At 44.5% G+C, this 56,348-nt stretch carries 65 protein-coding genes and 2 pseudogenes (1 of these 67 running past the window's edge); 45 read left to right on the forward strand and 22 right to left on the reverse strand.

Features of this window, described 5'->3' with window-relative positions:
• Positions 1-146 (reverse strand): annotated as a pseudogene (locus tag R7O12_RS14035) (asparagine--tRNA ligase); the annotation flags it as partial.
• A gap of 189 nt (positions 147-335) precedes the next feature.
• Positions 336-1,961, reverse strand: a complete 1,626-nt coding sequence (locus R7O12_RS14040) for a methyl-accepting chemotaxis protein (RefSeq protein WP_132936781.1) — start codon at positions 1,959-1,961, stop codon at positions 336-338.
• 293 nt (positions 1,962-2,254) lie between these two features.
• Between R7O12_RS14040 and queD the strand changes: the two genes are divergently transcribed.
• Positions 2,255-2,617, forward strand: a complete 363-nt coding sequence (gene queD, locus R7O12_RS14045) for a 6-carboxytetrahydropterin synthase QueD (protein WP_005376896.1) — start codon at positions 2,255-2,257, stop codon at positions 2,615-2,617.
• An 89-nt stretch (positions 2,618-2,706) separates the two neighbouring features.
• On the opposite strand, the gene R7O12_RS14050 is transcribed toward queD, so the two are convergent.
• The 5 genes from R7O12_RS14050 to R7O12_RS14070 all read right to left on the reverse strand — a co-directional run bounded on the left by R7O12_RS14050 (position 2,707) and on the right by R7O12_RS14070 (position 8,854).
• Positions 2,707-3,174, reverse strand: a complete 468-nt coding sequence (locus R7O12_RS14050; RefSeq protein ID WP_025767296.1) for a GNAT family N-acetyltransferase — start codon at positions 3,172-3,174, stop codon at positions 2,707-2,709.
• 94 nt (positions 3,175-3,268) lie between these two features.
• A complete protein-coding gene (locus R7O12_RS14055) occupies positions 3,269-4,984 on the reverse strand; it encodes an EAL domain-containing protein (protein WP_031778938.1) in 1,716 nt (571 codons plus the stop codon).
• A 212-nt stretch (positions 4,985-5,196) separates the two neighbouring features.
• Positions 5,197-6,558, reverse strand: coding sequence for an L-serine ammonia-lyase (locus tag R7O12_RS14060; protein WP_042522776.1), 1,362 nt, complete (start codon positions 6,556-6,558; stop codon positions 5,197-5,199).
• 97 nt (positions 6,559-6,655) lie between these two features.
• Positions 6,656-7,909, reverse strand: a complete 1,254-nt coding sequence (locus R7O12_RS14065) for an aromatic amino acid transport family protein (protein WP_005388284.1) — start codon at positions 7,907-7,909, stop codon at positions 6,656-6,658.
• Between the two features lie 345 nt (positions 7,910-8,254).
• Positions 8,255-8,854, reverse strand: a complete 600-nt coding sequence (locus R7O12_RS14070) for a CoA pyrophosphatase (RefSeq protein ID WP_005376901.1) — start codon at positions 8,852-8,854, stop codon at positions 8,255-8,257.
• Between the two features lie 231 nt (positions 8,855-9,085).
• On the opposite strand from R7O12_RS14070, the gene R7O12_RS14075 reads away from it, so the two are divergent.
• A complete protein-coding gene (locus R7O12_RS14075; RefSeq protein WP_005388282.1) occupies positions 9,086-9,625 on the forward strand; it encodes a heme NO-binding domain-containing protein in 540 nt (179 codons plus the stop codon).
• A gap of 7 nt (positions 9,626-9,632) precedes the next feature.
• The gene (locus R7O12_RS14080) at positions 9,633-11,333 is read left to right on the forward strand and encodes an ATP-binding protein (RefSeq protein WP_005376903.1); all 1,701 of its coding nucleotides are present in this window, start codon (positions 9,633-9,635) and stop codon (positions 11,331-11,333) included.
• 365 nt (positions 11,334-11,698) lie between these two features.
• On the opposite strand, the gene pabB is transcribed toward R7O12_RS14080, so the two are convergent.
• A complete protein-coding gene (gene pabB / locus R7O12_RS14085; protein WP_054574730.1) occupies positions 11,699-13,063 on the reverse strand; it encodes an aminodeoxychorismate synthase component 1 in 1,365 nt (454 codons plus the stop codon).
• Between the two features lie 270 nt (positions 13,064-13,333).
• On the opposite strand from pabB, the gene R7O12_RS14090 reads away from it, so the two are divergent.
• The 9 genes and pseudogenes from R7O12_RS14090 (at position 13,334) to R7O12_RS14130 (ending at position 23,108) form a co-directional block, all read left to right on the forward strand.
• Positions 13,334-14,851 (forward strand): fumarate hydratase, encoded by a 1,518-nt coding sequence (locus R7O12_RS14090; RefSeq protein ID WP_005376905.1) that lies wholly within the window; start codon positions 13,334-13,336, stop codon positions 14,849-14,851.
• A gap of 174 nt (positions 14,852-15,025) precedes the next feature.
• Complete coding sequence (locus R7O12_RS14095; protein ID WP_005376906.1) at positions 15,026-15,211, forward strand: hypothetical protein; 186 nt, start codon at positions 15,026-15,028, stop codon at positions 15,209-15,211.
• Positions 15,212-15,466: 255 nt separating this feature from the next.
• Entirely contained in the window at positions 15,467-16,843 is a 1,377-nt protein-coding gene (locus R7O12_RS14100) for a YcjX family protein (protein WP_065274661.1), read from the forward strand.
• A complete protein-coding gene (locus R7O12_RS14105) occupies positions 16,840-17,880 on the forward strand; it encodes a YcjF family protein (RefSeq protein WP_005388274.1) in 1,041 nt (346 codons plus the stop codon). Before R7O12_RS14100 ends, R7O12_RS14105 begins: the two co-directional genes overlap by 4 nt.
• A gap of 100 nt (positions 17,881-17,980) precedes the next feature.
• A complete protein-coding gene (tyrR, locus tag R7O12_RS14110; protein WP_318106035.1) occupies positions 17,981-19,525 on the forward strand; it encodes a transcriptional regulator TyrR in 1,545 nt (514 codons plus the stop codon).
• A gap of 36 nt (positions 19,526-19,561) precedes the next feature.
• Entirely contained in the window at positions 19,562-20,146 is a 585-nt protein-coding gene (rimJ, locus tag R7O12_RS14115) for a ribosomal protein S5-alanine N-acetyltransferase (RefSeq protein ID WP_025767303.1), read from the forward strand.
• Position 20,147: 1 nt separating this feature from the next.
• A pseudogene (locus R7O12_RS14120) lies at positions 20,148-20,737 on the forward strand (HD domain-containing protein).
• 13 nt (positions 20,738-20,750) lie between these two features.
• Positions 20,751-21,224 (forward strand): DUF2947 domain-containing protein, encoded by a 474-nt coding sequence (locus R7O12_RS14125; protein ID WP_017636094.1) that lies wholly within the window; start codon positions 20,751-20,753, stop codon positions 21,222-21,224.
• A 510-nt stretch (positions 21,225-21,734) separates the two neighbouring features.
• Positions 21,735-23,108 (forward strand): hypothetical protein, encoded by a 1,374-nt coding sequence (locus R7O12_RS14130; RefSeq protein ID WP_318126019.1) that lies wholly within the window; start codon positions 21,735-21,737, stop codon positions 23,106-23,108.
• A gap of 244 nt (positions 23,109-23,352) precedes the next feature.
• Here R7O12_RS14130 and R7O12_RS14135 read toward each other — a convergent pair whose 3' ends face one another.
• From R7O12_RS14135 to R7O12_RS14175, 9 genes are all read right to left on the reverse strand, one after another.
• Positions 23,353-23,931, reverse strand: a complete 579-nt coding sequence (locus R7O12_RS14135; protein ID WP_318126021.1) for a GIY-YIG nuclease family protein — start codon at positions 23,929-23,931, stop codon at positions 23,353-23,355.
• A gap of 281 nt (positions 23,932-24,212) precedes the next feature.
• Complete coding sequence (locus R7O12_RS14140) at positions 24,213-25,448, reverse strand: tyrosine-type recombinase/integrase (RefSeq protein ID WP_318126023.1); 1,236 nt, start codon at positions 25,446-25,448, stop codon at positions 24,213-24,215.
• On the reverse strand, positions 25,448-25,678 hold the full coding sequence (gene xisR, locus R7O12_RS14145) for an excisionase family protein (protein WP_137282197.1): 231 nt from the start codon (positions 25,676-25,678) through the stop codon (positions 25,448-25,450). The genes R7O12_RS14140 and xisR overlap by 1 nt, the downstream gene beginning before the upstream one ends.
• A 124-nt stretch (positions 25,679-25,802) precedes the next feature.
• Positions 25,803-26,066, reverse strand: coding sequence for a hypothetical protein (locus R7O12_RS14150; protein WP_140333105.1), 264 nt, complete (start codon positions 26,064-26,066; stop codon positions 25,803-25,805).
• Positions 26,067-26,076: 10 nt separating this feature from the next.
• Positions 26,077-26,289, reverse strand: coding sequence for a hypothetical protein (locus R7O12_RS14155; protein WP_005376930.1), 213 nt, complete (start codon positions 26,287-26,289; stop codon positions 26,077-26,079).
• A gap of 52 nt (positions 26,290-26,341) precedes the next feature.
• Positions 26,342-27,160, reverse strand: coding sequence for a DUF2303 family protein (locus tag R7O12_RS14160; protein ID WP_238830435.1), 819 nt, complete (start codon positions 27,158-27,160; stop codon positions 26,342-26,344).
• A 40-nt stretch (positions 27,161-27,200) separates the two neighbouring features.
• A complete protein-coding gene (locus R7O12_RS14165; protein ID WP_172563576.1) occupies positions 27,201-27,596 on the reverse strand; it encodes a hypothetical protein in 396 nt (131 codons plus the stop codon).
• A gap of 321 nt (positions 27,597-27,917) precedes the next feature.
• Entirely contained in the window at positions 27,918-28,127 is a 210-nt protein-coding gene (locus R7O12_RS14170; protein WP_172563577.1) for a hypothetical protein, read from the reverse strand.
• Between the two features lie 9 nt (positions 28,128-28,136).
• Positions 28,137-28,802 carry a LexA family protein gene (locus R7O12_RS14175; protein ID WP_031778939.1) on the reverse strand — a complete coding sequence of 222 codons (666 nt, stop codon included), beginning with the start codon at positions 28,800-28,802 and terminating at the stop codon, positions 28,137-28,139.
• 108 nt (positions 28,803-28,910) lie between these two features.
• Here R7O12_RS14175 and R7O12_RS14180 point away from each other — a divergent pair, with 108 nt between their 5' ends.
• From R7O12_RS14180 to R7O12_RS14230, 11 genes are all read left to right on the forward strand, one after another.
• Entirely contained in the window at positions 28,911-29,177 is a 267-nt protein-coding gene (locus tag R7O12_RS14180) for a helix-turn-helix transcriptional regulator (RefSeq protein ID WP_172563578.1), read from the forward strand.
• Entirely contained in the window at positions 29,167-29,619 is a 453-nt protein-coding gene (locus tag R7O12_RS14185; RefSeq protein ID WP_025501770.1) for a YmfL family putative regulatory protein, read from the forward strand. Before R7O12_RS14180 ends, R7O12_RS14185 begins: the two co-directional genes overlap by 11 nt.
• Positions 29,616-29,885: a hypothetical protein gene (locus tag R7O12_RS14190; protein ID WP_140319056.1), complete on the forward strand. Its 270-nt coding sequence runs from the start codon at positions 29,616-29,618 to the stop codon at positions 29,883-29,885. The genes R7O12_RS14185 and R7O12_RS14190 overlap by 4 nt, the downstream gene beginning before the upstream one ends.
• Positions 29,885-30,049 (forward strand): hypothetical protein, encoded by a 165-nt coding sequence (locus R7O12_RS14195; protein WP_171343079.1) that lies wholly within the window; start codon positions 29,885-29,887, stop codon positions 30,047-30,049. The genes R7O12_RS14190 and R7O12_RS14195 overlap by 1 nt, the downstream gene beginning before the upstream one ends.
• Entirely contained in the window at positions 30,042-30,563 is a 522-nt protein-coding gene (locus R7O12_RS14200; protein WP_140144393.1) for a DNA methyltransferase, read from the forward strand. Before R7O12_RS14195 ends, R7O12_RS14200 begins: the two co-directional genes overlap by 8 nt.
• A complete protein-coding gene (locus R7O12_RS14205) occupies positions 30,563-31,519 on the forward strand; it encodes a helix-turn-helix domain-containing protein (RefSeq protein WP_318126030.1) in 957 nt (318 codons plus the stop codon). The genes R7O12_RS14200 and R7O12_RS14205 overlap by 1 nt, the downstream gene beginning before the upstream one ends.
• 10 nt (positions 31,520-31,529) lie before the next feature.
• On the forward strand, positions 31,530-31,742 hold the full coding sequence (locus R7O12_RS14210) for a hypothetical protein (protein ID WP_005376941.1): 213 nt from the start codon (positions 31,530-31,532) through the stop codon (positions 31,740-31,742).
• Positions 31,736-32,431, forward strand: coding sequence for a phage antirepressor KilAC domain-containing protein (locus R7O12_RS14215; protein WP_318126031.1), 696 nt, complete (start codon positions 31,736-31,738; stop codon positions 32,429-32,431). Before R7O12_RS14210 ends, R7O12_RS14215 begins: the two co-directional genes overlap by 7 nt.
• A complete protein-coding gene (locus R7O12_RS14220) occupies positions 32,428-32,739 on the forward strand; it encodes an endonuclease domain-containing protein (protein ID WP_318126033.1) in 312 nt (103 codons plus the stop codon). The genes R7O12_RS14215 and R7O12_RS14220 overlap by 4 nt, the downstream gene beginning before the upstream one ends.
• The gene (locus R7O12_RS14225) at positions 32,732-33,706 is read left to right on the forward strand and encodes a DUF968 domain-containing protein (protein WP_318126035.1); all 975 of its coding nucleotides are present in this window, start codon (positions 32,732-32,734) and stop codon (positions 33,704-33,706) included. Before R7O12_RS14220 ends, R7O12_RS14225 begins: the two co-directional genes overlap by 8 nt.
• Positions 33,707-34,080: 374 nt before the next feature.
• Positions 34,081-34,692 (forward strand): hypothetical protein, encoded by a 612-nt coding sequence (locus tag R7O12_RS14230; RefSeq protein WP_140319049.1) that lies wholly within the window; start codon positions 34,081-34,083, stop codon positions 34,690-34,692.
• A gap of 46 nt (positions 34,693-34,738) precedes the next feature.
• Here the strand turns inward: R7O12_RS14230 and R7O12_RS14235 are convergent, their stop codons facing one another.
• The 5 genes from R7O12_RS14235 to R7O12_RS14255 form a co-directional block, all read right to left on the reverse strand.
• The gene (locus R7O12_RS14235; protein ID WP_258640337.1) at positions 34,739-35,083 is read right to left on the reverse strand and encodes a hypothetical protein; all 345 of its coding nucleotides are present in this window, start codon (positions 35,081-35,083) and stop codon (positions 34,739-34,741) included.
• Between the two features lie 542 nt (positions 35,084-35,625).
• The gene (locus tag R7O12_RS14240) at positions 35,626-35,958 is read right to left on the reverse strand and encodes a hypothetical protein (RefSeq protein WP_257967633.1); all 333 of its coding nucleotides are present in this window, start codon (positions 35,956-35,958) and stop codon (positions 35,626-35,628) included.
• Between the two features lie 315 nt (positions 35,959-36,273).
• On the reverse strand, positions 36,274-37,062 hold the full coding sequence (locus tag R7O12_RS14245) for a hypothetical protein (RefSeq protein ID WP_140319047.1): 789 nt from the start codon (positions 37,060-37,062) through the stop codon (positions 36,274-36,276).
• A gap of 599 nt (positions 37,063-37,661) precedes the next feature.
• Positions 37,662-38,096: a hypothetical protein gene (locus tag R7O12_RS14250; protein ID WP_262682425.1), complete on the reverse strand. Its 435-nt coding sequence runs from the start codon at positions 38,094-38,096 to the stop codon at positions 37,662-37,664.
• A 36-nt stretch (positions 38,097-38,132) separates the two neighbouring features.
• Positions 38,133-38,495: a helix-turn-helix transcriptional regulator gene (locus R7O12_RS14255; protein ID WP_258490937.1), complete on the reverse strand. Its 363-nt coding sequence runs from the start codon at positions 38,493-38,495 to the stop codon at positions 38,133-38,135.
• A gap of 207 nt (positions 38,496-38,702) precedes the next feature.
• On the opposite strand from R7O12_RS14255, the gene R7O12_RS14260 reads away from it, so the two are divergent.
• The 22 genes from R7O12_RS14260 to R7O12_RS14365 all read left to right on the forward strand — a co-directional run.
• On the forward strand, positions 38,703-39,371 hold the full coding sequence (locus tag R7O12_RS14260; protein ID WP_318126038.1) for a hypothetical protein: 669 nt from the start codon (positions 38,703-38,705) through the stop codon (positions 39,369-39,371).
• 155 nt (positions 39,372-39,526) lie between these two features.
• Positions 39,527-39,718, forward strand: a complete 192-nt coding sequence (locus R7O12_RS14265; protein WP_318126039.1) for a hypothetical protein — start codon at positions 39,527-39,529, stop codon at positions 39,716-39,718.
• A complete protein-coding gene (locus tag R7O12_RS14270) occupies positions 39,705-40,184 on the forward strand; it encodes a lysozyme (RefSeq protein WP_318126040.1) in 480 nt (159 codons plus the stop codon). The genes R7O12_RS14265 and R7O12_RS14270 overlap by 14 nt, the downstream gene beginning before the upstream one ends.
• Positions 40,166-40,648 carry a lysis protein gene (locus tag R7O12_RS14275; RefSeq protein WP_318126041.1) on the forward strand — a complete coding sequence of 161 codons (483 nt, stop codon included), beginning with the start codon at positions 40,166-40,168 and terminating at the stop codon, positions 40,646-40,648. Before R7O12_RS14270 ends, R7O12_RS14275 begins: the two co-directional genes overlap by 19 nt.
• Positions 40,649-40,762: 114 nt before the next feature.
• Positions 40,763-41,365, forward strand: coding sequence for a hypothetical protein (locus tag R7O12_RS14280; protein WP_318126042.1), 603 nt, complete (start codon positions 40,763-40,765; stop codon positions 41,363-41,365).
• Complete coding sequence (locus R7O12_RS14285) at positions 41,253-43,229, forward strand: terminase gpA endonuclease subunit (protein ID WP_318126043.1); 1,977 nt, start codon at positions 41,253-41,255, stop codon at positions 43,227-43,229. Before R7O12_RS14280 ends, R7O12_RS14285 begins: the two co-directional genes overlap by 113 nt.
• Positions 43,226-43,435: a gpW family head-tail joining protein gene (gpW, locus tag R7O12_RS14290; protein WP_005424556.1), complete on the forward strand. Its 210-nt coding sequence runs from the start codon at positions 43,226-43,228 to the stop codon at positions 43,433-43,435. Before R7O12_RS14285 ends, gpW begins: the two co-directional genes overlap by 4 nt.
• Positions 43,435-44,991 carry a phage portal protein gene (locus tag R7O12_RS14295; protein WP_193278562.1) on the forward strand — a complete coding sequence of 519 codons (1,557 nt, stop codon included), beginning with the start codon at positions 43,435-43,437 and terminating at the stop codon, positions 44,989-44,991. The genes gpW and R7O12_RS14295 overlap by 1 nt, the downstream gene beginning before the upstream one ends.
• Positions 44,984-46,336 (forward strand): S49 family peptidase, encoded by a 1,353-nt coding sequence (locus tag R7O12_RS14300; RefSeq protein WP_318126045.1) that lies wholly within the window; start codon positions 44,984-44,986, stop codon positions 46,334-46,336. Before R7O12_RS14295 ends, R7O12_RS14300 begins: the two co-directional genes overlap by 8 nt.
• Positions 46,337-46,349: 13 nt before the next feature.
• Positions 46,350-46,691 (forward strand): head decoration protein, encoded by a 342-nt coding sequence (locus R7O12_RS14305; RefSeq protein ID WP_318126047.1) that lies wholly within the window; start codon positions 46,350-46,352, stop codon positions 46,689-46,691.
• 38 nt (positions 46,692-46,729) lie between these two features.
• A complete protein-coding gene (locus tag R7O12_RS14310; protein ID WP_005424539.1) occupies positions 46,730-47,767 on the forward strand; it encodes a major capsid protein in 1,038 nt (345 codons plus the stop codon).
• A gap of 64 nt (positions 47,768-47,831) precedes the next feature.
• Positions 47,832-48,323, forward strand: coding sequence for a hypothetical protein (locus R7O12_RS14315; RefSeq protein ID WP_171343090.1), 492 nt, complete (start codon positions 47,832-47,834; stop codon positions 48,321-48,323).
• A gap of 8 nt (positions 48,324-48,331) precedes the next feature.
• A complete protein-coding gene (locus R7O12_RS14320; RefSeq protein WP_005376961.1) occupies positions 48,332-48,622 on the forward strand; it encodes a hypothetical protein in 291 nt (96 codons plus the stop codon).
• On the forward strand, positions 48,619-49,251 hold the full coding sequence (locus tag R7O12_RS14325) for a phage tail protein (protein WP_171343091.1): 633 nt from the start codon (positions 48,619-48,621) through the stop codon (positions 49,249-49,251). Before R7O12_RS14320 ends, R7O12_RS14325 begins: the two co-directional genes overlap by 4 nt.
• Positions 49,241-49,690 (forward strand): phage tail terminator protein, encoded by a 450-nt coding sequence (gpU, locus tag R7O12_RS14330; protein ID WP_318126049.1) that lies wholly within the window; start codon positions 49,241-49,243, stop codon positions 49,688-49,690. The genes R7O12_RS14325 and gpU overlap by 11 nt, the downstream gene beginning before the upstream one ends.
• Positions 49,691-49,692: 2 nt before the next feature.
• A complete protein-coding gene (locus R7O12_RS14335; protein ID WP_318126050.1) occupies positions 49,693-50,190 on the forward strand; it encodes a phage tail tube protein in 498 nt (165 codons plus the stop codon).
• A 2-nt stretch (positions 50,191-50,192) separates the two neighbouring features.
• Positions 50,193-50,672, forward strand: a complete 480-nt coding sequence (locus tag R7O12_RS14340; protein ID WP_262627287.1) for a phage minor tail protein G — start codon at positions 50,193-50,195, stop codon at positions 50,670-50,672.
• Positions 50,673-50,695: 23 nt separating this feature from the next.
• On the forward strand, positions 50,696-51,028 hold the full coding sequence (locus R7O12_RS14345) for a phage tail assembly protein T (protein WP_005376966.1): 333 nt from the start codon (positions 50,696-50,698) through the stop codon (positions 51,026-51,028).
• The gene (locus R7O12_RS14350; protein WP_318126052.1) at positions 51,009-53,231 is read left to right on the forward strand and encodes a hypothetical protein; all 2,223 of its coding nucleotides are present in this window, start codon (positions 51,009-51,011) and stop codon (positions 53,229-53,231) included. Before R7O12_RS14345 ends, R7O12_RS14350 begins: the two co-directional genes overlap by 20 nt.
• A 6-nt stretch (positions 53,232-53,237) precedes the next feature.
• On the forward strand, positions 53,238-53,714 hold the full coding sequence (locus R7O12_RS14355; protein WP_318126053.1) for a hypothetical protein: 477 nt from the start codon (positions 53,238-53,240) through the stop codon (positions 53,712-53,714).
• A complete protein-coding gene (locus tag R7O12_RS14360; protein WP_318126054.1) occupies positions 53,704-56,025 on the forward strand; it encodes an SGNH/GDSL hydrolase family protein in 2,322 nt (773 codons plus the stop codon). The genes R7O12_RS14355 and R7O12_RS14360 overlap by 11 nt, the downstream gene beginning before the upstream one ends.
• A gap of 1 nt (position 56,026) precedes the next feature.
• Positions 56,027-56,348, forward strand: the 5' portion of a protein-coding gene (locus R7O12_RS14365; RefSeq protein WP_005376972.1) for a DUF1833 family protein. The gene runs 215 nt beyond the window's last position; only the first 322 of its 537 coding nucleotides appear in the window; it begins with the start codon at positions 56,027-56,029; its stop codon lies off the right edge, out of view.

The following is a 56,348-nucleotide window of genomic DNA, read 5'->3' on the forward strand; positions in this document are numbered from 1 at the left end:
GGGTCGAAACAAGAGCCGTCATATATGGCAAGGAAAGAGATTCCAGCTTTGGAATCACGACGTGAACGGATCCAGCCACGAACAGTCACTTCGCTGTCTACTGCTAGCTGACCTTTCAATACGTCTGATACAGGCGCGTAAGTCATGTTTTCAATATTCTCCATTGAGGTAAAAATTCAACTCAACGCTTACTTAAAGTACTTGTCTAATAACATTTTTGTTCAAAAAACAAGCTAAGCGCTGAGTTGGGTAGCATTTTACAGATTCAACGAGACATATTACCTGTCAATTCGCTCGCATCAACCTTTATATTCGTTTTGATGGGGAGAATCTCTCTATTTATTCACTCTTTTGTGCTCTGAAAGTGTGAATTGGTTTAGTAATTGCTCTAAACGTTCGGATAGATGCTCTAAATCAACACTAATATCACGCGTGTGCGATGCTGATTGCGATGTGTCGTTAGCATGCAGTGTGATCACATCTATTTTAGATTGAATATGCTGACTTACATCAGATGTGGTTTGCGTCTGGTTTTGGATATCTTCTGCATGTCTGAGCACTTGGCGCATTTCGTCAACAACGTTATGCATTGTGGCTGATAGTGCCTCGACATCGACAGAGCGTTGATGAGCAAACTGGCAGACGGTATCAACAGAAGTTAATGACTCTTCACTTCCTTGCTGGAATTGAGAAATGATATGTTCAATATTACCAGTGGCTTCAGCCGTCCTAGAAGCCAGGTTACGCACTTCTTCCGCGACGACCGCAAAACCGCGTCCTTGCTCTCCGGCACGGGCGGCTTCAATAGCAGCATTCAACGCGAGCAGGTTGGTTTGTTCTGCAATACCCTTAATAACCACAAGAATGGACGACACTTCTTCGGTTCTTTGGTTTAGAGAGCTGATTTTTTCCCGTACGGTATCAATGTTACTTACTAGTTGTTTGATGTCTTCACTGACGTTGTGTGCTTGACTTGCACTATGAGTGGCGACATCAACGGTGTGATTGACCAAAACAGTAGCGTTGTTAGTCGAGTCCTCAACCGCAGTTTGTTGCTGCAACATATCGGTGATATTACTTTGTACTTCGTTGGTCTCTAGCTGTTGGTTATTGGCCGCTTTATCTGTGGACTGCGCGACAGCAGTTAGTTTACTCGCGGAGTCGGCAAGTGAGTGAGAGGTGTCTTGCACACGTTCTAAGCTTTCGGAGACCGTGTCCATGAATGAATTGATGGCTGTAGAAAGTTGGCCCACTTCATCCTGTTGGTGATGCATAAGTCGTTGAGATAGATCTTTGCTATGGCTCACATTCGACATGAATTTCGACGTTCTTTGAATTGGTCGTACAATGATTTTTTGAATCAAACTCAACGTTATGATGAAGCCCACAAATGCGATTACGGCCATTATTCCCATCGCAAACATTGCCTGTTTACTGATCATTGAATTGACATGATTCATGTTGTATTCCAAGCGAATCGCGCCCAACACTTCTCCTGCTGGTGCAACGTGGCAAGAAACGCAGTTGGTGCCACGGTAATTTTCGCTCGATTTCATTGGTAGTGCGACTACTAACCCTTTGCCCCAATCGGCTGAGATTGGTTCAATCACCAGTTCACCATTCAACGCTCGTTGATCAATATCATCGACAGGCTGCTGGTTTTGTTGCCCAGGTCCGTAAAGTTTGGTCACAGTATCAGCTCGCAACACGCGAACTGCTTCAATGCCTTCTTGGGCCAGGGCCTTTTGACGTAAGGTTTCTTTTTGCGACATGGTGCCCGTAAGCATCATCATATTTAGGCTATCGAAATAATTACTAGCCTTATCATGGAGTTGTTCACTAAGAACATCATTGATTAAGGTTTTTTGTTGATGGTATTGGTAAGCCGTAGAGGCAGCTAGAACGCAGCTGAAGACAGCAATTAACGCCAGTAAGAGCTTAAAAGTGATAGTTGAGCGCATAAATTTATAAGTGTAATTGGAACGAACTGCACAATATTAATGTGCACAAATGCGCACTGCGAACAACGAAATGAATGATTGTGACCCCACACATGTTGGGGATATGTAATTGTGATATGAGTGCTGTGTAATCAAATGTTTGGCGCGTGACAGAAATACGGCGCTTTGGTGTGAGTGATAGCAAAGAGGCCAGGAACCAGCGGAAGTTTTTGCTACGCTTGTATGGGGTAACGCTTGTCTCTTGGCAGCGAATTCCTTAGTATTGCCTGTCTTTTTAAAGCCTGAGAATCAAGATGAAAACAGAATTATACAAAGAGTTTATGTTCGAAGCAGCACACCATTTGCCACACGTACCAGAAGGTCACAAGTGTGGTCGTTTGCACGGACACTCTTTCCTTGTTCGTCTTTATGTAGAAGGTGAAGTTGATCCACATACAGGTTGGGTAGTGGATTTTGCAGAGATCAAAGCTGCATTTAAACCAATTTACAATCGCTTAGACCATTACTACCTAAACGACATTGAAGGGTTAGAGAACCCGACTAGCGAAGTGTTAGCAAAATGGATTTGGCAGCAGCTTAAGCCAAGCTTACCACTGCTAAGTAAAGTCGAAATCAAAGAAACGTGCACAGCGGGTTGTATTTACAAAGGCGAATAAGTCACTTTCTATTGAGCATTAAACAAAGGCAAGCGAGAAGCTTGCCTTTGTTGTGTCTGAATGGCCCAATTTTGATTGTGCTTCACCAGCTAGCTTAATGGGTGTCGTAGAATCCATTCTTTTTCATTATCACCCAATGTTGTTTCCTCTGTATTAATGAATCCGCACGCATCAAGAAAACTGATAGCGTATTGCTGACTTTGTGGGACAGTGGCGCAAAGAGAGGTGCTTTTAGGGTTAATGGTATACGCATAAAGGAACAGTTTACGCAATGCCTCACTCCCAACCCTTTGACGTTGGAAACGTTGATCAATCATCAAGTATTTAAGCTCCAGTTCGTATCGTTTAGCAAACGGCGCATGTTGGGAGAAACCTTTATCGATAACAAGATAGCCTACTAATAGGTCATCAGAATAAATCGTAAAGAACGCCTCTGACTTACTGCGTTTTTGGTAAGCCATTTCAAACGGTGTAAAAAATCCTTTTTGCTCTTCTTGCACATCCAATTGCATCAAACTTGAAAAATCTTTCAGTTTGGTGGGTTTAATCGCAATCATCGCTCAATCACAAATTGGCGGCATACCGTTATGCCACCACGAGTTTTTATAGAGTATTAAATCTATTTTAAGTAACTAACCGAGTGAAGAAAAGCTAGCAATGAAGAGGGTAATAATAACCTTGGTGAATATAGGCGCCCAATGTTGTGAGTAAGTGAGCACTGTCTGCCGTTTCTACGCCTTCAACAATGACCGTGCAGCGATACGTATTGCCCATAGCAATTAACTGACGCAAGGTTTCTATCTTTTTATCATCAGATTTTAGGCCAATAACAAATTCTCGGTCGATTTTGAGGTAGTCAGGATTCAGCTTGCTGATAAGCGCCACATTATTATTGCCGGTGCCAAAGTCATCAATACTGATTTTACAATCCAGTGCTTTTAGTTTCGCGACATTGCCATAAATCTCAGAGGTATAATACATCGATGCATTTTCTGTGATTTCGATTGTCAGCAAACGGCAATCCCGATTAGATAGCTCTCTATATAGGATTGAAAAGTTACGCCCTCGCAGCAAAGAAGGACAAACGTTAATGCTGATAGGGATGGGCAACGCTTTTTGTTTGGTGTAGATGGAATCAATCACCAGTAAGGTATGAGTTAGCAGCAATCCATTGCGGATCAGTGTTTCAATAAACCGTTGCGTATTTTTTACCTTAAACCGGGAGAGGGCTTCGTAGTGCACAATCTTTTGTGCCGAAGTGTTATAAATCGGCTCCAGTTTTATTTTGAATTGTCGAATTGCGCACAAGTAAGCCATAAAGGCTTGTAGGGAGCGGTGACGCAGTATAATGAGAAAAAGTAAGCTCAGTAGAATGATACTTTGAAACGGTCCAGAGATGTAATACACCTCTTTATAGCCACTATTCTTTACGTGATAATTGAAAAAGCGTTCATTGGTGTTACCAATCTCTAACGACGTTCCGGTATTCGTTGATAGCTTCATACCAGAAAGAAAAAAACGTGAAATATGATTTTCAACATTGTCGGATAAGTTAATGTTTTTAACACGAACCAAAACAGTTGCGTTATTTAAGTCAAATGATTGGGTGGTGTAATTGTTATTGTTACTCCACTCTTCAAAGGCTTTTTTGCTGACAGGGACAACGGTTTCTGGAGTGACTAAGCATCGAATATTGAAACGATCTAGCATCATGCTCGATTCCACCAACTTCACATTATCAAATAGCGACTTCAGTTCGCTTTCATTAGCAAAGCAACTCCTGCGGGAAAGGCTCTCTGCAATTTCGAAGGCGTTATCCAGATAATTATGTTTAACGATGCTGTTTATCGCGTAGTAACAGATAGCAAAGAAAATGATCGCAGTGATCAACACAACCCACATTGCTTCTGAATAGATCTTTTTATTACGCAGGCAAATACGAAGCGCTTTGCGAAGACTATTGGTTGTGTATTGATTGATCTTCTGTTGATGTTCGATGCCATTCTGGTGGTTGTTTTGCATAGTAAAAGGGATGAAGTATCCGGTCCGGTGAATGTTTTCGATAATGTTTTTGTTAGTGGTTAAATGTTCTTCCGTGAGCTTGCGAAATTTCTTTCTTAGAGCGGCCACCGCGTTTTTAAAGCCATTTTCAGGCAGTGTCATTTTGTATTGTTGAGTGATTTTGCTTTCTATTAACCGCTGACTAATCGGCGTATTTAAACTGCCGTATGTGGCGATAGTTGACAGAATGGCGTACTCATTTGGGTTGACAGGAATGGAGTGGTGGAGTGACTGATTGAGCTCTAGAGATATTTCGTTTTCGGACAAGCAAACGCAGATTTGGTTTCCAATTTCAAACCTAATCATGTGTTGATGTGCTCCAAGTTTAATTTTTGGCTACGTTATCAATAAAGCTAGGGAAGAGATGTGATTTTTTACTGAGATATCCATAATATTTGGATATATTCAACGTTTTAGGTTTTTTTTTACTTGTCCTGATAACGTATTCTCCTAGGTTTTTGGGGTATAAAAAAACCCGAGCATAAACTCGGGTTTTGATTGGTATTCAGAAAGTCGTATTAGCAAATCACTTTGATTGCTAGACCACCTTGAGATGTTTCGCGGTATTTCGCGTTCATGTCTTTACCTGTTTCTAGCATGGTTTCGATAACCTTATCTAGAGAAACAGTTGGAGCTGAAGAGCGACGTAGTGCCATGCGAGTTGAGTTGATTGCTTTTACTGCCGCAATACCGTTACGCTCGATACATGGAACCTGAACCTGACCTGCAACTGGGTCACACGTTAGACCTAAGTTGTGCTCCATCGCGATTTCTGCTGCCATACATACTTGCTCTGGGCTACCACCCATAAGCTCAGCAAGGCCTGCTGCTGCCATAGAACATGCCACGCCAACTTCACCCTGACAGCCAACCTCTGCACCAGAGATAGACGCGTTGCGCTTGTAAAGACCACCGATTGCGCCAGAAGCCGCAAAGTAACGGATGTAATCTTTTTCAGTCACAGTTTGGATGAACTTATCGTAGTAAGCCAGTACCGCAGGGATGATGCCACACGCACCGTTAGTTGGTGCTGTAACAACGCGGCCACCTGCTGCGTTCTCTTCGTTTACTGCGAAAGCAAACATGTTTACCCAATCAACAACAGACATTGGGTCGTTTGTCGTCTTTTCTGAAGTAAGTAGCTGCTGGCGAAGTGCTGCTGCACGACGAGGCACGCGTAGTGGACCAGGCAAAATACCTTCTTCATTCATACCGCGATCCATACACTCGCGCATTGTGCGCCAGATGTTCGCGAAATAAGTACGAGTTTCTTCATCTGAATGAAGCGCATGCTCATTCTTCATGGTTAGTGCGCTGATGGACAATCCACTTTCGTGGCATTGGTTAACCAGTTCCTCTGCCGTTGTAAACGGGTAAGGTACTTTTACTGGGTTCTCAGCTTCTTTACCGAAATTTTCTTCATCAACGATGAAACCACCGCCGATAGAGTAGTAAGTCTTTGAGTACACTTTTTCGTCTTCGATCCACGCGTGGATCTGCATGCCGTTTTCGTGTAGCTCTAGGTTTGTTTTGTGGAAGTTCATTCCACCTTCACGTGGGAACGATACTGTGTGACAGTGCATGCCAACAGGAAGGCGTTCAGTTTCTTCTACACGAGCGATAAAGCCCGGGATAGAATCGATATCAACTTTCTCAGGAGTGTTGCCTGCAAGACCCATGATGATAGCAATATCTGTGTGGTGACCTTTCCCTGTCAGTGATAGTGATCCATAAACGTCAACGGTGATTTTAGTGATGTCGCGCAGTTTTCCCATTGCACGAAGATCATCAATAAACTCTTTACCCGCTTTCATTGGGCCTACAGTGTGTGAGCTTGAAGGTCCAACACCGATTTTATAGATATCAAAAACACTAATCATATCGATTACCTCAGAAGAAAGCCTCCCAAGGGGAGTTGGGAGGCTTAATTTTATCGTTATATTTTTGGATTAATCATACTGCACTGGGCAGAGATGATTAAAGAGCGCCGTAGATTACAGAACTAATTGCAGCAAGACCACAGATTGCTGTGAAAATTTGCACAGGTGCTGAAGTTTTGTACTTAGCCATCGCAGGAACTTTTTGCATTGCGAAGATTGGCATCAAGAATAGGATTGCCGCAATCATTGGTGCACCCATTGTTTCAATCATACCTAGGATGCTTGGGTTAACGATAGCAACGATCCAAGTTGTGATTACAATGAAGATTAGAGACATCTTCTCGATCTTGCTTACTGGTGATTTTGAACGAGATTTCACTAGACCAACTAGACCTTCGTGCGCACCTAAGAAGTGGCCAAAGTAGCTAGAGGTGATCGCTGCGAAAGCAACCAATGGACCCATGTAAGAGATCAGTGGAGATTCATGCACGTTTGCTAGGTAAGAGAGAACAGAGATATTTTGCTCTTGCGCCGTTGCTAGTTGCTCTGGAGACAGAGAAAGTACAACAGAGAAAACGAAGAACATAACAAAGCCCATCAGCATCATTGCTGCGCCACCAGTGATAGCGTCAGTTTTCTTAACTGCGTCATCACCATATACACGACGTTGCTCTTTAGAGAACTGAGAAATGATTGGGCTGTGGTTGAAAGAGAACACAATAACAGGGATTGCTAGCCAAACGATAGCTGGCATTGCACCCCAGTCAGGTGACACTTCCATCATTGAAGTGTTCCAACCAGGAATTAGGTATACAGACAGTGCTAGTAGGATGAACACGAGAGGGTAAACCATTGCTGAAGTTGCTTTCAGCATAAGCTCTTTACCGAATACTACGCCTGCTGTCATTGCAGCAATAAGTGCACCAGAAAGTAGCCAGCGAGGAATAGATTCCATGCCCATTTGGTTAACTAGGAAAGAGTCAACTGTGTTTGTGATACCAACACCGTAGATAAGTACGATTGGGTAGATAGCGAAGAAGTAAGCGAACGTAATAAGGTTTGCGCCAGTCTTACCAAAGTGCTCTTCTACTGTGTCGGTGATGTCCGCTTCAGGGTTTTTCGCAGAAAGAACGAAACGAGCTAAAGATTTGTGTGCGAACCAAGTCATTGGTGCTGCGATTAGGGCTAGGATTACTAATGGCCAGAAGCCACCTGCACCTGCTTTAATAGGAAGGAACAGTACACCTGCACCTACTGCCGTACCAAAAAGGGACAGACACCAGGTAAAGTCTTTGTAAGAAAACTTACTAGACGATTGTGCGGTAGAAACCGCAGAAGTAGTTGTATTCATTTTTTAGTTACTCATTTTGGGAACAGGAAATAAGTCGGGAGTAATTTTGCAAGATTTTACACTAGGAAAATTAGATCTAAATCATTTATTGCTTACGCTTATTGAATGATATGTCAAAAACCTGCTTTTTATCACGAAAATGATGTGCTACTCGTGATTTCTGCTAATGAGTAAAATTAGAAAAACTTATCAATAGGGCTGTTTGTATAAATTTATTTCACCGCAAGCGTTTGCGGTGAAAATGGAAAATTAATCTAATGTGAATGAATGTTTATGAAGCAACGTTTTATTAATATTGATGCGCATAATGATCGCGCCTATAAAAGCACCGATATCAACAACTGTTTAATGTGAAATAATATGTTTTTGCATTGATTCGATAATTTGTGCCGTCATGCCCCAGATGAAATGCTGTCTATATGGGATAGCAAATACACGATGACTGCTTCTTTTTAGGTCAAATTTGGTGCTATACAATTTTTTGGGGTTCAGAATATGGTTGGCAGGAACCTCAAAAACTGACTCTACTTCATTTGGGTCAATATGCGTTTTATATTCCGGAGAAACAAAAGCCAAAAAAGGTGTCACATTAAATTGACTAATCGTTGGTAGTGTAGGCAGTTGACCAAACACATGAATATGCTCATCTTCTATCCCAACTTCTTCTTTGGTTTCCCTTAAAGCGGTATTCACGAGCTGAATATCTTCCTGCTCATATTTGCCACCGGGAAAGCTGATTTGTCCCGGATGATGGCGTAAGTGGGCTGCACGCTTAGTCAGAATGACTTGTAACCCGTCATCGCGTTCCACAAAACCGATTAAGACTGCCGCATCTCTCAGGGACTTTTCTTTCATCCATTTCAGTCGTGCAAGGGACTCTTTGTGGTAGCCCGTTGGAAGCCGAAATTGAAAGTTCTGTAGTAAATGAGTTTTGTCGATAACCAAACTGAGTCCTTATTTATCGTGCCTAACCATTATTTATTATACTCAAAGACGGCAAAGCGTATGGCGTTATCGTTACTGGTTACCAAATAAAACATTCGCATTAAAGCACTCGCCAGCACTTTCCCTCTTTGTGTTGTGTGTCTCACTCTGCTTGAACATATTAATTTGAAACTTATAAGGTTATACACCATTCTTTATTTTAGGACGTCACTATAGGACAAGTATTGGCCAATGAAAGGGATTATTTTCACCGAGTTCATGGAGTTAGTAGAAGAGAAATTCGGTCTTGATGTGTTAGACCAAGTTCTCGATCTTTCTAACGATGAAGGTGTTTACACCGCTGTTGGTAGTTACGATCACAAAGACTTGGTTAAGTTGATCGTGAATCTCAGTAAAGTATCTGGTGTTCCCCCCGAGCAACTGCAAGAAGTGTTTGGAGAGTGCGTCTTTTTGAATTTACTTCGCTCCATTCCTAGTCACGCCAGTTTGCAACAGTGTGAAACGACGTTTCAATTTGTTCGCCATGTTGAAGACTTTATTCATGTCGAAGTTAAGAAGCTCTATCCTGATGCTAACCCTCCGCAATTTGATTTCATTAGTGAAAATCAATCCCAATTGGTATTTGACTACCACAGCGCAAGATGTATGTCTCACGTATGCTTAGGATTGATAAAAGGCTGTGCTGCGCATTTTGGTGAGGTAGTTCATATCAAACATCAAAATCAGTCAGAAGATGGTAGCAAAGTACGTTTTTGGTTAGAGGCTCAATAAGAACGATATGACGGGAAGTTCCTCATTAGAAAGGAAACTCAAACGAGAAGTTGCATCAAGAAAAGCAGCTGAGCAGCTGTTGGAACAGAAAAGCTTAGAGTTATATGAATCCAACCAGCAACTCAGTGTTGCATTGAAAAAGCTGGAGCTGAAATCTAAAAAGGATCTTCGTAAGTTTGAGTTTGAAGAGCAAATTGATGCGACGTTGATTAAGTTCGGTCGTACTTTTTTATCGAGCACGTTCGATGAAGCAATGATAGCGAGCTTTATTGAGCAGCTCACTTCTAACTCGATCATTTCTGCGGCTTACTTGTTTCTTGACGCTACAAAGCTGAGCTCATTGCGTCGTCATCACTTTGGTCACTTACAGCTTCGTCATAACAACGAGATTTTCACCACTCCTAATTGGCAGGGAGAGAATTTGCATTTGCCAGTTATCATTGATGGGGAAACGGTTGGGGAGTTGATTTTCTCCGTGTTGCAAGATCAAATCGATCAGTCTTTTATTTCCAAACAGATGGAGCTCGTGTCTGACTTAGTTCATGGTGTTATTGGTCGACACTTAAGTTTAGAGCGAGAGGTCGAGCTGAGAAAGCGGGCTGAGGAATCAGAAAAAGCGACGAAGGAGTTTGTCGCCATGATTAACCATGAGCTGCGAACTCCTCTCAATGGCGTATTGGGTAGTGCGGAGTTATTGAGTCGAACCCAATTAGAAGAAGAGCAGCGTCAATACTTGAGCAATTTGACTCAATCAGGGGACTTATTGAGAGTTATCATTAATGATCTTCTTGATTTCAGTAAGATGAATGCCGGTATGATGGAAATCATACATAAAGTTTTTGCCTGGGAGGAGCTTGAAAAAGCCATCATGGGTGTATTTGCAGCTAAGGCTGCGGAAAAACGCATCCATTTCTCTATCGACAAAAAGCTGGGGATCCCTGAATTTTTAGTCGGTGACTTAGAGCGCATTACACAAATTTTGGTTAACTTGGTGGGAAACGCGATTAAGTTTACTCACTTGGGTGGTGTCGTGTTACGTGTGGAATGGCTTAATGGCACGGCTTATTTTGAGGTTGAAGACACTGGTATTGGCATCCCAATAAAAGCACAGCCGTCACTATTTGATCCATTTGTCCAAGTTGATCGCTCGGCGAAACGCAGCTTTGAAGGCTCAGGTTTAGGTCTCGCGATTTGTAAAAACCTTGTGGATTTGATGCAAGGTCAAATTAGCTTTGAAAGTGAAGAGCGCAAAGGGACAACTTTTAAAGTTGCTATTCCTCTTGAGGAAGGGCAAGCACAAGGCACAGCAGAGGGGGAATTGGTCACCATAGAGCGAAGCGATTTAGCAGGACGCTCAATATTAGTGGTTGATGACATCAGAATGAATCAAGTCATTGTTACTCAAATGCTGAAAAAACTCGACATTACACCTGATTTAAAAGCCAACGGCAAAGAAGCATTAGAAGCGGTGAAAAGTAAAGACTACGAACTGATATTCATGGACTGCCGAATGCCAGAAATGGATGGCTATGAGGCGACGATGTATCTGAGAGAGCGTGGCTTTACTCATCCTATTATTGCATTAACCGCTGGCACTACCATCGAAGAGCGTCAAAAGTGTATTGATTCAGGCATGGACGACATCCTCACTAAGCCGTACACCGCAACCGATATTGAACAGATTATGTGTAAGTGGCTTGAGCAGTAGACGCTGCCTTTTAAAAAAGAATTTTTGTTGGCCAACGGCTAAAAGCTAAAGTACATGCAAATAAAGCACACAAAAAACGCACCACGCTGGATAATGCCGATCATTTAACGATGTTTTTTGGGTCATTCTAGCGAGCCTTGGCTAGACTAAGAATCTAGTAGCAGCACGCCGAGCGGATAATGAAACAAATTTGACCACAAAGTGCTTGAATAGAAGAACCTGTATCACGCTCTTTCGTCGCTGTGCAGGGTGATGAGATACAGAAATATGCCACTCGCTGTTAAATGAGCGGCATTATCCGTTCTGGAGGCGTTTTAGATTGTTTTCGTCAATAGCATTAAAGCGGCGTTGTGTGCTGTTGAAACCTACGATTGCAGCGCTGGCAAAATCTTTGAAAGCTTATCCAACGTTTCTTGATACTCAGAGGCGCAATCGCTATCTGCCACGACGCCGCCGCCAGCCCAAGCGTAAAGTTTGTTTTTTTCCGCTACAAGAGTTCGGATAGTAATGCTGGTGTCCATACGACCATGGCGTGAAATGTAGCCAATACTGCCGCAATACGCGCTGCGTCGATGCGGCTCCAGTTCTTCAATAATCTGCATTGCGCGAACTTTAGGTGCGCCCGTAATTGAACCGCCTGGAAAACACGCTCGCAGCAAATCCGCAGGAGCGTATTGTTCATCCAAATTTGCACGAATGGTGCTCACCAAATGATGCACGGCAGGGAAGCTTTCAATATCGAACAGCTTTGGAACGTGAACGCTACCCGGTGATGCAACTCGACCAATATCATTACGCAGCAAATCGACAATCATCAGGTTTTCTGCCTGATCTTTTTCCGCTGTCTGCAAGTCATGGACATTAGCGTTATCTTGCTTTGGATCTTCGCTGCGTGGTCGAGTACCTTTGATTGGTTTCGTTTCAATGACGCGATCTTTGAGCTCTAAAAAGCGCTCTGGAGAGATACTCAAAATCGAAGACTCAGGCATACGGATAAACGCTGAGAATGGCGCTTGGTTGGCGGACTCCAATTTCAGATACGCTTGCCACTCGCTGCCTTGATACGGTGCGTTAAAGCGTTGCGCCAAATTGATCTGATAACAGTCACCGCTCAACAAGTATTCTTGCACCTGGTCAAAGCGAGTGGCGTAGCTCTCTTTCGTCATGTTTGACTGCCAATTACCAGACAAAGCGAAGTCAACGGTTTGTTCTGCTTTTTGCTCGTTTAACCATTGCCAAGCTTGCTCGATGTTCTGACCGACTAAGCATGCTTTTTTTAGCTGGTGGTCAACAACAACGGCCCATTCATACAGACCTACCGCCATATCCGGCGTGTTGAGGTCCTTTTCTGCCACTTCTGGCATCGTTTCTACGCGGCGACCTAAATCGTAACTGAAGTAACCGAGCGCACCGCCGACAAAAGGCAAATCCAATTCTTTATTTAACTCTACGTGAGGAAGCCACTGTTCTTGCAACTGATGAAGCAGCGCAAATGGGTCATCTTGAGTTGAATAGGCATTCGATGGTGTTTCAACTTGTGTGTTGTCGGCAGTGGTTTCTAACGTTGCAATTGGGTTGGCAACCAATACATCGAAGCGGCTATCGATATGCGTTTCTGATGCAGAACGCAGCAACATCGCCCAAGGTAGGTGTTGAATGCGAGAAAAAAGGTGAAGAGCAAACTCTGGTGCGTATTCCAGCGCTTTAAAATCAATGAATTGATTGTCCATGTTGTTCATTTGTGTAATTTGTGACAAAGAGATCGTTCACTGCATGGCATGTCATGGGCAGCAAGAGTATCATATTCCTCTGTATAGCCAAACTCCCTCTATTCATAGGGTTTTGAGATGGTTTACAAGTAGGCAACTTCAGCATTTCGTGTGTCGATATCAGCCGTTCGACAATTGTTTATAAAAAACGAAGCTCAAAAGAGCAATAAGCTCAACAAACACGATTGAAGCTAAGCCAATAATGGAAGCATAACTATAACGAGGCATGTAATGACGGTAATACGCAAGCAGGATGTGATCAGCAGTGTCGCTGATGCGCTACAGTATATTTCTTACTACCACCCGCTAGACTTTGTTCAAGCTCTTGAAAAAGCCTATCACCGCGAAGAGAGTCAAGCCGCGAAAGACGCGATTGCTCAGATCTTAATTAACTCCCGAATGTCCGCAGAAGGTCACCGTCCAATTTGTCAGGATACTGGTATTGTGACGTGTTTCGTCAACATCGGTATGGGCGTGCAATGGGATTCGACCGACATGACGGTTCAGCAGATGGTAGATGAAGGTGTTCGACAAGCGTACACGAACCCTGATAACCCGTTGCGTGCGTCAGTACTTATGGACCCTGCTGGTAAACGTATTAATACCAAAGACAACACGCCTGCCGTCGTACATATCAACATGGTTCCGGGCGATAAAGTTGAAATTCAGATCGCTGCGAAGGGCGGCGGTAGCGAAAACAAAACTAAGATGGTGATGCTAAACCCATCTGACGATATTGCTGAGTGGGTAGAAAAAACGCTACCAACAATGGGGGCGGGCTGGTGTCCTCCTGGTATGCTTGGCATTGGTATCGGCGGTACGGCTGAAAAAGCAGCGGTATTGGCAAAAGAATCTCTAATGGAACACATCGATATTCAAGAGCTTATTGACCGTGGCCCACAAAACGCAGAAGAAGAGCTTCGTTTGGATATCTTCAATCGCGTGAACAAACTTGGTATCGGTGCGCAAGGTCTTGGCGGTTTGACGACTGTTGTCGACGTTAAAATCAAAACTGCGCCAACGCACGCGGCTTCTAAGCCTGTTTGTTTGATCCCGAACTGTGCGGCGACTCGTCACGTACACTTCACGCTTGATGGTAGCGGCCCAGCAGAGCTAACACCACCTAAACTAGAAGATTGGCCAGATATCACTTGGGAAGCGGGCGAAAATACGCGTCGCGTAAACTTAGACACAATTACTAAAGAAGAAGTACAAGAGTGGAAGACAGGCGAAACGGTTCTTCTATCAGGTAAAATTCTGACTGGTCGTGATGCTGCGCATAAACGTATTCAAGGCATGCTAGATAACGGTGAAGGTCTACCTGAAGGCGTAGATCTCAACGGTAAGTTCATTTACTACGTAGGCCCTGTCGATGCAGTTGGTGATGAAGTCGTTGGTCCTGCTGGCCCAACAACATCAACGCGTATGGATAAATTCACCGACATGATGCTAGAAAAGACCGGCATCATGGGCATGATCGGTAAAGCTGAGCGTGGCCCTGCAACGGTTGAATCTATCAAGAATCACAAAGCGGTTTACCTAATGGCTGTAGGTGGCGCTGCGTACTTGGTGGCGAAAGCGATCAAGAAAGCTCGCGTTGTCGCATTTGAAGATTTAGGTATGGAAGCGATTTACGAATTTGAAGTTGAAGATATGCCAGTAACAGTGGCCGTCGACTCAAATGGTGTTAACGCGCACCAAATTGGTCCAGACACTTGGAAAGTGAAAATTCAAGAGATGGAAGCATAAGGCAAAGGGCAATCTTGCTGCGTCTCAGTAGAGAGAATGTGACAAGGTGCTGATTTACCTAGCAAACAATTGACAAAAGTGCAGCGAAACCTGCACTTTTTGTCTATATAATTAAGGATATAAACCTTTAGGCATAGCAATCAAACGTTATGCGAACAATAATTAGGAGACGGCATGCCTCGTTTTATTCAGATTCTACAAATTATTCTTGCTGTAGTGATAGGTGGCTTTGTTGGCTATGACTTGATTCTTCACGGTATCAGCATCTTTGATGAAAAGTACGTGACCATCACATGTGTGTTGTGGTTGATTTTGGAAATCGCTCTATTTGTTATCTATAAGTTAATCGAAGACGACTAGGCTTAAAGAAAGCGGGTTCCTGTTTAACATAGTAATCAGCGCATATAGAGTTACTAATGCTGTAGATTAAGTAAGCCTCTGAACCACTCAGGGGCTTTTCTTTTTTAACACAGCATTAAGCCGGATGTTTTGTTCATCTTTTATTAAGGTATATAAAGTTAAACTCATAGAATTCGGGATAGAACAGTATTCATAGATCGAAATTCGAAGTCGCTGACAACGTTGTTTTAAAGTGGAGTAAGATAAAGAAGCGTAATGAAGAGAATAAAGAAAGAAGTTAATGACTTTATCAACAGAGGTATGGACTCTAATGTTCGAATTGCTGTCACCGGACTTTCTCGTGCCGGTAAGACGGCATTCATCACGTCATTAGTGAATCAGCTTCTTCATACTGCAACCCATGACAATTTGCCTCTTTTGACTGCGGCTAGAGATAAGCGCCTTATTGGGGCGAAGCGTGAGCCTCAATCGAATATGATGGTGCCACGCTTTGCTTACGATGAGGCGATGAGCCAAATTCATGCCACTCCACCTCAGTGGCCAGTACCGACACGTGATGTGAGTGAGATTCGCTTAGCGCTCAAGTACAAACCAAATAAAACTACGAAAAAGCTGTTGAGTAAAACCGCAATTTTAAATGTTGATATTATCGACTATCCAGGAGAGTGGTTGCTCGACCTGCCTTTATTGGACATGGACTTTGCAACGTGGTCGCAAACTCAGTTTGATGCACTTAAAGGCCAGCGTGGCGATTTAGCCAAAGCTTGGCTTTCTGAACTGGAGAAAGTGGATCTCTTTGCAGAAGTGAATGAGAAACTACTTGAGAAAGTTGCACACACATACACCGAGTACCTTCATGCCTGTAAAGACGCTGGCCTTCATTGGGTTCAGCCTGGCCGCTTTGTATTACCTGGTGAGCTAGCAGGCGCGCCGGTGCTACAGTTTTTTCCGTGTCGTGTTGATTCGGAAAGCAAAGCGTCCAAGGGCAGTAACTTAGCGATGTTAGAAGCCCGTTTTCAGGAATACCAACAGAAAGTCGTGAAAGCGTTTTATAAGCATCATTTTGCGACCTTCGATCGCCAGATTGTACTGGTGGATTGTTTGCAGCCTCTCAATGCCGGTGATGAAGCGTTTTACGACATGCGCCAAGCGCTAGAACAGATCATGCATAGCTTCCGCTATGGTCGTAGTAGCTTTTTGCGTCGTTTGTTCTCACCAAAAATCGACAAAGTGTTGTTTGCTGCTACAAAAGCGGATCATATCACGCCCGATCAGCACCCAAATTTGGTGTCTCTGCTCCAACAAATGGTGCATCCAGCATGGCAAACGGCAGCCTACGAGAATATTGAGATGAGCTGCATGAGTATCGCTTCCATCCAAGCAACCACGACGGGGTTTATTTCCTCTGGAGATAAGACCATCCCGGCGTTACAAGGAACAACATTGGGTGGTGAGCCGATGACTATGTTTCCCGGAGAGGTGCCGAAAAAGCTACCAAATGCAGCGTATTGGCAAAACAACGGGTTTGATTTTACGTCGTTTCGTCCGATGCCCTCACCGAATGATGAGCCAGTGAAGCACATACGCTTAGACAAAGCATTGGATTACCTGATTGGAGATAAATTGAAATGAGTGAGTTGAAGCAAAAACAAGTTTTCTCTGAAAAGGTAATGGAAAAAGAGCAGCAATCGAATCAACCGGAATTGACGGCGCAGCAAACATTCGGCGAAAAAGAAACATTTGTACCTGTTGAAGTTAAAGAAGCGCACCAGGAGACCGAACAGGAATTGCAACTCGAGCATGTCATTCGTCCAAAATCGGGCAGAAAATGGCTCGCGACTGGCGCATTTGCAACTTTTGCTGGTCTGGTTGGCTGGCAAGCGGTGGACTCGGTTATAACCGCAATTCAGGCTTCTGATTGGCTAGCCTTAAGCTGGACGGGGTTTATTGCTGCGATCGCTTCGCTTGGTTTAGGAGCTATGGGTAAAGAGCTTTGGAAACTGCGAAAACTACGAAATCATTTTAGTGTTCAAGAAGAAGCAGAAGCACTTGTTAATAGTGAGAGCGTTGGGAAAGGGAAAGCCTTTTGCGAAACCGTAGCAGAACAAAGTGGTGTGATGGCAGAGAATCCGGGCTTTGATCGTTGGCAGAACAGTATTAACCCTGCTCATAGTGACGCTGAAATTCTTGATATGTATGACTCGATGGTGGTGAGCCAACAAGACAAGTTGGCAACGAAAATCGTATCACAGCACGCAACCGAGTGTGCGGCCCTAGTCGCCGTGAGCCCTCTGGCTGCCGCTGATATGTTGCTGGTGGCTTGGCGAAATTTCAAAATGATCGACAACCTCTCCAAGGTATATGGGGTAGAGCTAGGTTATGCATCTCGCATCAAGTTACTAAGAGCGGTATTTGTCAATATGGCGGCGGCTGGTGCCAGTGAGCTCGCTATTGATGCCAGTATGGACTTGATGTCGATGGATCTTGCTGGCAAAGTTTCTGCTCGTGCGGGGCAGGGGCTAGGTGTTGGTATTCTAACGGCACGTTTGGGCTTGAAAGCGATGACCTTATTGCGTCCACTACCCTGGTATCCTGACCGTCAGGTTAAGTTGGGCACCATACGCAAGGCAGTGGCGGCGAAAGTTGCATCAATTACGATGAAACCGTAACGAATATCAACTTTGATGGATAGGATTGCTTGACGCCATTCCAAGCATGATAGAAACTACTGTCAACTTTTCCTGACAGTTGTGAATTGGGATATTTTAAGTGCGTCTTGAAGTCTTATGTGAAGATCGACTCGGCTTGACCCGAGAACTGCTCGATATTTTAGCGTCTAAAAGCATCGACTTGCGTGGTATCGAAATCGATATTAGCGGTATTATCTATTTGAATTGCCCGGATATTGATTTTGATACGTTTAGTGAGCTGATGGCTGAAATCCGCCGTATTCCGGGGGTGAAAGACGTACGTAAAATCCAGTTTATGCCGATGGAGCGCCACAATACGGAGCTGCTCTCGTTAGTTGATAACTTGCCCGATCCTGTTTTTGCCATTGATCTTAAAGGTGCCGTAGACATGGCAAACATGTCTGCACTTTCATTGCTTGGCCTTCACAAGCAAGAAGTGATTGGTACTCAAATCAGTGCTTTGTTACCAAGTGTTCGTTTCTCTCGTTGGTCTGAGGGTGTGAATGGCCGAACACGGGAAAACCTTGTGATTGAGGGCTTGGACTATGTTCTAGAGTTGATGCCCGTTTATATCCGAGACGAAGCGCAAAACTCGACTCTAGCGAGTACTCTAATGACGATTCGCTCTAGTCAGCAAGTTGCCAGAATTGAAGAAGCGCTACCGCTGCATAACCCTCTGGGTTTTGAGCACTTTGTTGGTATATCGAACCGTCATAAAGCACTAATGAACCAAGCTAAGAAGCTGTCTGTGCTTGACCAACCATTGTTGATTGAGGGCGAAACGGGGACCGGTAAAGAAATGCTTGCTAAAGCTTGCCACAGCCGTTCTAGCCGCGCGAGCAAGCCATTCCTAGTTTTGAGTTGTGCTTCGATGCCTGACGATGTAGCAGAAACCGAACTTTTTGGTCATGCGCCGGGTTCATTTAATCATGAACAAGGCCACAAAGGCATCTTTGAGCAAGCAAATGGCGGGACGGTATTTCTTGATGAAATCGGTGAAATGAGTTCGCATCTTCAAATCAAGCTGTTACGTTTTCTACAAGATGGTAATTTCCGTCGTGTCGGTGCAGAAGATGAGATGCATGTCGATGTTCGTATCATCGCTTCAACAAAACATAACCTTGCCGAGCTTTCTGAAGCAGGAATGTTCCGTGAAGATTTGTATTATCGTCTCAACGTACTTACGCTCAGCATTCCTCCGTTACGTAAGCGCTCAAACGACGTTGCACCATTGCTTGAGTTGTTTGTGGCGAAACATGCTCAACAGCTTGGGATTGATAAGCCAGAGTTTGATGATGGTCTAGTTGATGCCCTTGCAAATTATCAGTGGCCAGGAAACATGCGCCAGCTGGATAACATGATTCTTCGAGCGCTCACGGAAATGGATGGTGATATACTAAACGCGGGTCACTTCAATTTACCTCAGCCTCAGTCAGTCGGCGCTGGTAGTGCAACGCTTAACATCGACGGTTCTTTGGATGAGATCATGCGTGATTATGAATCTCAAGTTCTGGAACGTTTGTATCAGTCATTCCCATCAAGCCGTAAGCTTGCTAAGCGCTTAAATGTATCGCATACCTCAATCGCTAATAAACTGCGTGATTACGGTATCCGTAAGAATTAATCGAATTGAACGAAAAGACGGAATTAATCATTTGTAATGGAAGATAACAGCTCATCTATCGCCGTTCATATGTTGGACGGTGACTTGCTTCTTCGTACCGCTGAAATCGGTGACGCAGATATGATTGCCGAATATTTTCAAGCGAACCGAGAATACCTGAAACCGTTTGAACCGAAACGTGAAGAGGCTTTTTTCTCAGTGAACGGTTGGTTGCAAAAGCTTATCAAGCTCAATGAGCTGCATCGAATGGGATTGGGGTATTATTGCCTTTTAGTCAGAGCCTCTTCGGGTGAAATGCTAGGTACGATATCCTTTAGTAGTTTGAGTCGTTTTCCTTTTTATTCTTGTAACGTCGGATATTCTCTCGCTGAAAAAGCGCAAGGGCATGGTTATATGCGTCGTGGATTAACCATGGCTTGCGACTACATGTTTAACGTTCAGAAACTGCATCGTATTCAAGCTGGCTACATGCCTCACAATAAACGCAGTGAATCTGTGCTAGAGCATGTAGGGTTCAACCGAGAAGGGTATGCAAAAGATTACCTTTTGATTAATGGTGAGTGGCAAGACCACGTTCTAACGTCGCTTATTAATCCGAATTGGCAGCAAGAAGGGCGATAGTATGGAACGATTGGAAAAGCAGTTAGCACTTGTAATCGAGCTCGATAAACTCAAAAGCATTTTGCGCCGAACTCGAGTTAAAAGTGCTGAAGGGCGCCTCGAAAATAGTGGTGAGCATAGTTGGTATGTCGCACTGATGGCAATATTGATGGAAGAGCATGCGAATGCACCTGTTGATATTTGCCGAGTGATGAAAATGTTATTGATACATGACGTAGTAGAGATCGACGCGGGCGATACCTTTGTTTATGATACTGTGCTGCGTCTCAAGAGCAAGCAGAAAAAGAAATTAGAGCTGCAGAGCGCTTGTTTGGTATGTTACCCAGCGATCAGGAGCAAGAGCTATTGGCGCTTTGGCATGAATTTGAAGCCGCGCAGACCGATGATGCTAAGTATGCAAAAGCACTCGATCGGTTAATTCCAATGCTCTTGAACTACCATAATAATGGTCAGAGTTGGAAGGAACATGGTGTCTCACGCGAACAAGCACTTACCATTAATAAACGAATTGAATTTGGCTCTGTTACCTTATGGGACAAAGCGAAAGAGTTGATTGAAGAAGCCACAGAGAAAGGTTGGCTGAAATCGTAATAAAGGAGACTGAATGTCTTATTTGCCTTTGGACGAATACCAAAGAAAATGGATTTTTACGCATCAGTCGATGCCTGTGCCAGAAGAAGATTTGGCTTTTATTAAGCCGATGAGCCAAGCCCGCTCAGCACAATTTTGGAAAGAAAATATCAGTGCTCAAAGCCCTGATATGGATAGACTAAGTTCCCAAGACTGGCCAATGAACGAGGCGAATTGGTCTGAAACTGTGGATTGGATGGCTGCGTGGGAGTCGGATGATCCTGACATGCCAGCGGAAGCTGAGGCACATATCGATTGGCAAGACGATGTAACCGTTTACTTTTGCTACGAGAAGTACAATGTCATCGAAACGAAATGGTCTATTTTTAAAAAGCACTGGAAGAACTTTCTCTTTTATGACGATGGTCCGATACTAATAGGACGTCGCCGTTCGCAAGCACTTTGGTTTGATTCAAAAGGCAATGTGAAACTCGGTGTTCGTCAATAACGAGTTGTAAAGCAAAGCCACCTTTCGAGGTGGCTTTGTTTTTCTAAAGGCTGGATAATGGACTCAACACACCGCCAGCCCCGCGCTCGATAACGTGAGTATAGATTTGCGTGGTATATACACTCGCGCTATAAGTTATTGTTTTTATTGGTAGCTATCACGCCCTGACAGAAGTGGGGCGCTGGTGGGACAATTCAGAATTATTTATATTAAAATTCGTGTGTGAAGATTTGAGCGTTACTTGTAGTCACTCATACTCGATCTTGCACATCCACATCCCCTGGTTAGTCACGACTAGGTCGTACTGTCGAGCTGTCAGTATCGTAAGTCACAATTGGACAACAATGATTTAGTTCCATCAACTTAAGCAAAGGCTGAACAGTTGAGAGATTAAATGATACAAACTAGGCCATAAGGTGTTGATTTGGGTAGCAAAATAATAAAACACTTTACCTCTAATCAATTATTTAATCTATAATATGCATCATAACACTATAAATGGGGTTGGCTATGTATAAAAAGATTATTTTTTTCTCATCTATAACACTATTATCTGGCTGCGGAGATAGCCCAATAGATAATGTAAAAAATCAACATTTTAACAATTTTAGTGACTACACTATAGGTGAATTACTTGACAATAGAGGTGTTTGCGAAAATGTTGAGTGGAGCGAGAATAAAGAAAGTAAAACTGTTTTATACACTTGTACTTTAAAAAAAGGAAAAGATTTCTATACCTTTAATGAAAATTATGCAAATACACTAAGAGAAAATCAAAAACAAAAAGGATTGGAGCTTGCTTCTAAAAAAACAGCCGATGTTATTAATAATTCAAAAGAAATATTAGCTACGATAAACGAACAGAATACGATTATTAACAATTTGCTTAATGATAAAAGAAATGTTTTTACTCTATATAAAAATGAAGATTATAAAAATTATATCTATAAGGCTGTAAGAGAATACAATAGAACGCAGGATTCATATAACTTTAAATCAAAAGCAATAATGGAATTTGGTTTGATGCCACATTCTGATGTTACCTTTGAAGACGTTCAAGATGTTTATCAATATTTAATTGAAAATAACAAAACTAACTCTGTTAACCATAGGTTCTTAAAAAGAAAGATAGAGGGAGATGAGCAAGAAAGTGGTCTATATCAACAATGTGTTTCTGTTGAAACATATAATGCAATTCAGACAATGAAGAATGACAAATCATGGATAAATGAAGTTAACTCAAAACACTATTTAGAAATGAAAAAACTTTGCATTGAAAATTTAAAAGGATTTAAATCAGATACCTACAATCAGGACTTAGATAATTGTATTGCATATTCATACAAACCTGACTATGGAAAATTAGCACGTGAACAAGGTTTGAATGAAGAAACAAAAAACAATATAGTTAGATACTGCTCTGAGAGAAAAGATAAAAAGCTAGTTGAATACCGTAATCTATTAGATAAATATAATATTTCTATCCAAAATGAATTGGTTTCTTTATTAAAAAAACAATTAATTGAAAACGAAAAAATACTCGAAGATTCTGAAAGAACCTTAAAATTCTATGGTTCAAATAATAGGAAAATAGAAGAAAATAAAGAGTCCGATAAATATGCCGAAGCTAGTGTTGTCAGATATTCTCTAACCAATATATTAAAAGGTGAAGAAAAAATCCTTTGGGAGTATAGTGACACATCTAAAAAATATATTGTTAGAAATATGGAAAATATCCAATATGAATATGGTGGAACAACAATGACGTCTAGCTTGTTCCTTGATGTGTTAATATATTCTTCAATTAACAATGTTAATGACATTGATAGCTATATGAGGAGCCAAAAGAAAAAAATAGCTGATAGCATGATGAAGTATTATTAAAATATCTAAATGCATGTGTAAGGTTAAAATCGATTTAAATGTACATCCTTAGGCGGACTCGTCATGCGCGACCTAGCAGCATTGATTAAGTAAGGTGAAACTAGGACTTAACACCATATCACTTACTTGTAGAGGGTAACGCTAGTTCCAAGCCCAATCCATTGGGCTTGGAACATTAAACCCAACCTTGAGCTCGGAATGCCAAGCGTTGGGAATCACTCTTAAATTTATTAAGTGCACTATACTATTTGCCCCCTTTTCTACCAAACATAGGTTGCAGCTCGTCCCATAAACCATCTTCTAACGCCTGGATCAATAAATCATCTTCGTTATCTATCTGATAATATAAAACTTTAATCTTTACGTTTGTCTGAATCGCCCAGCGAGACATATGCATAGCAAACAAGCCTCCACTTTCGGCACCAAGGTGTTGATTTAGTCTAGATCTAAGCTTTTTTGAACGACCGACATACAAATACTGTGAGTTTGCATGATTGATTCGGCAGTAATCTTTCTTTGCTTCTTTCACGTGTTGGTCTTCACGGGCACCTTTCAGAGAATTAATGATCTCAGTCTGGATTATGTCATTCGAATTCAGAACTTCAATAACATAAAGGAAATCTGTGCCTGACAAATCTTTCGAGTAGCCAGCAGGAACACTACTTAGCAACTCATTTAGGTAGTGTTGGTTTAATTTTGAGGTTTCAAACTCGAGCTCTACGGCACGAGGATATTTGAAATTTTTTACTGTTTCAGATAGAAGTAAAAGTGATTTTGATGAGTTGCTAATTGCATTTTTTATATTTACTTCATTCATACTCATATCTCAAACTTTTTGGATGTACACTTTATATACGGTTTGTAGCCGTTATTATTCTCACATGATGCAAATTTGTGACAGCTACTCAATAGGTTAATATTCTACAAGGGGATTAGATTGCACAAGGTTGAAAAACTAATGAAAGTTTGATGTTTGAATAGACTCCTGCGGATAACTTTAGATAGGGAAAGCTCTCATTATTGTGAACCACAAAGAGCTTTTGCACTAAATGACTTTGAGGAAATTCTGTTCCGCACATTGAAATACACATAATCCGAATGGCCTTATTTATTTAAAGCCATAAGCCCATTTAAGTATTCGACTTGTTCATGCGAGTGTGACTTCATGAATCTTCCGTAAACACGTTCCAACATCATCGTGCTTTTGTGTCCCATCTGCTCAGCGATAAAAGAGAGGTTTGCCCCTTTGGTGATCAACCAACAAGCGTAGGTATGTCGAGATTGATATGAACAGCGATGGCGGATACTAGCTCTCTTAAGTGCGCGTGACCATAGTCGATTATATGTTGTCGTTTTATAGGTCTCACTCGTTTCTTGGCCATTACGACGTTCTGGAATAAACACGAATCGAACGCTTTCTTGGCGAAAAGTGTTTGAACCTTTTACTTCCACTAAAATATCTCTAACTGGGCTAAACATAGTTAGCTCTCTTTGAGACTTAAGGGCAAGGAGAGCAGGTTCAAGTAAGTGAATAGTTCGCTCTGACTTCTTATTCTTCGGCGTTGTGAACTTTCGTTCAATCGTGACGTTGCGAGTAACTTCGATCGTACCTTTCTCAAGGTCGACGTCTTCCCATGCTAACGCACAGAGCTCACCAGTCCGCATGCCCGTGTAAATGGCTAAGGTGAACATATTCCGCTGCTGTAAGTTTGTCGTTGACTCGATTAGCTGGTGGAACTCTTCTAGTTCTAGTGGATCCGGCTCACCAGAGCCACCACTTAGTAACTCAACATGCAGAAATGGGTTGTCATCGATAAATTTTGATTTCACTGCTAAATCAAAACATCGGCGCATTAGTTTGATCATATTATTGATCGTCTTTGCGCTTCGTGGTCTTCCATTGCGAGTAGGGGAGTCGACCATTAACTTTTGGCACTTTAGTGCATCCATAATCGTGATGGTGGAGATAGTACGTTCCTCACCAACAAACAAGCAGCATGCTCTTGCGGTAGTACTCAATACATAGAGTGACTGCGAAGCCATAGTCGTTTTCTTCAATTGAATATAGTCATCAAACAACTCGCGAACAGTAAGGTTCTTACCACGCTGTTCTGGAGTCGCAAAGAGTTGCGCTTTCTTTGATGTTGGAAATCGAGATAAGTAATCAAATGTGCCTAATGAAATTTCAGAAAGTATAGAAGCGCGTAGATGACTTGCTTTTTTGAGATTACCTTTGGTGACTTCCCAGCCTTTTAGGGTCTCTCGACAACGCATCTCACGGTAAGTAAAACTAATGCGGATAGACTTACCGCGGATTTCTACACCTTCTGGTGTGTTCATTATGCAACCCTTTCTCTTGCTGAAAACTCATCGATGGCAACACGGTCATACTTATAGCCTTTACCACCATCACTACTCTTACCGGACGACTTTTTAAAATGAACGCCTTCAATCCAACGAAACTGACGATAGTCTTTGATTTCATTGGTCGACATGCCTGTTAAATCAATTAAAAGGTCCTCTTTCACCCAACGGCTAGGCTCTAATTGAATCACCGTAAATGTTCTCATCGGTAAACTCCTATATAGTTGAATTGAGAGAAGAGCAGGGCAACCACCTTACTCTTCTTAATTTGGTGGTTGACGTGTTAATAGCAGCGAAGTAGTGACAGATAATGTAAGTTAATGAGGGCCATTACTTCACTCCACCAGGATATCGATTGAAGTTCAGGTTCTTACGACCACCTTTCGTTACGTCCTGATTACAAAAATAGAAAGCGGAACCTAACACGGGTTCATTTTCCATAATTGCTGCTAGTTCCTGCTCAAACTGCACATCATTCATTCGTTGTTTAACGGCTGAGTCCTTGGGTTGCTCTTTTGGTAAACGCGCATCAGTTGGGCGAAGTTCCATCACACCATCAACCGCTCTATTGATCTCTTCTTGTGTCATGCTCATCGCGAAATCCTTACATTACTTGTGCTGCATCTCTGGCGAACATGTTTAGAAATTGATTGGTGAGCGAGACATTAGAAGGACATTCTTTGCTGATGCCCCAGCCGTTGCTCTCGTTCTCTGGTTTAATCAGAGTTAGGTTGATCACTTCACAACCTAGTTGGTGACTAAAGTAAGGGGCCGATGTCGTGACCTGCCCGAATTGAGTATCGATGGTTGCCGCCATAGATATTTCCTCGCAAGATACACCCCCTTTAAGAAGAGGGCGCCAATATTAGTTAAGAGCTGAATGAGCCAATGAAGGTATCAATTTCGATCTCACCGTTTTTAAAGCACGCTTGAAGCTTGGTTTGGAACTCTTCGCCCATCTCTTCTTCGTGTTGTTCCTGCTTCTTGATACGAAGGACTAGAGTTTCATTACCTATCGTGCTCATGCGCAGTTCAAAGGTGCGTTCAGCCAAACCTAAGTAAGGCACACACGTGAACTTAAACACCGCAGGCATTGGGAACTCTTCCTTAGTGCGAACCGCAACAGACTCGTATTCAGATTGATGGTGGCTGAAGTCATCTACATTGGATTCACGCCCTGCTTTCGCTTCAAACTTCATGTTGCGAATAGCTGCAGACGCGACGGAGTTTTCGATAACTTCCCCAGTGGTGGAGAAGACCTGAACGAACTCGCTGTAGTCTTCTACCCACTCAGCCAGTTTCTTTTGACCAAGGCGTTCTTCGTTAATGTTTAGCATGGCGTTAAGTGCTGCAGTGCGGCGTAGAGTTAAGTTTGCTTGATGCTTACAGTGTCCAGGGAAGTTATGAGTACCAAGATCGAAAATAGTCACTGCAGCCATACGTTCAGCATTAATAAAGCACTGATTACCTTCGGTTTGGTACTCTTCGTGGTAACGCACAAACTCGTCGATATTTGCCGTCTTCATTGTGCCGCGGAAATAATTGCGGTTTGGCATGAACTTCTCCAAGTCATGCAAATCGAAGGATTCAGGTAGGGCGGCAACAGGGAATCCCGCTTTCTCTAACTGTTTTAAAAACTGCGGAGCATTCGCTGATTCTTGGATCTGTTGGATTGCTGATTTATCCATTTATCTATTCTCTCTTTGAGTGAGTTGCTGGTGGAGTGGGTTAGCTGCGTACTTCTCGCAGCATGCCTTCTTCAATAACGGCTTGGCCGTGAATATCTTCTTTTGGTCGGTCGTAGGTAAGTTTGCCGCCTTTGCCTACGTACGCGATTGAGGTGTATTGGAAGTCTTCTGACTTGGTACCGAATCCGGCTTTTGGCTCTTTTACCGACATGTTGACGGTGATTTCGACCATCTCGTTGTTGGTGCCCATAGGTTTAAGCTTTAGATCCATCTTCACGTTTCCCTGCTTATCGCTGTAGGACACAGCTCGGGCAACGTTAGATAACGCCAAACCGACGACATTGGAGACAACGCCGCCGTCCAATTCCTGCATCAGTTTTGGGAAGTTAGTAGTGCGGTCCTCAAGACTGAGGTTTCCTGCTTCTTGGTTAGACATGTGATTTCCTCGCTTCAGTAGTTAGTTAACCAACTGGAATGAGAATAATATTACATAATGGAATTTAATGGTCAATTACAAAATGGAATTATCGTGCGTAATTTACTCTAGGTGTAAAAAAACCGCCAGGATGGCGGTTTAGGAATTTGTCGATTTATATTATTTTAGTGCAGCTAGCTTTGACTTTCGCCAACGACCAAACCGTATTTGTTGGATACGAAATGAAGCGTTAGCATTAAAGGTAACCAGGCCAATAAGCAATGCTGATAACAGTCTCATGTTAAAGTCCTTTTCAACATAGAGGGCTTTATTCGTAGATTTTTAATCTGATTGACGATTACTTCTGCTTGCTTCTAGCAGTTCTTCATGTCGTTGCTTTTCGAGCTTTTCCCTTTCCATTCTAGAAAGCATCATTGACATAACAATCGACATGCCTAGTGCCACGACAAATCCAGCTATACCAAATAGAAACGAGAGGATAGCTACAATTCCAAGCATCACGAATGCGAGAAGAAGTTTTACTACGTTCATTACTGCTCCTTAAAAGAGTTTGAGTTTAGCGTCGATCACAACACCGATAATCTTACAGTTGCCATTGATTGGCAGAATCGGAAATGCTGGATTAAGAGCCTTTAAATACTTCTGGCCACTATCGACAATGAATTTTTTGAAAGTAGCTTCGTTTACGTCAGTGAGTTTTGCAACCACCAGCTTACCGTTCTCTGCGTCGACTTCAGTGTCCACCAGCACCATAGTCCCCTCAGGGAAGCTCACTCCTGTTGGTGATGTCATTGAATCACCTTGAACAGTCAACCAGAAGCATCGTTCACTGCAACGCTCTGTTGTAGGGTACCACTCGCTGATTTCTTCTATTGAATATGGCTCGATGGCTTCGTGCCATTGCCCTGCTTGAACTGAACTAAGGACAGGGAAGGACTTTTGGTAGGTAGGTTGTATATCGAGTTTCGTTACATTGGCAATGCTGTCATCTGGGTAGTCAATAAAACCTTCCGAATCAAGCGTCATATGAGTTAAGCCAACACACTTCATAATGGCAGCAACGTTCTCGATACTTGGCTCTCTGTTTTTGCTGAGCCAATGAGCTATCGCACTCTGAGATACTCCCATCATTTCTGCAAGAGCGTTCTGAGTGATTCCAACTTCTTTCATCCTAGCTTTTACTAGGTCATTCCAATTCATTTTCATAGTTAAAGATTATTACTCATTGTAATAACTAGATGAATATCCATATCGTAATATTTGTTGTTTAAATAAATTCCATAATGTAATATTTATTCTTGTTAAGGGGGCATTATGTCGAATTTAAAAGCTATTCGTGGTGAGCTAGGAGTTACACAACAAGCTCTTGCAAAAAAGGTAGGCGTATCCCAAAGCGCTGTTAATCATTATGAAAATGGGAATAGAACGGTTGATACCGTCCTTGGTTGGCGAATTGTGAACGCTTTGAATTCATTGGGGGCTGATTGCAAGTTCGAAGATGTATTCCCTGATCCGCAAGAAGATTGTGGAACAGAAGGGCAAGAAGTTAAACCACCAATCAAAGGAGCAAATGGTGAATAAGAAAGAGATGGTGAATAAAACCATTGCAGGCGTCACTGGTGGTAAAGAGGCGGTTGCTGCCGTTCTTGGTATGTCGATCGACAGTTTTAACAATCACCTATACGAGAAGAAGGGTTCTCGCTTTTTTAGTGTTGATGAGCTGGTGGAAATGGCTGAGCTAACCAACACCCCATACGTAGCAGAGTACTTTGCTAACCGTGTTAATTGCATGGTGGTAGAGCAACCTGATGTCGCAGAACTGGATACCGTGGATATGTTCGATTGCCATTTACACCTTAATGCAGTGAAAGGGCTCTTGGATAAAACCATTGAAGAAGCAAAAGCAGATGGTGTGTTTGATGCTCGCGAACGTGCGCTCATCGCCCAATTGAAAGCGGAATATCACGCAACTTTCGAAGCCTTCATGCTGAAGCTCGATGCGTTGTATGCGGAGGTTGTATGAAAACAGAAATATTCTGGCAAACCGTTTCACAGATGGCTGACATCACCTGCAGATCGGCAAAGCTAATGGTGGCGCAAGGCCAATCTTCAGAGGACTACGAACGTGAACAAGTTCAGCTGTTGAAAGCAAAGTGCGAGCGTCGATTACGAGTAATAAATGAGGAAGTGGCTTTAAACCGCGGCAACGGTCTAAAGCCGGGTTGTGATGATTCTTGCGAGGAACGATCACATCTCACTCAGTCACCAGCAAAGATCACGGAGGAGTGATGGAAAGAATAACACTCAATTATTCATTGTGGTACCACCAAAACCAGTTTTACAAGGTGGAGAAGGGGCAGAGCATCATTCTCACCCATGATGAATTAGCAGACTTGTTTGAAGCAAAGCGCATTTACGTAACTGCTGTTTATAAGGGGATGCTCCGTGGCTAAAGAACGTATCGAGCGAGATTTCTATCCAACACCTTCTTGGTGTGTGAAAGCCTTATTGGACTGCATCGAGTTTCGCGAGGGTGATGTTATCTCTGAGCCTTGCCGTGGTGATGGCCGTGTAACGAACGAGCTACCAGGTGGACACACTATCAAGTATGCGGAGCTGGCCGAAGGTATTGATTACCTAAACCCTAAAAAAGACATGTCTGCAGATGTGATCATTACTAATCCACCTTTTAGTTTGGCGTTGGAGTTTATCGCAACGGCTATGACCCGCGACCTACGGCATGACGGCACCATGTGCTTCTTGCTTCGCCTCTCTATGTTGGGCAGCAAAGGTCGTGCAGATTTCTGGCGTTCTTTCCCTTGGACAAACCTACTGATCCTAACACCGAGACCATGCTTTGTTCATGGTGGAAGCGATAACTCTGAGTATGCATGGATTTGTTGGGATAGAGGAAACCGTATTAAGCGCCCTGCGTTCTGGACGTTGAAGAAAGAAGAGGTGGAATAATGTCAGTTAAGGTAATGAGCTACGTTTGGGACATTCCGAGTTTTAAAGGTTCTGATAAGTTGGTGATGCTTTGCCTAGCTGACCATGCGGATGATAGCGGCCTTTGTTGGCCGTCTATCGATACCATTGCTCGTAAGTCTGGTGTTTCACCTACCACCGTTAAATCGACACTTAAGAAATTGGAAGCTGCCGGATGGTTATTCAAAAAGAACCAATTCAAAAAGGCGGATACAGGTCGCTTAGTCCGTTCGAATAATCAGTACCAGTTGCCTGTGATGCTTTTGAAGAAGAAAGCAGATGAACAGACAGATTTTGAACAGTCGAATTTCGTCTGTTCAAAAGTCGAACGTTCGAAACTCGAACAGACGAAACAACCAGAGGGGGTAGGTCAAATTCCGACTGGGGGTAGGTCGGAATCCGGCTATAAACCACCAATAGATCCACCAATAGAACCATCAAGTAAAGATCTTGCTCCAAGCGAACCGCTCGAAGCCGAACCAGCACTGTTTGAAATTCCTTTGAACAGGAAAGGGCTGTTTCATGGAGTAACTCAACCAGACATCGACCGCTATTCGGATTTGTTTGGTGCAGTGAATGTTCGTGCTGAGCTGAAAAAAATGATCGCTTGGTGCGATGCCAATCCTCGTAAGCGGAAAACCAAGCAGGGCATTGAGAAGTTTATTCAAGGTTGGCTTGGCAGAGAGCAAGACAAGGGGCGTTACCTGCCACCACAGCAAGGTGATTCCTCAGTGGCTACTCAGGACGAAGTAATCGTGATTCAGCGCGAAGTCGCTTTGCTAGAGAGCTCTATCAACTCAGAAAATCAGCGCATGTTGTACTTGATTGACGCTAAGCGACCTCAGCATGAAGTGGAACCATCAAAGCGAAAGATCGCAGATTTGTCGGCTAAGCGCAGAGAGTTACTGGAGCGTGTTGCGAACCTAGAGGCGGTGTAGGGGGGCGAGAATGGCAAGTAAAAAGGATTTGGTTGATGTAATGAAATCTCGTCGTCGGCTTTGGTCTCCGAGCGAGCTGTGTGATGAATTAGGTATTCACGTTTGTGACTTAGTTAGATTGGTTAAGGCGGCTCGCCGTTCTGGTGTGGATGTCCGGCATGAGAGTAGTGAACTGACGGGGTTCTCGAGTAAATACTGGTTAGCGGAGGGAGTCGAATGTTAAGTATCAGTACTCAAACAGAGATGACAATGAGTAGTCGAGAGATTGCGGAACTGACAGGTAAGCAGCACTCGCATGTTAAACGAGATATTGAACGAATGCTGGCTGAGTTGAACCATCCAAATTTGGAGGGTTCCCAATTTTGGCATAAAGGCAATCAGTACACCCAATATCACTTGAATCGTGAGCTCACGTTGACGTTGGTTTCTGGTTACAACATCAAGTTACGTCATTCCATTATCAAGCGGTGGGATGAGTTAGAAAGCGCAGGTAAACCATCTATACCGACAACGTATGCTGAAGCATTGCAGCTAGCCGCTAACCAAGCCAAGGAACTGGAAGAAAAGAACCAGGCATTAGCTATCGCAGCGCCAAAAGCAGAGTTTGCGGATGCTATTGCTGGAGCTGATAAAGGTGTGAAGCTTGGTCAGTTTGCTAAAACAGTAGGTTTGGGGCCTGTCACTATTTTCCGTGTACTTCGCGAGTTAAAGATCTTTATGAGCCGTGGTGACTCTTACAACTTGCCATATCAGGAGTTTGTAGAACGTGGTTACTTTACGGTGAAGCAGGGCACTTACGAAACAAACTCCCAAACTCGGATCAGCCACACGGCCTTGATTACTGGAAAGGGTGAAATCTGGCTGCGCAAAAAGCTGTTGGAAACAGGTCACCTTAAGGCGGTAGCAGCGTGAGTCAGTTAGAGATGTTGTTATTGCAACATATAAGAGCATTGAAGTTGGAAGTACCCGTGTCTGAGTATCGATTTCACGAGACACGCAGATGGCGCTTTGATTTTGCCTATCCCGATCAGCAGCTGGCTATCGAAGTAGAAGGTGGGACTTGGAGTAATGGTCGCCATAATCGAGCGAAAGGTTTTGAAGCAGATTGTGAGAAATACAACACGGCAGCATTGAGAGGTTGGACTGTTTTGCGTTTTACCGGAGATATGATTAAAAAGGGGTTAGCAATACAGATGATTGAGGAGGCACTACGTGATTAAGGTAGATATCGATATTGTGCCCACTCTTAACGCTGCGGTGATCGCGCTGACACCGAATACTCAATCGTTAAAGTCATTGCTGGTGGACGGTAAGATTGGTTTAGTGTCACCAGCACAGCAATTGGTGCCGGAAGAGAGGCAAGCCTTAAAGCCGACTGATTCGAGTCTCGTGGCGTTTTTCTCTCAGGAGGAAGTGCAAAGCAGAATTGGCCCAACGCATCAGTTTGTGGATTCAATCAACGAATGCCAGTTAAAGGACTCGGGTTACTGTGACCACAACTTGAAGACACGGAAAACAGGCGAAGGCGCGGTAAGGTTATGCTGGCATCATGATCTCCAAGGGGACAGTGACCCAAACCTTTACTTTCACATTGCTCGAATGAACAGTGTGGTTCACGGCCTGCAAGCTGTGTCTCGCCAGTTACATGGGTACCAAAAGCAGATTACAGATGTTGACCTCTGCTGGTGGGCGGTACGAAATGGTGTGTATGATCTGCTTCCTCAATCCGTTATAGATCGTCAGTTCAAACGGGAGACTGCGGCTAAGCGCGTAGGTATTAAGGGCAGCATTGATACGGATGCCAGGTATGTGGTTGAAAGCCAGCGAGAGCAACTAGATCGGTTAGCAAAGCCGGTTTTAAAGCTAGTCATAGATGACGATCCACCAGCGATGTACTTAAGAAAACCCAAGCCAATTAGATGGGAGAGTGAGAAGTATCTTTCATTCGTCCGTAAGTTACCCTGTCGCGTATGCGGAAAGACTGCAGGTATTGCTCATCATTTAATAGGTCATGGCGAAGGGAAAATGGGAAGTAAGGCTTCGGACATGTTTACCTTCCCGTTATGTAATGAACACCACCAAGAACTACACCGAGATATGAATTCCTGGGAGCGCCAACACGGCGATCAGCTTTGGCATGTGAAGGAGACGATTAACTTAGCGCTAGTGGTTGGGGCATTGGGGTGAGCAAAGAGAAATGAGTTAGAACTCAGTCTGCCAGACCCTAAACAAGGATACGATTAAAGCCGACCGTTGCCCCAAAACAATTCAGAGCAAAGTTCTTGCTCAATACTACGGCTTTGTTGCGTAATTCGACGCAACTAAATCAGGAAGTTACGACCTGATCGGCTACATCAGTTAATCATCGTAGCCTTATGCCCCAACCTCGTTACAAAACAACTAACTGGAAACAGTACAACAAAGTCCATTTTTTCTTTACAAAAACACTGTATGTATGTACAGTTCAAATGCTGTTTTTATATACAGTGTTTGTTGCAAGTCTAAACGTAATTGGTTTTAACTTTCTAGAACAACTTAACCCACAAAAATAAGGAATCAAAATGCTCGAAGAAGCTTTGAAAACCGCTAAAAATGACCTATCTGAAATTCAGCTCAATAAGGCGCATGAATTAAACAGTCGTATTGCCTTTGGTGCGCTGACTCAAGAAGTAGGCTTAAATGATCTGAAATACGATGATGTGATTGGTACTAGCTTTGCTGAAAAAGTAGAGATGGTGAAAGCTAAGAGTGCAGTTTCAGATAATGTATCCCCTGAAGAGGCGGAAGCAGAGTTTTTGCGCCTTATGGAGCTATTCCGTAAGATCGGGAATCGTAATATGTACGGCAACAACTGTACTGTATTTAGACCACCTTCAGGCTTTAGGTTTAACGATGAAGTAGCTAATACTTACTATCACATGTATGAGGGTGCTCTTAAGGCATCCGAAGCTTTGAGCCTTCTAGAAGCGTTTTTGAACGCTAGTTTAGAGTACGCAGTTGCCGGTGGTCCAAAGAGCATGCTTCGATGGATTCTCGAAGTTGGTCGTGCAATTGCCATGCAAGAAATTGAGAACCAAATTAAAGATCCAAATGATGTTCTGAATCCTACGCTAACTTACCTAGCAAATCAGTCATATCAAAGCCCGCTCACAACAGCATATATATTTGGTTAACAAACTAGGAAAAGGTTGGTGTGTTAACACCAACCTTTTTTTACATTTAACAGGCCTCATTCAAAAGTACCTTGTAGTATTTCGGTAAGAACAACTCACCTTTTTGCCATTCTAATTGAACGTGTTGGCATCGGCCTTGGTAAAGATAGTTACCGTCGACATAGATTGATTTGCCTTTATCAATCAGCTGATTAAGGAACACAGCTTCTTCGATTTTATCGTCCATTCTGATTTTTGTTTGCAAGTCTCTATCATCATCTATTGCTATCGTCAGAATCCGATTTTTGGCGCTGAACTCTACAGATCTAAGATTATTAATTTTGGCTTCATCGCCATTGGTGTAAAAGTAGAACGCTACTGCAATTAAACCCAGAATAACAAATATTTTCATTTCATCCCCATAAAAAATTCGTTGCATAATCAGCTATTTTAACACGATGTTTTAGAGAGAAAAATTAATTGAAACGGCAGTTTTGTTGGAGTTTTCAATAAAGAAAGATGTTTCAATGGTCTTAGTCGAGCAGGGAAGTTTCTTCACGTTAGGGCGTCTGACTCTAATGATCGTAAAGAGGTTGAGGTCGGGGCTGCTGAAGAGTACATGAAGGCAAACCAAATGGAGCCAGTAGAAGTTGCGGTATACGATGTGATTTTTCCTCTACCTACAGACAGCACAACACCACCAACAATGCTATGAATTAGTTCAAGTTATAAGGTACTAAATAACAAGTGGGCTGCATTAAATTAGCACAATCGGCAGAGGTATTTGAAAGATACGGCTAATACTACGCTGGTGGTAGGTGCGATTGGATCCCAACTAGAAGTATCTTGACAACGGGAGGTTATACACCATCAATATATTGAGACATATGAGTCGAGGCTTGTAGCCGATTTGGGGCTCCTGCAGTTAACACTAACGGTTGCTATGTATAGGGCTTAATTGCATGAACCGAGTTTTGTAATGTCCGCTACAGTACTTTGCTCAATGTCATTGTAAGTAATGTATACCGCACGATCCCTTTCATTTTGAGCGGCGAGCTTGAGTTGGTAAATCTTAAGTTCGCCATCATAAAGTAGGATGAAACATTTTCCATTTAGGTATGTTCCCTCCAGGTAGTGGTTTCTCGGAATGGTATAAACAACTTTGTATCCGTCATTATCGGAACATAGAGCAGACACATCCATTATCTTCAGCCTTCTTACATCTACAACGTTGCCCACTTCCATAAAGCAGCCAAAAGGAATGGTCTTCCAGTCACCCTTAGCCATCAACACCGATACTTTATCTTCGGTGCTGTTACACCCACATGGGCCATCAGGTCCAATGCGGTAGATACGGTGTCCTATTAAGCGTTGAATCGTTTTGTATATGCTTTAAATTCAGAATTGTTCTGTTCGTATATACAGTGTAATTCTATCTGGTTGTGTTTCCAAATCGGTAGAAGGAGTGCTTTGGGGCGATGAACTTCTTGTGATGTGAATCTCTGGGAACTAAGGCGTAGCAATCACCTGTGCTATATTAAGAAAGCCCAGACAAAGCTTTGGAGGTAGGAGCTAAATCTGAGAATAAATAATATAAGGCTGCTATTTAGCAGCCATTACTGGTCGAGAAAAATACATTTCCTTAATGGTATTATTAACCTCAGAGCTATAATCAAAAATGTATGTGGCACAAGGGAAGATTAAATATGGTGTTATTGCCAAAATACCAAATATATAAGGCCCCATTAAGTCAAAATACTCTCTATAGTGAGTGTAGCTATTAATCCTATAGTAGAACTCAATCGATAATAACTTCAGGTAATCCTTCAGTTTCCATTCATCTCGAAAGTCAGCCAAGCTGATGGTTTCTAACACTTCAACAATTTCTCGAGAGTCAGGATCATCTGGATGACCGCTGTGTGCCGTCCGTTCAGTGACATATCCAATCTTTCGTCTGAAAAAAGAATGTGTATGGTAAGAAGGAGACGCTAAAGAGGGCTCGTCTCCAACCCAGACATCAATTGCTTTCCCGATTAAACCCTCTATATTTTCATCATCGGTGTTTCTCTCATCAATGTGGTAATGAAAGACTTTTTTGTCCCCCAAAAAACGGTCAACCCAGAATTGCCTAAGTTGTTCATGATATTGCCTTGCATAGGCGAAATATCTAAACATCAAATAAATGATGGTTGCAACTAAAAGGTAATGTACCGCAGCTGTGTTTTTGACTTCTATTTTTGCTATTAGACCGTTGAACTCCTTAATCGTTGCTCCGGTCCAGTAAATAGCTATGAGTATTGATGAGGCAACAATCAACGAACGACGCTTAGATTGTAGTCCAACATCTTTATCTATTTTTTCGTGAAATTCAGTTAGTATTTTATTATCCATGTTCCTGAACTCTTATAAATAAGGCTCAACTTAGTTGAGCCTTTACTGTTATTTTCCGCAGTTACAAACAGGAATAGGGAAGACGCTACCTTTCTTAGGGTAGATGATCTTTCCGTCTTTAGTCGTTTTTGATCGTCTAAAGATAAGTTCGCAAGGGTTACCGCATTTAGAGCAAGTTGTTGAAGCAGCCATATTGGCCTCCAGATTATAATTAACTGAGTAATAGCCCCTAGCCTTGGGGTAGAGGCTAGGGTTATTTACTTATTGCAGTTATCGCAGTGAGGGATAACTAAGCAGCGTTTACCTTTTTTCGGATAGATCACTTTGCCATTTTTAGTCACATGACTGACAAAGCTCACCTCGCAAGGTTGCTTACACTTAGGGCAGTATCCGCTTTTCATAGCTTTACTCTCCGTAAGTTTTGAGAGATTCACCGCACCAACGTGTCTTGCGTTTTAAGGCAAAAAGTCTATAATCTGGGTTGTCAAACAAAGATTCGACTCGGTTAACTCTCGGGTTAGAATTATCCCTAGCTTCAGTTTGGTCGCTTGAGCTAAGGTGCCTAATTAGCCCTTTCCATGGTTAGTGGACAGGGCTTTTTACATATAGAAATCAAAAGAAAGCTGTTCTGTTTGATATCCCATACTCTTTAAAATTACTTCTGCAAAACTGTCTGCTTGCCATTCAGCATCTTCTTCTTTAACTGCTGGCTCATTTGAGTAATGAAGCACTGGTCGATGCCCAAGAAAGAGATGGCCCATTTCATGTAACATTACTGCCAGAGCGTCACGTTCGCCAATACAAGCATTTTCGTAAATCGATTGAGGGACGCATATTGTCGCTTTGCTAGGGTCACAATGGCCCTTAGTAACAAAGAGCCAATCTTCGTCAGCAATGACGTTTACAATAACTCCTAACTTAAATAGCGATTCAAACACTTCATCCAAACTGCGTTTATTTCGCTTGTTAAATCCTAACGCTTTCCCTACGTTATTCGCGACGTTACAAATATGACTGAGAGTCAACGGTTGCACTCTGTTTCCTCTCAGTCGATACGTTTCTGGCATACATTACTCTCCATGATGCTTGTTAATTTCTTCTAGAAAAGCCGCAAACTTTTTCAATTCATCGGGAGTAAACGGTGAATGAGCAAATCCTGCGACAAGCATTTGTTGCTGTTGAGAAAGTCCGCTAAGCGAAACACTTTCATTAGCTACATCAGCCAATTGGCTTAGGTTAGGAATAGGATGGCCTTTCGATTCAAAAAAAGCCTCAATTTTCTTAACCCAGTCTTTTGAAATCTTTTTACTACCAGTCTCTAAGCCACTCAGAAAAGCTGCCGACGTCTCTAGCTCTTGAGACATGGTTTTAAGTGTATAACCTACATCTATACGTGCTTTGCGGACTGTCTTGCCAAATTCTGTAAGTGCCATTTTGCTACCTCCTGAGCCCTCTGTAAGTGTGTATGTGGGGGCTTCGATAAGAATATAACTCTAACGGTTACTCAATTCAACTAAAAAGGTTAAATTAATTCTAGTTTTAGTTAATCTAGTTTGTCAACAGTAGTTCTGATAATTTATACAAGCTGTGTTTATCTACAGGTATAATCTGACTCACCAGTCTATGCGAGGACATCTAAAATGGGATTAGCGACAAACGTTGAAACGTGGCCTATGCCTGCAGCAATTGGTATGGCTACGGAAGGCATCAAGGCAAAGTACAATGACGGTTCTGGAGGTGGCGGTGGCTTCGGGGCTGCTGACTACCAAATGGCATCTCGAATTGATGGCGCAAAAGTGCTTTTAACGTTAGATAGAATGCAAAAGAAAGCAGCGCATTTGGCCGATTGGAGTCTGTACGCTTATGCATCACCGCTCTGGAACTCTAAAGAAAACAAGAAGCGCCTTGTGGAAAGTGTTTTGAATGATTGGGTTGTTGTTTCATCTGAGCAAGGCATGATTGTTCAAAAGCGTACCTGCCTTAAAGTTAAGGCTCTCATCAGTACTATCGCTGGTAATATTGCGCTCGAGCAATTAGCTGGTGCTCAGACTTACTTCGATCATGATGGTATTCAATATACGCCCAGTGTTAGCCGCCAGTTCCTAATCAAAGCGCTGGTGGAAGTAGATTGTAAAGACAAGAATGTTGAGTCTGATGGGTTCAGAAAGAAACGCTCTCGCTATTACCAAAACCACTGGTCTGAATGGGAAAAGCACATTGAAGTGATTCGTACCTTGCTAATTAACTATGACAAGTCCGCGCGGAAATTATTCAAAAAAGAGCTTGAAAATAAAAACGGGGCAATTTAATGTATATATATCCATAATGGATAAGTACACAGTATTGAAAATAACCGCCACTTAGGCGGTTTTTTTGTGTCTATCATAAATTATCGAAAACCTCGCCTTGGCGGGGTTTTTTCATTTTTATCCAAGCAAAAGGACACTCCAGTAAGGGGGTGAGTATGCGTATGAACGAAAAGATATCCAGCGCCCTATCTTATTTTTGGAATGGGGCAATAGGAGTGTTTGGATCTATATCTGCAGACGGTTATACGGTGCTGATTGCTTTGGCTGGCATGCTAATTACTGCCTGGATTAACAACTACTGGCAGAAAAAGCGTTTCGAAAAGGACTATGGCGATGAAGCACCTTAATTCAGCAGTGAAGATATTAGCAGCCGCAGGATCTTCGGCTCTTATTATGGCGACAGCAATGGTAAAGCCAATGGAAGGTGTTCGGTATACTCCTTACATCGATGTCGCTGGCGTTCAAACTGTTTGTTACGGACATACAGGAACAGACATCATTTCAGACAAAGCCTACTCACAAGCCGAGTGTGATGAATTGCTCGAGTCTGACTTGGCTGATGTTAAGCGAATGGTCGACCCGATGATTCACGTTGATATCCCTGAGACGACACGAGCTGCTCTCTACTCTTTCACGTTTAACGTTGGCATAGGCTCATTCTCACGCTCGACGTTACTAAAGCTGCTCAACAAAGGTGAGTGGCATGCAGCATGTGACCAGCTTAAACGATGGGTATATGCAGCAGGCAAACCGTGGAAAGGATTGATGAACCGACGAGATATCGAGAGGGAAGTATGCCTAATGCAAAGCTAACAGTATGGGCGACAGCTATTGCGGTAGTAGTGGTTGCGACACTCTCGGTTGCGTTGTTCGTTGAAAGCAGTCGGGCTGATATCGCTGAAAGCCAGTTAACGTCAGCAAAAGACGAGATTCAGGGCTATATCGCAGCATTGCATCAGCAGCGAGTTCAAATCCAATCTTTCAACCAATTGGGAGAGAAGCATGCAGCAGAGCTATCCGCAGCAAAAGAAGAGATTGATCGTCTTAGCGATAGTCTCAGCAATGGGCCTGAGCGGGTGTATGTCCAGGCAGATTGTCCAGCAGTGTCCGAAGCCGCCAGCACCAGAAGCGTGGGCAATGCAAACACCCCAAGACTTGGAGCCGCAGCTGAACAAGATTATCTACGTCTCAGGCGAATGATGATTGAGAACGAGCAGCAGACAAAGTATTTGCAAGATTACATCAGGACTCAATGCCTAGCGGAAGATCAATTATGATCGCGGGTCCTTTCGGGCGCCCTGAGCGACCACGGGGGCTCGACCTCGCAGAAAAGCTCTCGTTAAAAATTTTTTTTATTTTGGAGGTTTCCGGTTTCCGGTCAAAAACCATGAATGAGCGAACTATTCAACCCGAGCAAAAAGTTCACGCAGTTGGACATAGCGACGCTTCTTGGCATTTCATCTAGACAGGTCCGAAACCTTACGCAACAAGGGGTCCTGCCTGTCGCCAAAGGGCGAAATGGTATCGATCCTCTTGCCTGTATCCATGCTTACATTACCTATAAATCGCAATCAAAAGCCTCCGATTCAAAACCGGAAACCGAGCAAGAAGGTGAGGAAGCGTTTGCGAAATTAGAACGCGATCTCAAGTTAGAGGAACGGCGCGAAAAGTTGGCGATGCTAAAAGCCAAGCGCGTACTGTTTGAAAAAAGTTACGCACCAATAGACATCATCGTCGACACCTTAGAACAGGTATGCGCCAGAGTGGGTACACGACTCGACACCCTCCTTCCGAAACTAAAGAACGCATGGCCCGACATGCCACCCGAAGCGGTGGAAGTTTTAGAGGCCGTGATTGCTGCTGTATTAAATGAGTGTGCCGATGTTCAACCAAACCTCTCCGATTACATTGACAGCGATCCAGACGAAAGTCCGTCGTGGCTTGATGGGGATGAGGAGAACAATCGCCATCAAGGGAGCGGAGTGGGCCAATAAGCATTTCCGGTTAGCCGCTGGTTCTTCTCAGGAAGAAGGCTTTTGGGAAACACTGCCTTTACAGGTTGTGCCACTCAACATGATGTGTAACCGCGCTATATCCGAGCTGACCATGCAAAAGTCGGCTCGTGTTGGCTGGTCCAAGTTGGTCATAGCAGCAAACTCTTGTCTGCATGCTCAGTTAAAAACCAACACCGTGATTTACGTACCGACAGAGAACGACGCAAAAAACATCTCTGTCACCGAGATTGATGCTGCTTGGCAGGAAATGCCAATCATGCACCAAATCTTCCCAGCCTTATTCGCTAAGGACCACCGAAACACCGTTTCCTACAAACAGGGAACAGGATGGTCGCTGCATGTCCTCGGCACATCCACACCGCGAAACATGCGAGCTCTGACTAAAGGCGCGCTGTTTGGTGATGAGATTGACGGATGGGATTGGGAAGTCGGTAAAGAAGGTAACCCTATCGATCTTGCGCGAATGCGTTTGGAAGGTGCCGCTTTCCCGATGGCAAGGTGGGGAACCACACCAACCAATACAGGCGAGTCGCACGTTGAACGCCTAATGGCAAAGATGGAGCTGACTTTCCGCTTTTATCTGCCATGCCCACACTGCGGAACCGAGCAGGTTTTAGAGTGGGGCAGTAAAGAAGATAAGCACGGCTTCAAGTGGGACAACACTCAGCCAAGTATCGAGAAAAAATCAAAGACGGTTTATTACAGCTGCGTTCATTGTGACGACCCTATCTACTACAAGCACCTCTACAAGATGGAGCTTGCAGGTCGTTGGATTGCTGAAGATGGCACATGGACACGCGATGGCCATGATTTCTTTGATATAGACGACAACCCAGCGCCAACGCCAAGCAGCGTCGGCATTCACATTTGGTCAGGATACAACACCAAATTGAGTGCAGGTTGGCGTGGCATAGTGCGTGACTTCCTCAACAAGAAAGACGACCCAAGTCAGCTCAAAACGTTCGTCAACCTAACGCTCGGTGAGCTTTGGGATGGTGAGAACGGAGAGAAGCTAGATTGGGAGCATCTCAAGTCGCGCCGTGAAATATGGTGGGCCGAGAGTCGCACCAGTAACCCAGTACCTGAGCGAGCCGTGGTTTTGACCGGAGGCATTGACACTCAGGATGACCGCATCGAGCTCTTTGTGTGGGCATGGGGACCAGGTGAGGAATGTTGGCTTGTTGAGCACATCGTTCTTCTCGGGGATTTATCGAGCCAAGTATTAAAGGATGCCGCCGGAAAAGCGCTGTATCGGACCTACAAAAAGCGCAGTGACCAAGTGATGGACGTTCAGCTTTGGTGTTGGGACGCCATGGGCCATAAAACCGATGACGTTTACCAGATGAGTCGAACGCACGGCGTGATGTGGGTGATCCCAATTCAAGGTGAGAACCAATACGGCAAGCCGATACAAAACTTCCCTCGCAAGAAAAACAACAAAAAAGTCTACCTCACTAGGTTAGGTACCGACGGCATCAAGCAGCGACTTTACAGCCGTTTAGGTTTAACCCCGAAAGGTGATGAGCCTGTGCCTGGATGTGTTCACTTTCCATTGGACGATGACATAGCCGGTGATGAGTTTTTCAAGCAGCTCTGCTCAGCCAATAAAAAGTTAGAGCACGACAAGTCAGGGCGACAAGTTTGGCGATGGGTGAAGCAATACCACCCATTTGATGAAGCGTTGGACGGATGGGTGTATGCGTATGCGGCACTCAACATTCTCACTCAACGGTTCGGTCTCGAACTGGAAGAGCCGCAGCCCCAACAACCTCAAGAACAACCACAAACATCCGGTCTCAGCATCGCTGAATTAGCCGCGAGATTGAAAGGTGGATCAAGATGACAAAACAAGAAATGTTGCAACAGGCCGAAGCCGCCTTTCATAGCTTGCAAACAGGAAAGATGGCGGTTTCCGTACAGAAAGGAGACCGCAAAGTTGAATACAGTCGAGCCAACATCCATGAACTTCGCGCCTACATTGATGATTTGCGTGGACAGTTAGGATTGAGCTCAGTTCGTCGTCGCGGCCCTGCAGGAGTTTCATTCTAATGACACACACCGGACTACTGGCTGCAGATGGTCAAACACCATTAAGAGATGCGGTGTATCGAGCTGGCGGTTCAGGGTTTGGTGGCCAGATGAGCGATTGGAACCCTCCGTCAAAATCGGTAGACGCTGCTTTCTTGCCTGTCATGAGACAGGCGAACGCCAGAACAGACGATGTCACGCGCAATAACGGTATTGCTGCAAACGGCATCCAGCTACACAAAGACCACATCATTGGCTCTGAGTTTCGCCTCAGTTACAAACCAAACTGGCTATTGCTCGGCATCGATCCAGACAAAGGGTTCGTGCGTGAAGTGGAAGCCATTTTTCGTGACATAGCCGAAGACCCGAACTGTTTTATCGACGCAGAAGGTCGCCGCACGTTCACCATGATGATGCGAGAGGGCATTGAAACTCATGCTCACACGGGCGAAATCATGGCGAAGCCCGAATGGATAGACCGTCGCCATTCACACTTTTCAACCTGCATTCGCATGGTCGCGCCACGCAAGGTTAACAACCCCAACTACATGATGGACAAACCCCATCAGCGTGGTGGGATGCGCTTCAATCGACATGGCGAAGCCATTTCCTACTTCATTGAAGAAGGGGCCGATAACTTTGGCTCGCCCAAGAAATGGCGTGAAGTACCGAAGCGTTTACGCTCGGGACGCATGGGGTTCTTGCATATCTTTGAGCCATCGGAAGGTGGGCAATGTCGTGGCGTGAATAAGTTCTTATCGTGTTTAGAGCAATTGAAGATGCTCGACACCTTACAGAACACCACGTTACAGCGAGCGATTGTTAACGCCATGTACGCCGCCAGTATCGAGTCAGAGCTTGGAACGGACCAAGCGATGGAGTACTTGTTCGGTGCGCAGCAAAATGGCGCGGTCGAAAAGATGCTAATGACCTACGGCGATTACTACGCCACCAATGAGGTCAAGTTCAACGGCGTCAAACTGCCTCACCTCATGCCAGGTGACAAAATCAACCTGCACAGCGCAGGGAATGCTGATAACGGATTCGCGGCCTTGGAGCAATCCATCATCCGCTACGTTGCGGCTGGATTGGGCGTGGATTACGCGCAGCTGTCGCGCAATTACGCGCAAATGTCTTACAGCACCATTCGTGCTTCGCACAACGATTCATGGCGTTACTTCATGGGTCGACGAAAAATCATTGCTAACCGATTCGCCAGCCAGATCTTCGCACTCATGTTCGAAGAAATGATCTTGCGTGGCTACATCAAGCTGCCAAGCAAAGCGCGGTTCAACTTCTACGAACGCCGCAATGCTTGGACCAAGTGTGATTGGATTGGCTCTGGTCGATTGGCCATTGATGGATTGAAAGAAGTCAAAGAAGCCGTACTGCGTATCGACTCAGGTCTATCGACGTATGAGAAAGAGCTCGCGCTACTCGGTGAAGACTATCAAGAAATCTTTGATCAACAGTTGGCAGAAATGGAAGAGCGCAAATCGAAAGGCTTACCACCGCCAAGCTGGATGAAGCTGCAAGCGTTAGCACCGGATAACCCAAGTGAGACACCAAATGAATAACTTACAACACCTAATCAGCAACACATTCAACAGGCCGCTCGCCTTAGAAGCTGGTTACGCTCGGGTATTTTTCTCGGCGCTCAGCCAACGTCTCGGCAACGTGGTCCAGATCACCGACACCGAAGGGCAAATCCTGCGTGAGAACGACATGAAAAAAGTCGCTTCTGGCTTTTCTCGGACTCGCAGCAGTAACCGCAGTTATCAAGTCTCTCAGGGTATCGCCATCATTCCGATTGATGGCTCGTTGGTTCATAAGTATGGCCACATCAAACCCTACTCAGGGATGACAGGGTACGACGGCATTATGCATCGCTTGCGAGAAGCGGTCGCAGACCCCGAAGTTAAAGCCATTTTGCTGGATATGAACACACCAGGCGGCATGGTCGCAGGTTGCTTTGACTTGGCCGACAAAATCGCAGAGATGCGCAAAACCAAGCCTATCTGGTCCCTCGGTTACGACATGCACTGCAGTGCAGGCCAAATGATTGCGAGTGCGTGTTCAAGGCGCCTCATAACTCAAACGGGTATAGCAGGCTCGGTGGGTGTGATTATGGCGCACACCAACATCGAGAAGATGCTGGATCAGCAAGGCGTGGAAATCACCCTTGTGACGGCAGGTGACCATAAAGCCGATGGCAACCCTTACCAATCTCTGCCGAAAGAGGTGCGAGAGAAATGGCAATCCGAAGCAGAGAGCACACGTCAAATGTTCGCAGGTAAAGCTGCCGAGTACATGGGCGTCGACATTAAAACCATTCTATCGACTGAGGCGCAGGTCTACGAAGGCCAAGCCGCAGTGGATGTTGGCTTCGCAAACGAAGTCGTTAACGGTCTTGATGCCGTTCAGATCATGGCTGAACAGTTCAAGAAACAACAAACCACCTTTGATATGGGAGCCGCTATGACGGTGCAAGCAGAACAACAACCAGTCGCAACGGGTGAGCAAGGCAATCCACAACAAGCCGCCGCTCCAGCGACTCCGCAAACTCCAACTGAAGAACAGCAATCCACTCCAGAACAGCCACAAGCGAGCGCGCAAAGTGATGAGTCCACGGACCCAGCCACAAAAGAGCGTGAACGCTGCATGGGCATTATTGGCCTAGAAGAAGCCAAAGGGCGAGAAGCGCTCGCGCAGCAACTTGCCAGTAACCCAAAAATTAGCGTCGATGAAGCCAGGGCCTTGCTTGCTTCAGTACCTGTTAGTGCCACTGCGCAAAACGAGTCGGCATTAATGGCACTGGCCTCAGAGCACGGTGAGCCTCTTGGTGATGATGTTGGTTCCGGTGATGTCACCGAAGAACAAAAGAACATCAAAGCGCTAGCGTCTTCATATACACGCATTTAACAAGGAAACTAGCATGTTAGAACAAACAGAATACACACCAGATGAGCTGTTTATTGGCGCACCAGTCACGGCGCGAGCAACCATCAAAACGGGCGTATCTTTTCCTGCTCGAACCCCATTAATGGCCGACGCGACTGACGCCGCCACTTTGGTGGAATGGGACGGTACACCAGGCAAAGCCATCGCTATCTCGGCTCGTGATGTGACGAATACAGGCAGTGACCAAGAATCGACAGTTTACCTACAGGGTGGCTTTCGTATCGGTTTTGTGAACTGGCCTGATGCGGTCACAACCAACAAGCAAAAACGCGCTGCTTTCCTAGGTAGTCCAGTTTTCGTAGACGACGAATACTAATTCGTCGTTTTCTTTGAATTCAGAAAAAAGAGCTTCTTATGCCTGATAATTACACCACTCGCGAACTGCTTGGAGCCATTCAAGAAGCAGGTATTCGTCGCGACAACTTCTTCATGCGCTTCTTCTTCCGTGAGATGTATACCTTCGATACGGAAAAAGTCGACCTCGACATGATCCCAAATAAAACCAAGATTGCAGCATTTTGCTCACCGATGATTGGTGCCGCAATAGACCGCAATCAAGGCTTTAAAACCTCAAGCTTTAAGCCTGCATACGTGAAGTCAAAACACGCAGTAACGGCAAACCAAAGCGTTAAGCGCCGACCAGGCGAGCCAATCACAGGCTCTATGTCGGCAGGCGATCGTCAAAACGCGATTGTGATGCAAAACCTCGATATCGAAGAGCAAGCGGTTCGTGACCGTGAAGAGCTGATGTGTGCCGAGATGGTCTACGACGGTAAAACCGTGATCGACAGCCCTTACATTGATAAGCCTTACGAAATTGATGCAGGCCGAAATGCGGACAACATGATCACGCTTCTTTCGGCAGCTCAGTGGGCGAATAAAGACTTTGCTACCTACGACATCGTTGGTGACATTGAAACTTGGGCGGCGATTTCTGAAGGCCTGACGAATGTCATCATTACCGATCCTAAAACGTGGGCGTTGATGCGCAAATTCGAGAAGTTCAATGACGCGCTGGAAACTCGCCGTGGCTCTAACTCTCAGCTTGAAACCGCGCTAAAAGACTTAGGTGCAACGGTTAGCGTTAAAGGCAATCTTGGCGATGTCACCATCATCGTGGTAGATGAAGAGTACATCGACCGTGACGGCACAACGAAGAAAGTCCAACGCGACTTCACGTTGATTCTGGCGCATACCGAACTGCGCGGTGCGCGTCTGTACGGTCAAATCCAAGACTTATCCGCTCAGCGTGAAGGCTTTGATGAAGCCGAACGCTACGTGAAAGATTGGACGGAAAATGGCGATCCAGAAGTTCGCTACACCAAAACGGAAGCCGCCCCTGCGATGTACCTCATTGACGTTAACAAAGTTGTTGTCGTCAAAGTCGGTTAATCCTGACCACCACTAACGAAAAGCAAAATGGGTCCACGGACCCATTTTTACTTTGGAGCCAATCATGAGCCGAAAAGAAAACCTGAAAAAACGTGTTGATGAGCTTTGCAAAGAGCTCGGTATTACTGAACCGCAATATTCAGACAAAACGACCGAAGCCCAGCTAAATAAAGTCATTGACGATTTGGAAGCCAAGTTACCAGACATGGACGAATCCGATGATGAAGCACAGTCGCAAACGCAAGGAAATGACGCTAACCATACTGCCGGTGATCAAAGCGAGCAAACCGAGAGTCAAACGAGCGAAAAATCGGAAGTGCTTATCGGTGCTGCGGTCGAATTACCCGATGATGCCACGGTTCTAGACGATGGTGAGCCGCCAGAAGTCAACGCCGATGAAAAAGGCAATGTGCAAGTTCTCGTGGATAAGCCGTTTCAGTGTTTGCAAGGCCAAAAGACGGTGCTGCTCAAACGTGGCGATAAGCCGTTTTTAGATGAAGAAACCGCGATGGAAGCGGTGGACGCAGGCTTGGCGTATTTCGTCGCGACGATGTAAGGCCGCTTATGTTTGATAACGAATTCGACCAGTTAATGGAAGAGGTGGATAACACGGTTTCTGAAGCGTTTGGTGTCTGGGTGAAAGTCAACGGTGGAGAACCTATCAAAGCCATTTATGACGAATCCCTAAACCAGTTTGACGCTATGGCAGGCATCGCTCGCAAGCTGACATTTAAGAAAGCAGATAATGTCAGACCGAAGAAGGGAACACCTATCGAGTTCGTTTCCTCGGGCAGAAAGCTCACTGTCACCAGTGGCCCTTATCCAGAAGACGGAAATATTGTGGTGATCTTATGAATAGCATTGATCGGGAATTGGCGGTAGCCGTTAAAAACCTTTCTTCATTACAAAGTAACGCGGTACCGAAAGCCAGTGCAATGGCGATTAACCGTGTGGCTGCTCGAGCTGTTTCTCGGTCAGTGAAAGACACCGCAAAAGCCGTTCGTATCAAGCAAAAAGTTATTCGCCCTCGCGCGTCGATAACAAAAAAGGCCACAGGAAAAATGCCAGTGGCTTTTGTCAGAGTGCGCAGGTTCGATGTTCCTGCCATCTCTATCGATACGGCTAGAACCCAAATTCGGCGCAAGCGAGGGCAATACCAAATCAGCCGAGTTAACCGAGGCCGAAATGGTCGTTACCAAAAGCGAGAGTTATCCGGTAACACCGCCATTGTTGTCGGTCGGCACCGATTCGAGAACGCCTTCTTACAAAAGCTGAAGAACGGTCGCTGGCACATCATGCAACGTGTCTCGGATGCAAGGCATCCCATCAAAGTGTGCAAGGTGCCAATCGTGAATGAAATCACCAAAGCATTTAAAAAGCACAGCGATGAGTTGCTTAGAACGGACATGAAAAAAGAGCTGTCCAGCGCGATGAAGCAACAAATCCGCTTGGTTATTCGCAGAGAGGTTGGTCGTGGAAATTAACAACGCCATACGCAAACAAGTTGTTGCTGATTTGAGAGCAGGGTTAGTCGATGAGACTGGCGAGTCAATCATCGCAACGTTTTTTAATGGCAACCCCAGATACATCGCGGTTCCAGAATTTGAAGCTGAAGAGAATGATACGGATATCCCTGCCATTTCAGTCTCCGTCTCTGAGGGCCAGTGCGTTGAAGAAGATTTTGAAGAAATCACATGGCGCTCTGAGCTGACTATCAGAATCTATCTGGTTGCAGACAACAACACGGAGCAAGAGCTCGACGCATTAGGTGAAGAAGTTCGCAAGATCATCACCAAACATTATACCGCCAACGGTCTTCTCGACCTCTGTAATCGTCAATCGTTTGGATACGCACAAGACGAAGAACAGCCATGGGGAACGCTGGACTTGGCATTTACTATTGAATACACCGAAGAGGTTTAATCATGTCGGACCCAACTCAAGCAATCAAAGGCGCTGGCACTACGTTCTGGCGCAAAAAAGACGACCAAGAACTGGCTACTACTGCAGATTACCTTGATGACGCCAAGTGGGACAAGGTAGGCGGTATCAAAGAGCTTCAACCAGGTGAAATCACCGTGGAAGATGAAGAAGATAACTACCTAGACGATCCTAATGCGGACTGGGCAAAGACCACGCCAGGTCAAAAGTCAGCAGGCGAAACCAATTTAACAATCGTTTGGAAGCCAGGTGAACCTGGTCAACAACAACTTGTTAATGATGTAGAAAAAGGAACGGTTACTGAGTATCGCGCAAAATACCCAAATGGGACGGTGGATGCCTATTCTGGCTACATCAACTCATTGGGTAAAGCGGTGACGATTAAAGAGAAAATCACTCGCTCAGTTAAATTCAAAAACGTTGGCAAGCCAAAACTCGCGGAAATGCTGATTGCTGAACAAGCCGCTGGCGCAGGAGCATAATCATGACACCAGACTTTTTAAAAACAAAAGTTGTCGATATTGAAGGTCAAAGCGTCACCATTACTCAACTATCTGGTTTAGATAGACTGAATTACATGGACTATTGTGCAGAAATTCCCGATCCAGACCGACCAATAGAACCTGCTGAAAATGCTAGCCAGGAAGAAAAAGAGCGTTACCTTCTTGATTTGAAAAAGTACTCAAACGCTTGGTTCCGCATTAACTTCATGGCTCAGGCTCGTTTGGTCGCGTATGCCTATCGTGGTGATGTTGATGACCTAGATGAGCGTCATCAGCAGATCATGTCGATGATGACACCGCCACAAGTTGAAACGCTTTATTTTGAAATAGCCGACTTCTCAGGGTTATCTACGCCAAAGGAGCCGGATGCTACTGAAAGCACCTCGGATACCACTACTACCACTGAAACCGCTACAACGGAAGAAACCACCACTCAGGAACCCACCGACCCAAAAGTCTGATTCGGGATGAAATTGAGTTTGCCATGGACCTTGCCCGAGAGTTCGGGCAAGTCTGTTGGCGCACCTTGTTGGCTTCCATTAGCGGCGAAGCCGTTGTGGAGTGGCGTGAATACTTTTCAAAACACGGCTTCAAACACCAGATGGACAATCTGCGCTTTGCCGTAACTTGTTCTTCAAACTGGAATGTCACGGCCATGGCCGCAGGCTGCAAGGACGACAGCGCCCTTAGAAGCTACCAAGACTTCCTGCCAACCTTAGAACATCCCGAAGAAGAATCGAAAGAATACACCGACGAAGAGCTGATGGCGTTGAGCGCGTCGGCAGGAGGAGTTCGCCTTGAGTGCCCAGATAGCTGATTTTAATATCCGCTTCAATACTGAAACCGCCAAGTTTCAGAAAGATGTGGATTACGCCAAAAAGATGCTGCGTGGCTACACCAAAGAAGCCAAAGCTGCGAACGACTCAAACTTATCATTAAGCCGCTCTTTAGAGCAAACCGCAGACCGCGCCAAAAACGCAGGTCGCGGCGTGTTAGATACTGCAGGTTATGTCTCGGCAGGCATTGGTGCCGTCACAGGTGCCACGGCTTACCTCATTACGCAGCAGGCGCAACAAGCGCGCGAAATCGAAAAGATGGCCACCGTTGCTCAGGTATCGGTCCAGCAAATTCAAGCCTTGGGATACGCCTCTGAGCAGTTCAATATCAGCGGCGAAAACATGGCCGAGATACTGAAGGACGTTAACGATAAGCTGGGCGACTTTACCGAAAATGAAGGTGGTGAATTTGCCGACTTCATGGAGAACATCGCGCCAACAGTTGGCCTGACCATTGAGAAGCTGCAAGAGCTGTCGGGTCCCGATGCGTTGATTGCCATCAAAACGGCGATGGACGAAGCCAACGTTCCAATGAAAAGCCAGATATTTTATCTGGAGAGTATCGCCAACGACGCCTCGGCCTTGATGCCATTGCTTGACAATCAAGGCCAAAAGCTCTTTGAGCTGACCAAAAAGTACGACGATTTGAACGTGTCGATGTCGGAGTATGACATTGAGAAATTCAAAGAGATGGACCAAAAACTCAAAGATACTGGGCTTAAGCTGCAGCGCTCTTTTGCTAATGCCGTGCTTGGAGCCAGTGATCAGATTGATTGGTTCAGTGATAAGCTGGCTTACTCAATCAACTATTGGGGGACACTGTTTGATAGTTGGTCAGACACCCCAAGAACGGTCGATGGGCTAAGCAAAAAGCTGTCAGAATTAAGGTCAGAGAGAAAAGAGTTTAGTGACGAGTTAAAAGAGGTAAACCGTACCTTTAAAGAGTACGAAGGTATTGATGTTGATAGCTTGCTGCCTATTAACCCTCTTGGTCGTAGTGAAAACGAGCTATTCAACCTTAACTCTGATTTTGGGCGATTAACAAAGCAACTGGATGAACTCGATGCTGAGATAGCGCGTCAGCAAAAACGTTATAACATCATGCAGACTGGCATGAACTATGACACGGCGCAACCAGGTTTAAAACCTGAAGGCGACACGCCAGACAGAGTATTACCGAAAGACACCGCAGGTTTAGAAAGCAAGCAGTCTTCTGGCGCATCGCGCCTAGCATCGCTTGATATGCAGTACGCGAGTGAGCGAGAAAAGCTCATGTTAGCGCATGAGCAACGCTTGCGTGACATAGAAGAAATGCAGGTGTCCGAGCAAGAGTTAAAGCGTCGTGGCTTTGATACTTTGGAAGCGTTAAAAGCTGAGTATCGTGACCGTGAGACAGAGTTCTATCTAAATGCAGAAAAGACGCGTAAAGATTTAGAAGACGATGCTTTGGAAGCATCAATCGAGTCTTTTGCTAAGAGTGAAGAAGCCAAAACCGAAAAGGCCAAAATCGAAGCGGAAAAACGGGCGTATCGTGAAGAGCGCTTGATGCAAGAACGCGTTCGAGGCATGAGCAACTTCCTCGGTCAAATCTCCGAGCTGCAAAGCAGTGAAAACAAAAACGCCGCTCGTATTGGTAAAACCGCAGCACGTGTCCAAATCATGCTTAACGCTTACGAATCAGCGTCAGCGGCATACAAATCTTTGGTTGGTATTCCTTATGTCGGTCCTGGTCTTGCTGCGGCAGCGGCAGGCACCGCTATGGGCTTTGGTATCTCCATGGCCAGCAAAGTCGATTCAGTCTCGAACATGGCGCACAACGGGATATCCGAAGTGCCGATGTTGGGTGGCCGAATGGAATCCGACTGGACGCTGAAAGCAGGTGAGCGCGTTTACACCAACGAGTCCGCGAACCGAATCGACCAAATGTATAGCGCCATCATGGCCATGCAACGTCAGAAGTTCGCGATGAATGAACCAAGTCTTTCCTCAGCTAAATCAGGGTTGGCCCTCGGAGGTCGTAACGTGGTGAACATTTACGGCGCACCAGAGGGAGTGAAAAAGAGAGAGCGCCAAGGTGACAATGGTGAAAACATCACCGATGTCTTTTTGGAAGACCTCGATTCTGACGGACCAATGTCTCAAGGGATCGCGCAGCGCTTTGACCTCAAGCCAGTGGGAGTATAAGCACTCATGATAATGATGTACCCAAGCTACCTGCCACATCCTCAGTTTCCCGACAAAATTGAACAGATGTCCAATCGTATTTCCACGGAAATGTCGACAGGGCGTACTCGGGACCGTCGTCGGCATGTCATCGTGCCGACGTTCCAAACCCTCGTGTTTCGGATGCCAAAGGAAAAAGCAGCGGCGTTTCTTGGTTGGGTAGACCATGCACTCAGTGGTGGCATTCGTTGGTTTACCTTAAACCAGCGCACCGAGCTGGGCGTGGTTCCCCTACAAATCAAAATGAAAGACCACCCACTCAAAGACGCCAAGCAAAAAGGTGGCAAGTTTTACTACACCGTGAAATGTGAAATTCGCCAATACCCAATCCAAAGCGAAGAAATCACCGTTGGCCAAATGTTAGCCCCACATACGCTCGAAGAGTTTGTGGCAGGCATAGACATGAGCCGTTACTACACAGAGAGCTGGAAGAATGGAAAGTAGCAACAACTATTTCGAAATGACACTGGAGTTTCGTCAGTGTATCGATTGGATTAACCAAATACTGATGGGTGATGAAAACGTTAGTATTACTATTAACGGTGTGGTTAAACCATCCATAAGCAAAAGTATTGAAGACCACTTCTCTGCGACTAACGCAATGGTTCAAGGGAGAATTCAATATAAAACCAAGCTGGAAATGGATACGGCAGGAGCACCACCAGACAAGGAATTGGCGGAAGTTTGGAATGATCCTATCGATGGTAACAATGGCCTTTATGGTTGGGATGGCGCTTGGGTGCCATCGAAGTACGGGACCGTTCAAGCAGACAGTATTGGTTATATCCAACTGAAAAATGACTTTCTTTCTGCACCCGCTCTGGTTGGTGATGAAAGCTTAAATTCAATTGTTCAAGATGGGTACCACTATTGCGCATCAGGGCATTCGGTGAAGGATTTGCCGAGCAACTTTCCTGCAGGTGGTGCCTTTGTCGTTTTCGTCGCCGATATTTTAAGTGGCTCGGATCGGTTTAAATATCAAACCATCTACTTATGGAACGACCCTAAGAAGTTTTGGTTTAGACAGTTTGATACGCAGCAAGTTATTGGTGATTGGACTGATGGCTATCAAATTATCGTTTCTCAGCAAATCGCAGACAAAAGCATCCCTATAGAAAAGCTTGGTTCTTTCCTGACTACTCGAGAGAATCTAGAGGCCGGGACGGACTTAAACCTCATTGAAACTGAAGGTTTCCATTATGGTATGCCTAATGGTGGCTATTTGCATACCCCAGCAGATTATGATGGGACCTCAGCGTTTGTCATCTTTAATACGGCGACATCTTTCAAAGGCACTCGATTTAAACTTCAACAGTTTTATCTTTTTAATGATCCTTCAAAGAGCTGGGTTCGTCGTTCTGATAATTTAACGGATGTCGGCTGGACTAACCAATACCAGCTTAAAAAGGAACAGTTTTCTAATGTTGTATTAGACCGAAGCCACCTTTCTGATTCGTTTATGGCAAACGGAGTATTAGCGAACAATGGTGATCTGAATACTTTAATTAAAGATGGTGTCTTTTGGTTGAGCTCATCAAATGTTTATTTGAATGTGCCAGCCGATTGGCAAGGGCATTGGTCAGGCATCTTATTTAATAGTGATGCCACGGGAGCAGGACGATTTATTCACCAGGTTCTTATTCGCTATGGTTATCCCAACCAGCGATGGGAGCGAACGGTAGACATCACTGAGCAACTGCCTTCTGAATGGGTCGATATTGGCAAGTCATCATCAAGAGATTCACTGGAGGATCATTTTCTCAAAAACGATGTGCTTTATGAAGGTGACCTCAATGCCTTAACAAAGGACGGAACTTTCACTTTAGTCAAAACAGGCGTTTGGGAGAACTACCCACCAACGAAAGATTCAGTTCAGTTGTTCAATATTTTCTCGGATTCAGACTGGTTATTGCAAAGAGCCGTATCGTTGGTCGATCACTCTTTAGAGTGGAGTCGACTGATTCGTGTTGGTAAGGACCCTTCAACGTTTCCTGACTGGTTTTTGGCAGGTTCAAGAGCGCTTGATAATCCGCACAAGGGAATGAAAATTGCGTACTTTGGGGACTCAATCGTTGAGTTCGGTACGTTGCCAGAACAATTGGGTAACCTTCTTGATGCTGAAGTTTATAAAATGGGCTTTGGCGGTTGTCGAATGGCTTATCACTCCATGTCGATATATAACCCAATGAGCATGTGCCAGATCTCTGGCAACATAAAGTCTGGTGACTTCACCTCACTTATTGATGGGGCAGAGGCGTTATTTCTTGATAAAGGGGATGATAACCGGACACAAGCGGCCTTAGTGAGAGATACCAACTGGAGTGAAGTGGATCTGGTCATTATTGCATTTGGTACGAATGACTTCTCAGGCAATGTGCCAATCGGTACCCCTTCAGCATTTGGCCCAGAAACGTTTTTGGGTGCGATGAACAAAGTTGTTGATGATTTGCTGACGGCTTATCCGCATCTAAAGTTAGTGTTTCTGACACCCATCTACCGCGCTCGCTTTGCAAGTGGTGACGGGTTGAATTCCGATGACCACCCAAACGCCAGTGATTTATACCTTTTAGATTACGTCGACGCTATCTTGTCTCAGTCCAAGCTGCATAAAGTGGTATCGAAAGACATGTATAGAACCAGCAATATAGGAAAGCTGACTTCGGACTATTACTTGTCAGACGGTGTTCACCCGTCATCGAAGGGTTACACACACCTCGCTCGTAAAGTCGCTGGGTTACTACGCTCGGAGTTTTAAAATGAAAGCCATAGAGGTTTATTACGCCTCTGCTCCTGTCGATAAAATCCCCATCCACACCATAGAAATCAAAAATGAAGATGCGTATCAGAAAGGCGAGCCGGAATCGGTCATTCGTCTGGCTGACGGTTTCTATCATCTTGAAGTCGACGGTGTGGAAGGCATTTATCTTGGGCTAGAAACAGGGGTAGAGACCTTCTTTCGAGCGTCGGCGTTCGGGGTGTCATTACCGGGTAAAAGCGTCAAAGGGAAACAGAACCTGCAATTCCAGATTGATAACGTGACGGGCGAGGCCCGTCGCTTTATTGATAAAGCCATGGAAG

The organism is Vibrio sp. Vb1574 (genome assembly GCF_033338675.1).

Bases quoted from the DNA above. Each gene is read 5' to 3' on its own strand.
- R7O12_RS14285 (WP_318126043.1), top strand. From the start codon at position 41,253: ATGTTCAACCAAACCTCTCCGATTACATTGACAGCGATCCAGACGAAA.
- R7O12_RS14175 (WP_031778939.1), bottom strand. From the start codon at position 28,802: ATGAAAATGAATTGGAATGACCTAGTAAAAGCTAGGATGAAAGAAGTT.
- R7O12_RS14305 (WP_318126047.1), top strand. From the start codon at position 46,350: ATGTTAGAACAAACAGAATACACACCAGATGAGCTGTTTATTGGCGCA.
- R7O12_RS14165 (WP_172563576.1), bottom strand. From the start codon at position 27,596: ATGTCTAACCAAGAAGCAGGAAACCTCAGTCTTGAGGACCGCACTACT.
- R7O12_RS14310 (WP_005424539.1), top strand. From the start codon at position 46,730: ATGCCTGATAATTACACCACTCGCGAACTGCTTGGAGCCATTCAAGAA.
- R7O12_RS14190 (WP_140319056.1), top strand. From the start codon at position 29,616: ATGAAAACAGAAATATTCTGGCAAACCGTTTCACAGATGGCTGACATC.
- pabB (WP_054574730.1), bottom strand. From the start codon at position 13,063: ATGGACAATCAATTCATTGATTTTAAAGCGCTGGAATACGCACCAGAG.
- R7O12_RS14235 (WP_258640337.1), bottom strand. From the start codon at position 35,083: ATGAAAATATTTGTTATTCTGGGTTTAATTGCAGTAGCGTTCTACTTT.
- rimJ (WP_025767303.1), top strand. From the start codon at position 19,562: ATGGAAGATAACAGCTCATCTATCGCCGTTCATATGTTGGACGGTGAC.
- R7O12_RS14140 (WP_318126023.1), bottom strand. From the start codon at position 25,448: ATGAACACACCAGAAGGTGTAGAAATCCGCGGTAAGTCTATCCGCATT.
- R7O12_RS14135 (WP_318126021.1), bottom strand. From the start codon at position 23,931: ATGAGTATGAATGAAGTAAATATAAAAAATGCAATTAGCAACTCATCA.
- R7O12_RS14205 (WP_318126030.1), top strand. From the start codon at position 30,563: ATGTCAGTTAAGGTAATGAGCTACGTTTGGGACATTCCGAGTTTTAAA.
- R7O12_RS14075 (WP_005388282.1), top strand. From the start codon at position 9,086: ATGAAAGGGATTATTTTCACCGAGTTCATGGAGTTAGTAGAAGAGAAA.
- R7O12_RS14255 (WP_258490937.1), bottom strand. From the start codon at position 38,495: ATGGCACTTACAGAATTTGGCAAGACAGTCCGCAAAGCACGTATAGAT.
- R7O12_RS14230 (WP_140319049.1), top strand. From the start codon at position 34,081: ATGCTCGAAGAAGCTTTGAAAACCGCTAAAAATGACCTATCTGAAATT.
- R7O12_RS14215 (WP_318126031.1), top strand. From the start codon at position 31,736: ATGTTAAGTATCAGTACTCAAACAGAGATGACAATGAGTAGTCGAGAG.
- R7O12_RS14060 (WP_042522776.1), bottom strand. From the start codon at position 6,558: ATGATTAGTGTTTTTGATATCTATAAAATCGGTGTTGGACCTTCAAGC.
- R7O12_RS14125 (WP_017636094.1), top strand. From the start codon at position 20,751: ATGTCTTATTTGCCTTTGGACGAATACCAAAGAAAATGGATTTTTACG.
- R7O12_RS14360 (WP_318126054.1), top strand. From the start codon at position 53,704: ATGGAAAGTAGCAACAACTATTTCGAAATGACACTGGAGTTTCGTCAG.
- R7O12_RS14080 (WP_005376903.1), top strand. From the start codon at position 9,633: ATGACGGGAAGTTCCTCATTAGAAAGGAAACTCAAACGAGAAGTTGCA.
- R7O12_RS14090 (WP_005376905.1), top strand. From the start codon at position 13,334: ATGACGGTAATACGCAAGCAGGATGTGATCAGCAGTGTCGCTGATGCG.
- R7O12_RS14185 (WP_025501770.1), top strand. From the start codon at position 29,167: ATGGTGAATAAGAAAGAGATGGTGAATAAAACCATTGCAGGCGTCACT.
- R7O12_RS14130 (WP_318126019.1), top strand. From the start codon at position 21,735: ATGTATAAAAAGATTATTTTTTTCTCATCTATAACACTATTATCTGGC.
- R7O12_RS14340 (WP_262627287.1), top strand. From the start codon at position 50,193: ATGACACCAGACTTTTTAAAAACAAAAGTTGTCGATATTGAAGGTCAA.
- R7O12_RS14040 (WP_132936781.1), bottom strand. From the start codon at position 1,961: ATGCGCTCAACTATCACTTTTAAGCTCTTACTGGCGTTAATTGCTGTC.
- R7O12_RS14325 (WP_171343091.1), top strand. From the start codon at position 48,619: ATGAATAGCATTGATCGGGAATTGGCGGTAGCCGTTAAAAACCTTTCT.
- R7O12_RS14195 (WP_171343079.1), top strand. From the start codon at position 29,885: ATGGAAAGAATAACACTCAATTATTCATTGTGGTACCACCAAAACCAG.
- R7O12_RS14160 (WP_238830435.1), bottom strand. From the start codon at position 27,160: ATGGATAAATCAGCAATCCAACAGATCCAAGAATCAGCGAATGCTCCG.
- R7O12_RS14170 (WP_172563577.1), bottom strand. From the start codon at position 28,127: ATGAACGTAGTAAAACTTCTTCTCGCATTCGTGATGCTTGGAATTGTA.
- R7O12_RS14245 (WP_140319047.1), bottom strand. From the start codon at position 37,062: ATGGATAATAAAATACTAACTGAATTTCACGAAAAAATAGATAAAGAT.
- R7O12_RS14300 (WP_318126045.1), top strand. From the start codon at position 44,984: ATGAATAACTTACAACACCTAATCAGCAACACATTCAACAGGCCGCTC.
- R7O12_RS14345 (WP_005376966.1), top strand. From the start codon at position 50,696: ATGGACCTTGCCCGAGAGTTCGGGCAAGTCTGTTGGCGCACCTTGTTG.
- R7O12_RS14280 (WP_318126042.1), top strand. From the start codon at position 40,763: ATGAGCGAACTATTCAACCCGAGCAAAAAGTTCACGCAGTTGGACATA.
- R7O12_RS14275 (WP_318126041.1), top strand. From the start codon at position 40,166: ATGCCTAATGCAAAGCTAACAGTATGGGCGACAGCTATTGCGGTAGTA.
- queD (WP_005376896.1), top strand. From the start codon at position 2,255: ATGAAAACAGAATTATACAAAGAGTTTATGTTCGAAGCAGCACACCAT.
- R7O12_RS14095 (WP_005376906.1), top strand. From the start codon at position 15,026: ATGCCTCGTTTTATTCAGATTCTACAAATTATTCTTGCTGTAGTGATA.
- R7O12_RS14105 (WP_005388274.1), top strand. From the start codon at position 16,840: ATGAGTGAGTTGAAGCAAAAACAAGTTTTCTCTGAAAAGGTAATGGAA.
- xisR (WP_137282197.1), bottom strand. From the start codon at position 25,678: ATGAGAACATTTACGGTGATTCAATTAGAGCCTAGCCGTTGGGTGAAA.
- R7O12_RS14180 (WP_172563578.1), top strand. From the start codon at position 28,911: ATGTCGAATTTAAAAGCTATTCGTGGTGAGCTAGGAGTTACACAACAA.
- R7O12_RS14100 (WP_065274661.1), top strand. From the start codon at position 15,467: ATGAAGAGAATAAAGAAAGAAGTTAATGACTTTATCAACAGAGGTATG.
- R7O12_RS14315 (WP_171343090.1), top strand. From the start codon at position 47,832: ATGAGCCGAAAAGAAAACCTGAAAAAACGTGTTGATGAGCTTTGCAAA.
- R7O12_RS14260 (WP_318126038.1), top strand. From the start codon at position 38,703: ATGGGATTAGCGACAAACGTTGAAACGTGGCCTATGCCTGCAGCAATT.
- R7O12_RS14320 (WP_005376961.1), top strand. From the start codon at position 48,332: ATGTTTGATAACGAATTCGACCAGTTAATGGAAGAGGTGGATAACACG.
- R7O12_RS14265 (WP_318126039.1), top strand. From the start codon at position 39,527: ATGCGTATGAACGAAAAGATATCCAGCGCCCTATCTTATTTTTGGAAT.
- R7O12_RS14295 (WP_193278562.1), top strand. From the start codon at position 43,435: ATGACACACACCGGACTACTGGCTGCAGATGGTCAAACACCATTAAGA.
- R7O12_RS14335 (WP_318126050.1), top strand. From the start codon at position 49,693: ATGTCGGACCCAACTCAAGCAATCAAAGGCGCTGGCACTACGTTCTGG.
- gpW (WP_005424556.1), top strand. From the start codon at position 43,226: ATGACAAAACAAGAAATGTTGCAACAGGCCGAAGCCGCCTTTCATAGC.
- R7O12_RS14065 (WP_005388284.1), bottom strand. From the start codon at position 7,909: ATGAATACAACTACTTCTGCGGTTTCTACCGCACAATCGTCTAGTAAG.
- R7O12_RS14150 (WP_140333105.1), bottom strand. From the start codon at position 26,066: ATGAGCATGACACAAGAAGAGATCAATAGAGCGGTTGATGGTGTGATG.
- R7O12_RS14240 (WP_257967633.1), bottom strand. From the start codon at position 35,958: ATGGCTAAGGGTGACTGGAAGACCATTCCTTTTGGCTGCTTTATGGAA.
- R7O12_RS14055 (WP_031778938.1), bottom strand. From the start codon at position 4,984: ATGATTAGGTTTGAAATTGGAAACCAAATCTGCGTTTGCTTGTCCGAA.
- R7O12_RS14210 (WP_005376941.1), top strand. From the start codon at position 31,530: ATGGCAAGTAAAAAGGATTTGGTTGATGTAATGAAATCTCGTCGTCGG.
- R7O12_RS14355 (WP_318126053.1), top strand. From the start codon at position 53,238: ATGATAATGATGTACCCAAGCTACCTGCCACATCCTCAGTTTCCCGAC.
- R7O12_RS14270 (WP_318126040.1), top strand. From the start codon at position 39,705: ATGAAGCACCTTAATTCAGCAGTGAAGATATTAGCAGCCGCAGGATCT.
- R7O12_RS14050 (WP_025767296.1), bottom strand. From the start codon at position 3,174: ATGATTGCGATTAAACCCACCAAACTGAAAGATTTTTCAAGTTTGATG.
- R7O12_RS14155 (WP_005376930.1), bottom strand. From the start codon at position 26,289: ATGGCGGCAACCATCGATACTCAATTCGGGCAGGTCACGACATCGGCC.